The organism is Amycolatopsis balhimycina FH 1894, assembly GCF_000384295.1.
In the GTDB taxonomy this organism is placed as follows: Bacteria; Actinomycetota; Actinomycetes; order Mycobacteriales; family Pseudonocardiaceae; genus Amycolatopsis; species Amycolatopsis balhimycina.
The window spans coordinates 8,020,535-8,076,536 of the sequence record NZ_KB913037.1 but is presented as its reverse complement, the minus strand read 5'-3'; the positions used below and the strand labels follow the sequence as shown (position 1 = coordinate 8,076,536).

Annotated in this window: 55 protein-coding genes (2 of these 55 cut by a window edge); 23 read left to right on the top strand and 32 right to left on the bottom strand. The window is 72.1% G+C overall.

Going from position 1 to position 56,002, the window contains the following annotated elements; translation table 11 throughout:
- Together A3CE_RS0137305 and A3CE_RS0137300 are read right to left on the bottom strand one after the other, a co-directional pair.
- On the bottom strand, nt 1-317 hold the 5' portion of the coding sequence (locus tag A3CE_RS0137305; protein WP_020645206.1) for a sigma-70 family RNA polymerase sigma factor. The gene continues 196 nt to the left of window position 1, outside the view; only the first 317 of its 513 coding nucleotides appear in the window; it begins with the start codon at nt 315-317; the stop codon falls past the left edge of the window.
- Between the two features lie 10 nt (nt 318-327).
- Entirely contained in the window at nt 328-696 is a 369-nt protein-coding gene (locus A3CE_RS0137300; RefSeq protein WP_026469225.1) for a hypothetical protein, read from the bottom strand.
- Between the two features lie 105 nt (nt 697-801).
- Here A3CE_RS0137300 and A3CE_RS0137295 point away from each other — a divergent pair, with 105 nt between their 5' ends.
- Complete coding sequence (locus tag A3CE_RS0137295; RefSeq protein ID WP_020645204.1) at nt 802-1,239, top strand: QcrA and Rieske domain-containing protein; 438 nt, start codon at nt 802-804, stop codon at nt 1,237-1,239.
- A 70-nt stretch (nt 1,240-1,309) separates the two neighbouring features.
- On the opposite strand, the gene A3CE_RS0137290 is transcribed toward A3CE_RS0137295, so the two are convergent.
- Both A3CE_RS0137290 and A3CE_RS0137285 read right to left on the bottom strand, forming a co-directional pair.
- A complete protein-coding gene (locus A3CE_RS0137290) occupies nt 1,310-1,765 on the bottom strand; it encodes a PTS sugar transporter subunit IIA (protein ID WP_020645203.1) in 456 nt (151 codons plus the stop codon).
- Nucleotides 1,762-2,001, bottom strand: a complete 240-nt coding sequence (locus A3CE_RS0137285) for a PTS sugar transporter subunit IIB (RefSeq protein WP_026469224.1) — start codon at nt 1,999-2,001, stop codon at nt 1,762-1,764. The genes A3CE_RS0137290 and A3CE_RS0137285 overlap by 4 nt, the downstream gene beginning before the upstream one ends.
- A 243-nt stretch (nt 2,002-2,244) precedes the next feature.
- On the opposite strand from A3CE_RS0137285, the gene A3CE_RS0137280 reads away from it, so the two are divergent.
- The 4 genes from A3CE_RS0137280 (at nt 2,245) to A3CE_RS0137265 (ending at nt 5,570) form a co-directional block, all read left to right on the top strand.
- A complete protein-coding gene (locus tag A3CE_RS0137280; RefSeq protein ID WP_020645201.1) occupies nt 2,245-3,033 on the top strand; it encodes a GntR family transcriptional regulator in 789 nt (262 codons plus the stop codon).
- Nucleotides 3,030-4,265: a PTS transporter subunit EIIC gene (locus tag A3CE_RS0137275; RefSeq protein ID WP_020645200.1), complete on the top strand. Its 1,236-nt coding sequence runs from the start codon at nt 3,030-3,032 to the stop codon at nt 4,263-4,265. The genes A3CE_RS0137280 and A3CE_RS0137275 overlap by 4 nt, the downstream gene beginning before the upstream one ends.
- 139 nt (nt 4,266-4,404) lie before the next feature.
- Nucleotides 4,405-4,671 carry an HPr family phosphocarrier protein gene (locus A3CE_RS0137270; RefSeq protein ID WP_013224593.1) on the top strand — a complete coding sequence of 89 codons (267 nt, stop codon included), beginning with the start codon at nt 4,405-4,407 and terminating at the stop codon, nt 4,669-4,671.
- Nucleotides 4,672-4,754: 83 nt separating this feature from the next.
- The gene (locus A3CE_RS0137265) at nt 4,755-5,570 is read left to right on the top strand and encodes a serine hydrolase domain-containing protein (RefSeq protein ID WP_020645199.1); all 816 of its coding nucleotides are present in this window, start codon (nt 4,755-4,757) and stop codon (nt 5,568-5,570) included.
- Nucleotides 5,571-5,745: 175 nt separating this feature from the next.
- On the opposite strand, the gene A3CE_RS0137260 is transcribed toward A3CE_RS0137265, so the two are convergent.
- A complete protein-coding gene (locus A3CE_RS0137260) occupies nt 5,746-6,678 on the bottom strand; it encodes a D-2-hydroxyacid dehydrogenase family protein (RefSeq protein WP_020645198.1) in 933 nt (310 codons plus the stop codon).
- A gap of 138 nt (nt 6,679-6,816) precedes the next feature.
- Between A3CE_RS0137260 and A3CE_RS0137255 the strand changes: the two genes are divergently transcribed.
- Together A3CE_RS0137255 and A3CE_RS0137250 are read left to right on the top strand one after the other, a co-directional pair.
- Nucleotides 6,817-7,242, top strand: coding sequence for a hypothetical protein (locus A3CE_RS0137255; RefSeq protein ID WP_020645197.1), 426 nt, complete (start codon nt 6,817-6,819; stop codon nt 7,240-7,242).
- A gap of 25 nt (nt 7,243-7,267) precedes the next feature.
- Nucleotides 7,268-7,927 (top strand): TetR/AcrR family transcriptional regulator, encoded by a 660-nt coding sequence (locus A3CE_RS0137250; RefSeq protein ID WP_026469223.1) that lies wholly within the window; start codon nt 7,268-7,270, stop codon nt 7,925-7,927.
- On the opposite strand, the gene A3CE_RS0137245 is transcribed toward A3CE_RS0137250, so the two are convergent.
- The 7 genes from A3CE_RS0137245 to A3CE_RS0137215 form a co-directional block, all read right to left on the bottom strand.
- Nucleotides 7,899-9,158 carry a GrpB family protein gene (locus A3CE_RS0137245; RefSeq protein WP_020645195.1) on the bottom strand — a complete coding sequence of 420 codons (1,260 nt, stop codon included), beginning with the start codon at nt 9,156-9,158 and terminating at the stop codon, nt 7,899-7,901. The two genes, A3CE_RS0137250 and A3CE_RS0137245, sit on opposite strands and share 29 nt — an antisense overlap.
- Before the next feature lie 70 nt (nt 9,159-9,228).
- Nucleotides 9,229-10,056, bottom strand: a complete 828-nt coding sequence (locus A3CE_RS0137240; RefSeq protein ID WP_020645194.1) for a shikimate dehydrogenase — start codon at nt 10,054-10,056, stop codon at nt 9,229-9,231.
- A 16-nt stretch (nt 10,057-10,072) separates the two neighbouring features.
- Complete coding sequence (gene mltG / locus A3CE_RS0137235) at nt 10,073-12,142, bottom strand: endolytic transglycosylase MltG (protein WP_020645193.1); 2,070 nt, start codon at nt 12,140-12,142, stop codon at nt 10,073-10,075.
- On the bottom strand, nt 12,139-12,567 hold the full coding sequence (gene ruvX / locus A3CE_RS0137230; RefSeq protein WP_020645192.1) for a Holliday junction resolvase RuvX: 429 nt from the start codon (nt 12,565-12,567) through the stop codon (nt 12,139-12,141). Before ruvX ends, mltG begins: the two co-directional genes overlap by 4 nt.
- Nucleotides 12,568-12,631: 64 nt before the next feature.
- Nucleotides 12,632-15,292 carry an alanine--tRNA ligase gene (gene alaS / locus A3CE_RS0137225; protein WP_020645191.1) on the bottom strand — a complete coding sequence of 887 codons (2,661 nt, stop codon included), beginning with the start codon at nt 15,290-15,292 and terminating at the stop codon, nt 12,632-12,634.
- 70 nt (nt 15,293-15,362) lie between these two features.
- Nucleotides 15,363-15,665 carry a hypothetical protein gene (locus tag A3CE_RS0137220; protein ID WP_020645190.1) on the bottom strand — a complete coding sequence of 101 codons (303 nt, stop codon included), beginning with the start codon at nt 15,663-15,665 and terminating at the stop codon, nt 15,363-15,365.
- On the bottom strand, nt 15,662-16,048 hold the full coding sequence (locus tag A3CE_RS0137215; protein WP_020645189.1) for a DUF948 domain-containing protein: 387 nt from the start codon (nt 16,046-16,048) through the stop codon (nt 15,662-15,664). Before A3CE_RS0137215 ends, A3CE_RS0137220 begins: the two co-directional genes overlap by 4 nt.
- 128 nt (nt 16,049-16,176) lie before the next feature.
- On the opposite strand from A3CE_RS0137215, the gene A3CE_RS0137210 reads away from it, so the two are divergent.
- Nucleotides 16,177-17,064 carry a hypothetical protein gene (locus A3CE_RS0137210; RefSeq protein ID WP_020645188.1) on the top strand — a complete coding sequence of 296 codons (888 nt, stop codon included), beginning with the start codon at nt 16,177-16,179 and terminating at the stop codon, nt 17,062-17,064.
- Between the two features lie 76 nt (nt 17,065-17,140).
- Here A3CE_RS0137210 and A3CE_RS0137205 read toward each other — a convergent pair whose 3' ends face one another.
- From A3CE_RS0137205 to A3CE_RS0137195, 3 genes are all read right to left on the bottom strand, one after another.
- On the bottom strand, nt 17,141-17,986 hold the full coding sequence (locus tag A3CE_RS0137205; protein ID WP_020645187.1) for an NAD(P)-dependent oxidoreductase: 846 nt from the start codon (nt 17,984-17,986) through the stop codon (nt 17,141-17,143).
- Between the two features lie 37 nt (nt 17,987-18,023).
- A complete protein-coding gene (locus A3CE_RS0137200) occupies nt 18,024-18,401 on the bottom strand; it encodes a VOC family protein (protein WP_020645186.1) in 378 nt (125 codons plus the stop codon).
- Nucleotides 18,402-18,635: 234 nt separating this feature from the next.
- A complete protein-coding gene (locus A3CE_RS0137195; RefSeq protein ID WP_051183811.1) occupies nt 18,636-20,051 on the bottom strand; it encodes a replication-associated recombination protein A in 1,416 nt (471 codons plus the stop codon).
- A 141-nt stretch (nt 20,052-20,192) separates the two neighbouring features.
- Here A3CE_RS0137195 and A3CE_RS0137190 point away from each other — a divergent pair, with 141 nt between their 5' ends.
- From A3CE_RS0137190 to A3CE_RS0137180, 3 genes are all read left to right on the top strand, one after another.
- On the top strand, nt 20,193-20,888 hold the full coding sequence (locus A3CE_RS0137190) for a TetR/AcrR family transcriptional regulator (protein WP_020645184.1): 696 nt from the start codon (nt 20,193-20,195) through the stop codon (nt 20,886-20,888).
- Nucleotides 20,889-20,922: 34 nt separating this feature from the next.
- Entirely contained in the window at nt 20,923-22,134 is a 1,212-nt protein-coding gene (locus A3CE_RS0137185) for a cytochrome P450 (RefSeq protein WP_020645183.1), read from the top strand.
- Between the two features lie 62 nt (nt 22,135-22,196).
- A complete protein-coding gene (locus tag A3CE_RS0137180; protein WP_020645182.1) occupies nt 22,197-22,925 on the top strand; it encodes a metallophosphoesterase family protein in 729 nt (242 codons plus the stop codon).
- On the opposite strand, the gene A3CE_RS0137175 is transcribed toward A3CE_RS0137180, so the two are convergent.
- From A3CE_RS0137175 to sthA, 7 genes are all read right to left on the bottom strand, one after another.
- Nucleotides 22,897-23,745, bottom strand: coding sequence for an SGNH/GDSL hydrolase family protein (locus A3CE_RS0137175; protein WP_020645181.1), 849 nt, complete (start codon nt 23,743-23,745; stop codon nt 22,897-22,899). The two genes, A3CE_RS0137180 and A3CE_RS0137175, sit on opposite strands and share 29 nt — an antisense overlap.
- 216 nt (nt 23,746-23,961) lie before the next feature.
- Nucleotides 23,962-25,149, bottom strand: coding sequence for a hypothetical protein (locus A3CE_RS0137170; RefSeq protein WP_020645180.1), 1,188 nt, complete (start codon nt 25,147-25,149; stop codon nt 23,962-23,964).
- A gap of 79 nt (nt 25,150-25,228) precedes the next feature.
- Complete coding sequence (locus A3CE_RS0137165; RefSeq protein WP_020645179.1) at nt 25,229-26,176, bottom strand: DUF389 domain-containing protein; 948 nt, start codon at nt 26,174-26,176, stop codon at nt 25,229-25,231.
- Nucleotides 26,176-27,951 (bottom strand): aspartate--tRNA ligase, encoded by a 1,776-nt coding sequence (gene aspS / locus A3CE_RS0137160; RefSeq protein WP_020645178.1) that lies wholly within the window; start codon nt 27,949-27,951, stop codon nt 26,176-26,178. Before aspS ends, A3CE_RS0137165 begins: the two co-directional genes overlap by 1 nt.
- A 95-nt stretch (nt 27,952-28,046) precedes the next feature.
- Nucleotides 28,047-28,649, bottom strand: a complete 603-nt coding sequence (merB, locus tag A3CE_RS0137155) for an organomercurial lyase (RefSeq protein WP_020645177.1) — start codon at nt 28,647-28,649, stop codon at nt 28,047-28,049.
- 156 nt (nt 28,650-28,805) lie between these two features.
- Nucleotides 28,806-30,695: an intein-containing Rv2578c family radical SAM protein gene (locus A3CE_RS0137150; RefSeq protein ID WP_185839891.1), complete on the bottom strand. Its 1,890-nt coding sequence runs from the start codon at nt 30,693-30,695 to the stop codon at nt 28,806-28,808.
- An 88-nt stretch (nt 30,696-30,783) separates the two neighbouring features.
- Nucleotides 30,784-32,193 carry a Si-specific NAD(P)(+) transhydrogenase gene (sthA, locus tag A3CE_RS0137145; RefSeq protein WP_245589646.1) on the bottom strand — a complete coding sequence of 470 codons (1,410 nt, stop codon included), beginning with the start codon at nt 32,191-32,193 and terminating at the stop codon, nt 30,784-30,786.
- A gap of 90 nt (nt 32,194-32,283) precedes the next feature.
- Between sthA and A3CE_RS0137140 the strand changes: the two genes are divergently transcribed.
- Both A3CE_RS0137140 and A3CE_RS0137135 read left to right on the top strand, forming a co-directional pair.
- Nucleotides 32,284-35,268, top strand: coding sequence for an ATP-binding protein (locus tag A3CE_RS0137140; protein ID WP_020645174.1), 2,985 nt, complete (start codon nt 32,284-32,286; stop codon nt 35,266-35,268).
- Between the two features lie 73 nt (nt 35,269-35,341).
- Nucleotides 35,342-36,730 carry an FAD-binding oxidoreductase gene (locus A3CE_RS0137135; protein WP_020645173.1) on the top strand — a complete coding sequence of 463 codons (1,389 nt, stop codon included), beginning with the start codon at nt 35,342-35,344 and terminating at the stop codon, nt 36,728-36,730.
- Between the two features lie 67 nt (nt 36,731-36,797).
- Here the strand turns inward: A3CE_RS0137135 and A3CE_RS0137130 are convergent, their stop codons facing one another.
- Genes A3CE_RS0137130 through A3CE_RS0137115 form a run of 4 tightly spaced genes read right to left on the bottom strand, consistent with a single transcriptional unit; the run spans nt 36,798 to nt 42,635 of the window.
- Entirely contained in the window at nt 36,798-38,105 is a 1,308-nt protein-coding gene (locus A3CE_RS0137130) for a type I glutamate--ammonia ligase (protein WP_020645172.1), read from the bottom strand.
- Nucleotides 38,102-39,832 (bottom strand): IucA/IucC family protein, encoded by a 1,731-nt coding sequence (locus A3CE_RS0137125; protein ID WP_020645171.1) that lies wholly within the window; start codon nt 39,830-39,832, stop codon nt 38,102-38,104. Before A3CE_RS0137125 ends, A3CE_RS0137130 begins: the two co-directional genes overlap by 4 nt.
- Nucleotides 39,829-41,106 carry a lysine N(6)-hydroxylase/L-ornithine N(5)-oxygenase family protein gene (locus A3CE_RS0137120; protein ID WP_020645170.1) on the bottom strand — a complete coding sequence of 426 codons (1,278 nt, stop codon included), beginning with the start codon at nt 41,104-41,106 and terminating at the stop codon, nt 39,829-39,831. The genes A3CE_RS0137125 and A3CE_RS0137120 overlap by 4 nt, the downstream gene beginning before the upstream one ends.
- A complete protein-coding gene (locus A3CE_RS0137115; RefSeq protein ID WP_020645169.1) occupies nt 41,103-42,635 on the bottom strand; it encodes a pyridoxal phosphate-dependent decarboxylase family protein in 1,533 nt (510 codons plus the stop codon). The genes A3CE_RS0137120 and A3CE_RS0137115 overlap by 4 nt, the downstream gene beginning before the upstream one ends.
- A gap of 138 nt (nt 42,636-42,773) precedes the next feature.
- On the opposite strand from A3CE_RS0137115, the gene A3CE_RS0137110 reads away from it, so the two are divergent.
- From A3CE_RS0137110 to crcB, 3 genes are read left to right on the top strand one after another with little or no spacing between them, the layout of a single operon-like run.
- A complete protein-coding gene (locus A3CE_RS0137110; protein WP_020645168.1) occupies nt 42,774-43,175 on the top strand; it encodes a fluoride efflux transporter FluC in 402 nt (133 codons plus the stop codon).
- Nucleotides 43,175-43,507, top strand: coding sequence for a DUF190 domain-containing protein (locus tag A3CE_RS0137105; protein WP_020645167.1), 333 nt, complete (start codon nt 43,175-43,177; stop codon nt 43,505-43,507). The genes A3CE_RS0137110 and A3CE_RS0137105 overlap by 1 nt, the downstream gene beginning before the upstream one ends.
- Nucleotides 43,504-43,878, top strand: a complete 375-nt coding sequence (gene crcB, locus A3CE_RS0137100) for a fluoride efflux transporter CrcB (RefSeq protein ID WP_020645166.1) — start codon at nt 43,504-43,506, stop codon at nt 43,876-43,878. The genes A3CE_RS0137105 and crcB overlap by 4 nt, the downstream gene beginning before the upstream one ends.
- A 9-nt stretch (nt 43,879-43,887) precedes the next feature.
- Here the strand turns inward: crcB and A3CE_RS0137095 are convergent, their stop codons facing one another.
- The 5 genes from A3CE_RS0137095 to A3CE_RS0137075 are packed head-to-tail and all read right to left on the bottom strand — an operon-like array spanning nt 43,888 to nt 48,608.
- A complete protein-coding gene (locus A3CE_RS0137095; RefSeq protein WP_020645165.1) occupies nt 43,888-44,838 on the bottom strand; it encodes an LLM class F420-dependent oxidoreductase in 951 nt (316 codons plus the stop codon).
- Nucleotides 44,835-46,934, bottom strand: a complete 2,100-nt coding sequence (locus A3CE_RS0137090; protein ID WP_020645164.1) for a S9 family peptidase — start codon at nt 46,932-46,934, stop codon at nt 44,835-44,837. Before A3CE_RS0137090 ends, A3CE_RS0137095 begins: the two co-directional genes overlap by 4 nt.
- Nucleotides 46,935-46,954: 20 nt before the next feature.
- On the bottom strand, nt 46,955-47,794 hold the full coding sequence (locus tag A3CE_RS0137085; RefSeq protein WP_020645163.1) for a PPK2 family polyphosphate kinase: 840 nt from the start codon (nt 47,792-47,794) through the stop codon (nt 46,955-46,957).
- 17 nt (nt 47,795-47,811) lie between these two features.
- Complete coding sequence (locus A3CE_RS0137080) at nt 47,812-48,279, bottom strand: SRPBCC family protein (protein ID WP_020645162.1); 468 nt, start codon at nt 48,277-48,279, stop codon at nt 47,812-47,814.
- Nucleotides 48,276-48,608 (bottom strand): ArsR/SmtB family transcription factor, encoded by a 333-nt coding sequence (locus tag A3CE_RS0137075; RefSeq protein WP_020645161.1) that lies wholly within the window; start codon nt 48,606-48,608, stop codon nt 48,276-48,278. Before A3CE_RS0137075 ends, A3CE_RS0137080 begins: the two co-directional genes overlap by 4 nt.
- A 144-nt stretch (nt 48,609-48,752) precedes the next feature.
- Here A3CE_RS0137075 and rocD point away from each other — a divergent pair, with 144 nt between their 5' ends.
- From rocD to A3CE_RS0137060, 3 genes are all read left to right on the top strand, one after another.
- Nucleotides 48,753-49,985, top strand: coding sequence for an ornithine--oxo-acid transaminase (gene rocD / locus A3CE_RS0137070; RefSeq protein WP_020645160.1), 1,233 nt, complete (start codon nt 48,753-48,755; stop codon nt 49,983-49,985).
- Between the two features lie 166 nt (nt 49,986-50,151).
- On the top strand, nt 50,152-51,510 hold the full coding sequence (locus A3CE_RS0137065) for a DUF2252 domain-containing protein (protein ID WP_026469221.1): 1,359 nt from the start codon (nt 50,152-50,154) through the stop codon (nt 51,508-51,510).
- An 82-nt stretch (nt 51,511-51,592) separates the two neighbouring features.
- Nucleotides 51,593-52,900: a glycoside hydrolase 5 family protein gene (locus tag A3CE_RS0137060; RefSeq protein WP_020645158.1), complete on the top strand. Its 1,308-nt coding sequence runs from the start codon at nt 51,593-51,595 to the stop codon at nt 52,898-52,900.
- Here the strand turns inward: A3CE_RS0137060 and A3CE_RS0137055 are convergent.
- Complete coding sequence (locus A3CE_RS0137055) at nt 52,887-53,771, bottom strand: FAD-dependent oxidoreductase (RefSeq protein WP_020645157.1); 885 nt, start codon at nt 53,769-53,771, stop codon at nt 52,887-52,889. The genes A3CE_RS0137060 and A3CE_RS0137055 overlap by 14 nt on opposite strands.
- Nucleotides 53,772-53,855: 84 nt before the next feature.
- Here A3CE_RS0137055 and A3CE_RS0137050 point away from each other — a divergent pair, with 84 nt between their 5' ends.
- The 4 genes from A3CE_RS0137050 to A3CE_RS0137035 all read left to right on the top strand — a co-directional run.
- Entirely contained in the window at nt 53,856-54,452 is a 597-nt protein-coding gene (locus A3CE_RS0137050; protein ID WP_245589645.1) for a phosphatase PAP2 family protein, read from the top strand.
- Nucleotides 54,453-54,672: 220 nt separating this feature from the next.
- Entirely contained in the window at nt 54,673-54,879 is a 207-nt protein-coding gene (locus A3CE_RS0137045; RefSeq protein ID WP_020645155.1) for a hypothetical protein, read from the top strand.
- A complete protein-coding gene (locus tag A3CE_RS0137040; protein WP_020645154.1) occupies nt 54,872-55,426 on the top strand; it encodes a DUF6879 family protein in 555 nt (184 codons plus the stop codon). Before A3CE_RS0137045 ends, A3CE_RS0137040 begins: the two co-directional genes overlap by 8 nt.
- A gap of 24 nt (nt 55,427-55,450) precedes the next feature.
- Nucleotides 55,451-56,002, top strand: partial view of a helix-turn-helix domain-containing protein gene (locus tag A3CE_RS0137035; protein ID WP_020645153.1) — the 5' portion only. It continues 270 nt past the right edge of the window; 552 of the gene's 822 nt are visible here — the first part of the coding sequence; it begins with the start codon at nt 55,451-55,453; the stop codon falls past the right edge of the window.

Genomic DNA, 56,002 nt, shown 5'->3' with positions numbered 1-56,002 from the left:
CCCTGCACCGCGCGGTCGGTGCCGTCGGCGACCGCGCGTTCCGGCGGCCGGTCGGTCACCACCTCCGAGCGGGCCGACGCGGACCGCCAGCCGTCGATCGCGATCCGCCGGGCCACCGTGAACAGCCACGCCCGGGCCGAGCCCTGGGACTGGTCGAGCACCGTCGTCGTGCGCCAGGCCCGCAGCAGCGTCTCCTGGACGACGTCCTCGGCCCGGACCCGGTCCCCGGAGGTCAGCTGGAGCGCGTAGGACCACAGCGCGGCCGCGTGTTCCTCGTGCAGCGCGCGCATGAGCGCCTCTTCGGCGACGTCCTTCACCGGTGCGGACCTAGACCGTCGCGCGGCGCCGGTCCTTCACGAACAGCAGCGCCAGACCGCCGACGATGCAGACGGCCTCGGTGATGACGCCCCAGTACTCGGGCTGGCTGTTGAACTGGTCGTGGTTCCCCATGAACCCGACCGTCGCGGCGAGGACGTAGGCCCCGAGCGTCAGCGCCCCGAAGCCGGCCGCGCCCAGCGCGGGCAGCCAGTGCCGCCAGGCCAGGACGGCGATCGCGAGGACCAGCCCGGCGATCGCGTTGAGCAGGAACAGCGAGCCGGTGAGGCCCGGGTAGTCCTGCGTCCACAAGAAGTAGTGCACACCCGCCGAGCCCAGCAATGCGGCCGCCACGACGATGCGTAGAACCCAACCCACCATGATCGTTCCTCCACTCCACACCCACTCCGCTACATACACGGAACAGGGGCCGATCCGGTTCACCGCGGATTGAACCGATCGGGTGGCGATCTCGTTTAGGAGGGCATGACAGCCGAACTGCACTCCCGCCGCACCGTCTTGACCACGGGTGCCACTGTCGCCGGTGTCGCCGTCGGCGCCGTCGCGCTCACCGCTTGCGGGTCGGACTCCGCCCCGAAGCCCGGCACCGCCCAGGCGCCGATCGCCGCCGGGACGCCGCTGGTCGCGCTCGCCGACGTCCCGATCGGGCAGGCGAAGGCGGCGAAGGCCCCGGACGGTTCCGACGTCATCGTGGCCCGGACGTCCGAGTCGGCCTGCGCCGCGTTCAGCGCGATCTGCACGCACCAGGGCTGCACGGTCGCCCCGAAGGGCGCCGACCTGGTCTGCCCGTGCCACGGCTCGGTCTTCAACGCGCTCACCGGCGAGGTCAAGCACGGCCCGGCGAACAAGCCGCTGGCGTCGGTGCCGGTCAAGGTCGAGAACGGGAAGGTCGTCACCGGCTGACGAGCCGGCGGTGCCAGAGGGCCCCGGGGGACGACTCGCCCCCGAGGGCCCTCCGTGTGACGGATCCCGCTCAGGCGTCCCAGCCGAACAGCCGGGCGCCGGCTTCGACGTCGCGATCGGCGTCCAAACCGGACAGGACGTCCGCCGCGGCGTCCAGCGCGACGACCGGGACGATGGCCGAGTAGCCCGCCGCGGTCACCGCCTCCGGGTCCCAGCTGACGATCGGCTGGCCGGCCCGCACCTGCTCGCCCTTGACGACGTGCAGCGTGAAGCCCTCGCCCTTCTCCTTGACCGTGTCGATGCCCAGGTGCACCAGCACGGCCTTGCCGTCCTCGGTCGCCACGACGAACGCGTGCGGGTGCAGCGTCGCGATCGTGCCGTCGACCGGCGCGACCGCGTCCGCCCGGCCGCCCGAGGGCTGCACCGCGACGCCCGGCCCCACCATGGCCTGCGCGAACACCGGGTCGGGGACCTCGGTGATCGGCACCACGCGCCCGGCGACCGGGCTGAGGATCTCCAGGCTCACAGCAGGTCCTCGATGTCGCTGGCGATCGTGTCCGCCTCCGGGCCGACGATCACCTGCAGGGCCGACGATCCCATCTTGACCACGCCCATCGCGCCGGCCTTCTTGAGCGCCGCCTCGTCGACGAGGCTCATGTCCTCGACCTCGCAGCGCAGCCGTGTGATGCAGCCCTCGATCTCGGTGAGGTTCCCCGTGCCGCCGAGTGCGGCGAGGATCTTTTCGGGCCGGTCATCCGCCATCGCGGTCTCCTTGATCACTGTTTGTTCCCAACCTGACGCGAACCGCGTGTCCACCTGTACTACGCCGTTCGTCGGCATGCACCCCGCCGCGGGCCACGAACGGATAACGGTGGTTGACACCCGTCCGCACGGCGGAGCATCCTGCCCCATCAGATCATTGGTCTAGACCGGAACGTACCAATGTTCCGGGCCGGACGCGAGCACCGGTTCCCGGTGAACGCCAGAACGAGGAGGGTGACGCCGATGAGCGCGGCAGCGCACGTCCCGCCACCCGACCGGGTCGTCAACGGGCCCACGCCCAAGCACGCCCAGCTGCGGGAGATCCTCCGCCGCACGGTGGAGCGCGAGCTCCCGCCGGGTGCGCCGATCCCGTCGGAACGCGAGCTGGCCCAGCGCTACGGCGTGTCGCGGCTCACGGTCCGGTCGGCGATCGGCAAGCTGGTCGAGGAGGGCCTGCTCGCCAGGGTCCGCGGCAAGGGCACGTTCACCGCGGCCCGGCGGATGGAGCTGCAGCTCTACCTGATGTCGTTCACCGACGACATGCGGAGGCGGGGGCTGACCCCGACGACCGAGGTGGTGTCGGCCGCCACCGAGGTGCCACCCACCGCCTCGGCGCACGCTCTCGGCCTGGCCGAGGGTGCTCGCGCGCACCACCTGGTGCGCTTGCGCCACGCCGACGGCGTGCCACTGGCCGTCGAACGTGGCTGGTACCACGCGGGCCGGGCCCCCGGCCTGCTCGAGCTCGACCTGACCCAGTCCATTTACGCGCAACTGGCCGAGACGTACGGTGTGCGTCCCGACCGGGCGTGGCAGACGGTCTGGGCCGAAGGCGCGGACCGCGAGACGGCCCGGCTGCTCGGCATGCGTGCCGGCAGCCCGCTGCTCGTGTTCCGGCGGGTCTCCAGCGCCAACGGCGACCCGATCGAAGACATCACGTCCTGGTACCGGGGAGATCACTACCAGGTGACCATGCAGTTGGACCGGAACACCCCGGAACCCGGTCAACCACCCCACTATGGAGGATCCAGATGAGCTCCACCACCGCGGAGGGGGCGAAGAAGAGCGGCAGCGGTCTCGCCGGTCTTCAGCGCTTCGGCCGTAGCCTCATGCTCCCCATCGCTGTGCTCCCGGCGGCGGGCATCCTGCTCCGGTTCGGGCAGGACGACATGCTCGGCAAGGACGGCCTCGGCTGGAACAAGGTCGCTTCGGTGCTGGGCGCCGCGGGCGGCACGCTGTTCAACTGGCTGCCGCTGCTGTTCGCGGTCGGCATCGCCGTCGGCTTCGCCAAGAAGGGCGACGGCTCGACCGCCGTCGCGGCGGTCGTCGGCTTCTTCGTCTTCACCAGCGTCATCCAGGTGTTCGCCCCGCTCGACAAGCTCCCCAAGTACACGGCCGGTGTCACCGAGCTCCAGCCGATCAAGTGGCCGTACTCGGTGCTCGCGGGTGTCGTGGTCGGCATCGTGGCGGCACTGCTGTGGCAGAAGTACCACCGCATCAAGCTGCCCGCCTACCTGGCGTTCTTCGGCGGCCGCCGGTTCGTGCCGATCATCACCGCGGGCGTCATGGTGATCCTCGGCGTGCTCTTCGGCCTGGTCTTCCACTGGGTCAACAGCGGCATCGAGTCCGTCGGTGACGCGGTCACCGCGGCCCCGGTCGTCGGTGGCGGGATCTACGGCGCGCTGAACCGCCTGCTCATCCCGGTCGGTCTGCACCAGCTGCTGAACGTCCCCGTCTGGTTCATCTTCAAGGGCGGCGACATCAACAACTTCGTCGCGGGCAACATGTCGGCGGGCTCGTTCACCACCGGCTTCTTCCCGATCTTCATGTTCGCGCTGCCCGCCGCCGCGCTGGCGATCTGGCAGACGGCCCGCCCGGCGCAGAAGAAGATCGTCGGCGGCGTGATGATCTCCGCGGCGCTGACCTCGTTCCTCACCGGGGTCACCGAGCCGATCGAGTTCTCGTTCATGTTCGTCGCGTGGCCGCTGTACCTGTTCCACGCGATCATGACCGGCACCTCGCTGGCGATCTGCAACGCGCTGGGAATCCACCAGAGCTTCAACTTCTCGGCGGGCGCGATCGACTACGTGCTCAACTTCGGTGCCCCGGCGGCACAGAAGCCGTTGCTGCTGATCCCGATCGGGCTCGTCTACGCGGTGATCTACTACGTGGTCTTCCGCTTCGCGATCACGAAGTTCAACCTGCTCACGCCGGGCCGCGAGGACGACTCGATCGAGTCGGACCTCGAGCGCACCGCCGCCGCGTAACATCCGTATCGATGTACTGTGCCGTTCATTACCAATCCGACCACAGTCACGGCCGGATGGCTTTCGTGGCAACGGCACGCACCGCTCGAGGGCCGGCCTGCTTTTGGTCGGATCAGTAATCCGTAGGGAGAGAACGAACATGCCGGAGAAACGCGTCGCCGTGGCCAGCAAGGTGGGGCTGCACGCCCGGCCGGCCGCGCTGGTGGCGAAGGCGGCCGCGGCGCAGCCCGTCGCGGTGCAGATCGCCAAGGCCGGCGGGAGCCCGGTGGCCGCCGGCAGCGTGCTCAACCTGATGACACTGGCCGCCGGCTACGGCGACGAGGTCGTCATCAGCGCCGAGGGCGAGGGCGCCGAGGAGGCCGTGGAAGCGGTCGCCCAGCTCGTCGCCACCGACCTCGACGCCTGAGCCGTACCCTCGCGCGAAGGCCTTCGCACCGGCTCCCCGACAGCCGGTGCGAAGGCCTTCGTGGCGTTTCGTAGGCTGGCCCCATGGAGAGCGTGCGCCTGATCGACGAGTGGCCGGTGGACAACGCCGCGACGGCCGTGGTGACGGCGGACGGGAGCGTCGCGGGCAGCCACGGCGACACCGCGCGGAAGTTCCGGCTGGCCTCGGTCTCCAAGCCGCTGACCGCCTACGCCGCGCTCATCGCGATCGAAGAGGGCGTCGTCGAGCTCGGCACCCCGGCCGGCCCCGACGGCTCGACCGTGCGGCACCTGCTGGCCCACACCTCCGGGCTCGCCTTCGACGCGCACAAGGCGATGGCCGCGCCGGGCACGCGGCGGCTCTACTCCAACGCCGGGTTCGAGCAGTTGGCCGACACCCTGGCCGAGCACTCCGGCATCCCGTTCGCGCAGTACCAGGCCGAGGCGCTGTTCGCCCCGCTCGGCATGGCGAGCACGACCCTCGACGGCTCACCCGCGTCCGGCGCGGTGTCCACTGTGGACGACCTGGCCGCGTTCGCCGCCGAGCTGCAGGCCCCCAAGCTGCTGGACCCGGCCACCGTCGCCGAAGCGACGAACGTCGTGTTCCCCGGGCTTTCCGGCGTGCTGCCCGGCTTCGGCCACCAGAAGCCCAACGACTGGGGCCTCGGCTTCGAGATCCGCGACCACAAGAGCCCGCACTGGACCGGGGCGGACAGCTCACCGCGCACCTTCGGGCACTTCGGCCAGTCGGGCACGTTCCTGTGGGTCGACCCGGACGCGCGGGCGGCCTGCGTCGCCTTGACCGACCGCGCGTTCGGCCCGTGGGCCGCCGAGGTCTGGCCGCGCTACACCGACGCCGTGCTGGCGGAACTGGGCGCGTGAACGCGCTTTCCCGCCCCGGAGGGAAAATCGCCGACCGCGCGTGCTGCCCAACGGCCCGGGGCGGCCAGGGTCCAAAGACCCTGCCGCCACGGGTGGCCGGGGTGGTCTCATCTAAGGGTGCAGGCCCGCCGCCGGGCTGGTGCGGGGACCTCGAGCCCCGGCGGGCCGCACACCTTCACTCCATGAGGCGGATCGGCGTCCCCGCCTGGTAGGCGGCGATGTCCTCGATCGCGTCGCCGTAGAAGATCTCGTACGTCTCCCGCGCGACGAACCCGATGTGCGGTGTCAGAACGGCGTTGTCGAGTGTCCTCAGTGGATGGTCGGCGGGGAACGGCTCGGTGTCGTAGACGTCGAGCGCCGCGGCCCGGATCTCCTTGCGCCGCAAGGCGTCCACCAGCGCGGCCTCGTCGACGATCGGGCCGCGGGAGGTGTTCACCAGCAACGCGGTGGGCTTCATCGCGGCGAGCTCGGCCGCCCCGACCAGGCCCCGCGTCCGCTCGCTGAGCACCAGGTGGACGGAAAGCACGTCGGAGCGGGCGAACAGCTCCTCCTTGGACACCGCGGTGACGCCGTGCGGATCGGCCTTCTCCCGCGTCAGGTTCTGGCTCCAGGCAATCGTCTCCATGCCGAAGACCTGGCCGATCTTCGCCGCGCCCGCGCCGAGCCTGCCGAGGCCGAGCAGGCCGAGCGTCTTGCCGTGCAGCATGGTGCCGACGGTCGTCTGCCAGCCGCCCTCGCGCATGGACCGGAACTCCTGCGGCAGGTTCCGCGACGCGGCGAGGATCAGCGCCCAGGTGTGCTCGGCGGTCGGTTCCCCGATGTACCCGGTGGCCGACACGACGACGCCGTTGCGCCGCGCGGCCGCGACGTCGATCGCCGCGTTCCGCTTGCCCGTGCTGACCAGCAGCTTCAGGTCGGGCAGCCGGTCGAGCACCTCGGCCGGGAAGCGGGTGCGCTCACGCATCGCGACGACCGCCTCGAAGCCCTGCAGCTGCCGGACGACGTCGTCCAGGGGCCGCGTGAAGACCGTGATGCCGGCCTTGAGCGAGTCCCAGTCACCGAAGGTGAGGGCGACGTTCTGGTAGTCGTCGAGAATCGCGATCCGCATGGCCTCACCGTAGCCAGCCCGGGCCCGGCCCGCGGACCAGGGGCGACGTGACGCCCGGCACTCTTGAACGCGTTCAGAAAGAGGGCTACCGTCATCCTGAACACGTTCAAAACCTGGTGTTCACGACCTGGAGGAACCATGGATCGAATCGTCCTCGCCTATGCGCTCTACCTGCTCATCAGCGTTCCGTTGACCGTGCTCGTGGCCCGGACGCTGAGCAAGCACGGCCGCGCCTTCCTCACCGAGGTCTTCGCCGACAGCCCCGGCCTCGCCGCCGCCGTCAATCAGCTCCTGGTCGTCGGCTTCTACCTGATCAGCCTCGGTTTCGTGACGCTGTTCCTGACCAGCAGCGCCGAGGTGCCCACCGCGCGGGAGGTGTTCGAGCTGATCTCGGTGAAGGTCGGCACGGTCGCGCTCGTCCTCGGCTTCATGCACCTGACGAACGTGCTGGTCTTCAACGGCATCCGGCGCCGCCACCTGGCTCCGAAGCTCCCATCGGTCCCGGTGTCACAGCCGCTCCCGATGCCTTACGCCGGCCAGGTCCCGCCCTACCCCGCGCCCTGACGGACCCGGCGCTAACGTGCTGCGCGTGGCCAAGAGCGAGGAAACGCGGTCCCTGATCGTCACGACCGCGATGCGGCTGTTCACCGAGAACGGCTACGACCGGACGACGATGCGGGCGATCGCCGCGGAAGCGGGCGTCTCGGTCGGGAACGCCTACTACTACTTCTCCTCGAAGGAACAGCTGGTCCAGGGCTTCTACGACGAGATCGCCCGGCAGCACCTGGCCGCGGCCCGGGCGCTGCTGGACGGCGAAACCGGCTTCGCGGCGCGCCTGCGGGCGGTGCTGCTGTGCTGGCTCGACATCGCCGAGCCCTACCACCGGTTCGGCACGCAGTTCTTCGTCAACGCGGCCGACCCGGAGTCGCCGCTGAGCCCGTTCAGCGACGACTCCTCGGCCGCCCGCGAAGCCTCGATCGGCCTCATGCGCGAGGTCGTCGACGGCTCCGACGTCAAGCTCGACCCGGAACTGCGGGACCAGCTGCCGGAGCTGCTCTGGCTCGGTCAGATGGGCGTGGTGCTGTTCTGGGTCCACGACCGCTCGCCCGGCACCAAACGCAGCCGGATGCTGGTCGAGCGCAGCGTCCCCCTGATCGCCCGGCTGGCCGCGCTCTCCCGGCTGCGGATGTTCCGGCCGGTCAGCCGGGAGGTCGTCGACCTCATCCGCGAGCTGGCGAAGCGGGACTGACCGCCCGGAAGTACAGGAACCGCGGTTTGGTGCGCAGGTTCGCCGCCCAGTTCGGATCCGCCTCGTCGGTTTCCGGTACCGGCATCGGCTCGACCAGGCGGTCGACGTCGAACCCGGCGTCGCGCACCGCCTGGAACGTCCGGCTCAGCGGACGCCGGTAGAAGCGCACCCGCTGACCGGGCGGGAACTCGTCTTCCAGCAGCTCGACCTCGAAGTAGTTCTCCTTGCCGAACCACCGCCAGTCCTCGCCCGGGTGGTGCACCGAGAACACCAGCAGCCCGCCGGGCTTCAGGACCCGGCGGAACTCCGCCAGCGCCGGCCCCCAGTCCTTCAGGTAGTGCAGCACGAGCGACGCCGTGACCACGTCGATCGAGCCGTCCTCGACGTCGAGTGGACGGGTGATGTCCGCCTGCTCGAACCGCGCGACGTCCCCGAACTTCCGCCGCGCGACGGCGACCATGCCGGCACTCGCGTCGACGCCGAGGACGTCCGCTCCCCGCCCGGCCAGCAACGCGCTCAGGTGCCCGGCCGCGCAGCCGGCGTCGAGCACGCGCTTGCCCTCGACGTCTCCGGCCAGGTCCACGATCGCGGGCCGGTCGTAGAGAGCGTTGGTGACGGACTTCTCCGCGTGCTCGGCGTAGTCCTCGCTGAACGCGTCGTACTGCGCCGCGCGCGCCCGGCCGAGGATCTCCTCGATCACCTCCGTCTTGGCGTCGGCGTAGTTCTGGATGTACTTCCACGTCTTCGCGGCCAGCTCCCGCTTCTTCGCCACGTAGAGGTCACGCTCCTCCGGGTGCGCCCGCATCCGCTCGCGCAGGAGCCGGTAGCGCTCGGTCTGGCCGTTTCCGGGCGAGTACACGTGCAGGTTGATGTCCGTGTCCGGGCCTTTGAAGCAGCGGTGCTTCTCCCAGTCCGGCTCGCGGATGACGAGCCGGTAGCCGGCCGCCTCCAGGGCGGGGACGTAGGCGTCCTCGTCGTCGGAATCCGGTACCTCCAGGAGGATGTCGATGATCGGCTTGGCGCACAGCCCCGGCACCGACGTCGACCCCACGTGCTCGAGGACGAGCACCCGGTCCCCCAGCACGCCCCGGATCCGCCCGGCTTCGCGCTCGAAGAGCTTCGGCCACTCCGGGTCGTAGTCGGCGAGCGTGACCGTGGACTCGAGTTTCGGTGCCTCGCCGACCCACGCCGAGGCGATCCCGGCGTCGTTCAGCGCTTCTTGACTGGTCATCTTGGTGAAGACCCCCTTCTTTTGGGCAGTCCACCAGAATATCGGAACCGGCGATCTTCGCCAGTGAACTTCAGCCGATCGGCAGCGGCAGCAGGTTGCCCGTCGCCGCGCGCAGCGCGTCCCGCATCGCCGCGCGCGGGGCGGGGCGGCCGGTGAAGTGCTCGGCTTGGCCGAAGGCCTGGTGCAGCAGCATGTCCAGCCCGGTCGCGAGCCGGCCACCGCGCGCCGCGACCGCTTCGGCGAGCGGCGTCGGCCACGGGTGGTAGATGACGTCGAGGACGTGCGCGACCGGGGCCAGGTCGGCCACGTGCGGCCCGACCGCGTCCGGCGGGACGGTGTTCACGAGCACCGCCGCGGAACCCAGCGTCGCGAAGTCCGTTTCGGACCAGCGGAGCACGTCGACGTCGAGCGAAGCCCGCTTCGCCGCGTCGAGGGTTTCCGAGGCCCGGGCGGGTTCCCGGACGACCAGGCGCACCTGCCGCACCCCGAGCGCCGCGAGCCCGACGACGGCCGCCGCCGCGGTGCCACCCGCGCCGAGCACGACCGCGATGTCGGCGGGCGACGGCTCGTAGCCGCCCGCCGCGCGCAGGGCGCCGGTGACGCCGTCGACGTCGGTGCAGTCCGCGAGCCAGCCCTTCGCGGTGCGGACCAGGGTGTTGGCCGCGCCGACGGCGGCCGCGCGCGGCGTCACCTCGTCCGCGTGGTCCAGCGCCGCGCGCTTGCCCGGCATGGTGACCGAGAGCCCGGCCCACTCGGGGCCCAGGCCGTCGACGAGCCCCGGGAGCTCTTCGGCGCTCGTCTCGATCCGCTCGTACGTCCAGCCCGTCAGGCCGAGCGCGGCGAACGCGGCCGTGTGCAGCACCGGCGACAGCGAGTGCGCCACCGGCTTGCCCAGCACGGCGGCGCGGCGCGGCTCAGAAGACACCCTTCGCCCTGGCTTCCGCGACGTTCTTGTTGTGGTCCTCCAGCTTGACCGCGAAGCAGGACAGGCCGTTCTTCTCACACTTGACGACGTACAACCAGTCCCCCTCCGGCGGGTGCACCGCCGCCTGGATGGCGTCGGGGCTCGGGACCGAGATCGGGGTCGGGGGCAGCCCGGTGTTCCGGTACGTGTTGTACGCCCCGGACTTCGCGCGGTCGTCGTCGTTGGTCTTCAGGGTCGGCCGGTCCAGCACGTAGTTGACCGTGGAGTCCATCTGCAGCCGCATGGTGATCGCCAGCCGGTTGTAGATCACCCGCGAGAGCTTGCCGAAGTCGGTCTTCACGGCTTCGCGTTCGATGATCGAGGCGATGATCAGCGTCTGGTACGGCGTCATCCCCGGACCGGCCGACTGCGGGCTGAGCCCGGCGTTCTGGATCGCCTCGGCCGAGGACTTCACCAGCTGGGTGATGATCTCCTGTGCGCTGGCCCCGGGCCGGACGTCGTAGACGCCCGGGGCGATCAGGCCTTCCAGCCTGCGGTCCTTGCGGTCGGCCTTGTTCGCGGGCTCGACCGCCCAGTCCGGCACGCCGAGCGCCTTCAGGTCCGCCCCGTCGACGACCTTGCGCAGGTCGTCGGTCGTGACGCAGGTGCTCTTGCCGTTGAGCTGGGCGCACGAGGCCTTCGCCATCAGGCTGTACACACCGGGCGTGACCTTGCCGTCGGGCTGGGTGATGTCGTCGAACTGCGTGTACGGCCGGATCTCCAGCTGCCCGACCCTGGCCTCCGGGGCCACGATGCGTTCGACCGCGCTGGCTCCGGACATGTGCGACTTCATCACGTAGAAGCCGTGCTGGAGCTTGGCCAGCTTCGTGTTGTCCTCGCCCGCCTTCACGAACGCCTTGCCGCTGGCGACGACGCCCGCCGTGGCGAGCTTCGCGCCGATCGCCGACGTCGAGTCGCCGTCGTCGACCTGGAACAGCACGTCACCGTCGCCGGAACCTTCGAAGTCGGCGTAGCCGAAGATCTTGTTGAAGCCGTAGTAGGCGCCGCCGGCGAGCAGGACGATCACCACGAGCGCGGCGACCCAGCCGAGGGCGCGCTTGCCCTTCTTCTTCTTCCGCGGCTTCTCCGGCTCGTCCTCGTAGTCGTCGTACTCGGCTTCGTCGTACTCGGCGTCGTCGTAGTCCGCGTACTCGTCGTCGTATTCGTCGTACTCGTCGTCCTCGGCGAAGAGCTCCGGCTCCTCGCGCGGCGGACGCGGGGGTTCGGCCGGAGGCGGCGGAGCCAGCGCCGGCAAGACGTCGGTCTGCGGTTCCTCGCGCACCGGCGGAGGCGGCGGCCGGCGCCGCCGCGGGGGCTCGTCACCGGGTTCGGGCACGACAGCAGAGCGGTCACCCGGCTGGACGGACCGCCGCGCGGGCGACGGGGGCTCGCGGCGGGGGTCGGGACCGGGGTCGGGATCGAGGGCCGCGCGACGCCGCCGTGACTCGACGGCCTCGGCCGGGTCGGGGGCCCGGCGACGGCCCGGCCGCGGCTCGGCGGCCTCGATCGGCTCGGGAGCCGGGCCTCGCCGGCCCGGCTGGGGTTCGGCCGCGCGCCGCCGCGAGGGCGGTGGCTCGACCGGTTCCGCGGCGGCGCGGCGCCGGGATGGCCGGCTCGCGGCCTCGGCCGGCTCCGGGGCCGCACGACGGCGGCGGGGGGCCGGGGACTCGACCTCGGAGCCCTCGTCGAGGCCGTGCCGGGCCCGCGCGGCCCGGGCGGGGGCGGCCTGCTGGGCCTGCGGGTCGAACTCGTCGTCGGCCGGGGGCAGCGTGCCCGGCGGCTCGAGCCGCCGGCGGCGGCCGCCCGCCGGGTCGTAGCCCGGCTCGGGCCGTGCCCGGCGCGACGGCTGCGGCAGCTCGTGCTGGCCGCTGTGCCGGGACGGCTGCGGAAGCTCCTGGTAGCCGCTCGCGCGGGGGTCTCGCGGGTCGACGCGGCGAGGCGCGGGCCGGGACGGCGGCGGGGTCACCGCGTCCGGTTCGCGCAGGCGTCGGCGCCCACGCTCGGGTGGTTGCTCGTTCATCGGTCTCCCTCCCGGGCGCGGTGCGCAGCGACGGCGTCGATCCAGGCCTGCAAGATCTCCACGGCGGCGGCCTGGTCGACCACCGCGCGCTGCTTGCGGCCCTTGACCCCGCGCTGGGAGAGGATGCGGGATGCGGTGACCGTGGTCAACCGCTCGTCGCCCAGCCGGACCGGCACGGGCGCTATCCGCCCGGCCAGGCGTTCAGAATACGCGATGGCCAGCTCGGCCGCCGGTCCCTGCCGGTTGGCGAGCGTTCGCGGCAGGCCCACGATCACCTCGACCACCTCGTGCTCGGTGACAAGGGCGGCCAGCTGGTCCAGATCACTGTCGTCGGTCGCATCGCGGGAGAGGGTAACCAATGGCGAGGCGAGCACGGGGGCCGGATCGCTCAGCGCCACCCCGACCCGGACGGATCCGACATCCACTCCGAGCCGACGGCCGCGCCCCGGATCGTCCTTGCCTGGCCGATCCGGGCCGCGGTTTCCGCGGTTAACCAATGCCGGCAATCGCCGAGCGGAGGGCGGTGACCGCCTCGGCCGCGCCGGCCGGGTTGGTGCCACCGCCCTGGGCCATGTCGGGCTTGCCGCCGCCGCGTCCGCCGATCTTCTCGGCGAACGACGGCACGAGCTTGCCCGCGGCGATGCCCTTCTCCTGGGCCGCCTTGGTCGTCGCGACGACGAAGCTCAGCTTGTCGCCGGCCGGCGAGAACAGCGCGACCACGCCGGGCCGCGAGCCGAGCCGGCCCCGGATGTCCGACGCGAGCGCGCGCAGGCCGTTGCCGTCGACGTCCGGGACGACCTCGGCCACGACCGAGACGCCGTTGACGTCGACCGCCTTGTCGGCGAGCGCCCCGGTCGACCCCAGCACCTGCTGGGTCTTCAGCTGCGCGATCTCCTTCTCGGCGTTCTTCAGCCGGGTCAGGACATCTTCGATGCGGGCGGGCAGCTGGTCGGACGGCACCTTGAAGGTGTTCGCCAGCTGCGAAACCAGCAGCTGCTCCTTGCGGACGTACTTCAGCGCGTCCGTGCCGACCAGCGCCTCGACGCGGTGCACGCCCGAGCCGATGGAGGCGTCCGAGACCAGCTTGACCAGGCCGAGCTGGCCGATCCGGTCGACGTGCGTGCCACCGCAGAGCTCACGGGAGTACTCGCCCATGTCGACCACGCGGACGTCGTTGCCGTACTTCTCGCCGAAGAGCGCCACCGCGCCCAGCTCGAGGGCCTTGTCCTTGGTCGTGGTGAAGCTCTGCACCTCGACGTTGGTCTGCAGGTAGTCGTTGACCTCCTGCTCGACCTCGGTCAGCACGTCCGCCGAGACCGAGCCGGGCGTGGTGAAGTCGAACCGCATGCGGCCCGGCGAGTTCAGCGAGCCCGCCTGCGCCGCGCGCTTGCCGTACGCGCCGCGGACGGCCGCGTGCACCAGGTGCGTCGCGGAGTGCGAGCGCTCGACGGACAGCCGTCGGTGCGCGTCGACCGAGCCGGTCAGCTTGGTGTCCAGGCCGACCTCGCCCTCGGTGACCTCGACGCGGTGCACGAACAGCCCCGGCACGATCTTCTGGACGTCCAGGACCTTCAGCTCGACGCCGTCGCCGAGCAGCACGCCGGTGTCGGCGACCTGGCCACCGCTCTCGGCGTAGAACGGCGTCCGGTCGAGGACCAGCTCCGCCTTCTTGCCCGCGGCGACGCTGCGGACCGGCTGCCCGGCTTCGAGCAGCGCGACGACCTTGGCCTCGGCCTGCAGGTCGGTGTAGCCGAGAAACTCGGTCTCGCCGTGCTGCTCCAGGACCTTCCGGTACTCCGAGAGGTCGCCGTGGCCGGTCTTGCGCGACGCCGCGTCCGCCTTCGCGCGGGTGCGCTGCTCGTTCATGAGCGTGCGGAAGCCGTCCTCGTCGACGGTCAGGCCCTGCTCCGACGCCATCTCCAGCGTCAGGTCGATCGGGAAGCCGTAGGTGTCGTGGAGCTGGAAAGCCTTGTCACCGGCCAGGACGTCCCCGCCACCGCGCTTGGTCTCCTCGGCCGCGAGGTCGAAGATGCGCGAACCGGAGGTCAGGGTCGAGAGGAAGGCCTCCTCTTCGATCCGGACGACCTCGTTGATCCGGTCGAAGCCCTCGACCAGCTCGGGGTAGGTCGGGCCCATGGTGTCGCGCACGACCTTCGCGAACTCCTGCAGCACCGGCTCCTGCACGCCCAGCAGGCGCGTGGACCGGACGATGCGGCGCAGCAGCCGGCGCAGCACGTAGCCGCGGCCGTCGTTGCCCGGGGTGACGCCGTCGCCGATCAGCAGGACACCGGTGCGGGCGTGGTCGGCGATGACCCGGAAGCGGACGTCGTCGGCGTGGTTGCTGCCGTAGCGGCGGCCGGAGAACTCCTCCGCGCGGCCGATGACCGGGCGCACCAGGTCGGTCTCGTAGACGTTCTCGACGCCCTGCAGGATCGTCGCCACGCGCTCGACGCCCATGCCGGTGTCGATGTTCTTCGCGGGCAGCTCGCCGAGGATCGGGAAGTCCTTCTTGCCGCTGCCCTCGCCCCGGATGTTCTGCATGAACACCAGGTTCCAGATCTCGATGTAGCGGTCCTCGTCGACGACCGGGCCGCCCTCGCGGCCGTACTCCGGGCCGCGGTCGTAGTAGATCTCCGAGCACGGGCCGCAGGGGCCGGGGATGCCCATCGACCAGAAGTTGTCGACCATGTCGCGCGCCTGGATGCGCTCGCCGGGCAAGCCGGTGAGCTTGCGCCACAGGCCGGCCGCCTCGGAGTCGTCCTCGTAGACGGTCGCCCAGATGCGGTCCGGGTCGAGGCCGAAGCCGCCGTCGCTCTGGGGCTTGGTGATCAGCTCCCAGGCCGCCTCGATGGCGCCTTCCTTGAAGTAGTCGCCGAAGGAGAAGTTGCCGGCCATCTGGAAGAACGTGTTGTGCCGGGTCGTCTTGCCGACCTCGTCGATGTCCGGCGTGCGCACGCACTTCTGCACGGAGGTCGCGCGCGGGTACGGCGGCGGCGCCTCACCGAGGAAGTACGGCTTGAACTGCACCATGCCGGCGTTGACGAACAGCAGGTTCGGGTCGTCGAGGATCAGCGGCGCGCTGGGCACGCGCGTGTGCCCCTTGCCCTCGAAATGGCGCAGGAAACGATCGGTGATTTCGTGTGTGTCCACGGGTCAGTCCTCGTGCTGGTGGCGGAGAAGGGGTCGACGTCGACGGCGGAGGGGTCCGGGCGGGCCCGGATCAGGCCTCCGCCCGGCGAGCTCGCCGGACCGGGCGCCGGGCGGCCGCGTGCCGTCCCTCGGCGCGGGGCGCCGTGACGCCCGTCCGCTCCTCGACCATGTCGTGCAGCTCCTGTTCCCGCTCGTTCATGCCCGCGCGCACTTCGGCGCCGAACGAACCGACGGCGCCGGCCAGCTCGCGCACGGCGTCCCCGAGGTTCGATGCTAACCCGGCCGGGGTGGCCTGACGAGCGGTTTCGGCGGCCTTGCGGGACAGCGCGACGCCGGCGACCACGCCGACGCCGAGCCAGAACAGCCGCCTCATTTGCCGGCCTTCCTCGCGGCCTTCAGGGCGCTCTTCTTCTTGCGCGCCCTGATCGCCTTGCTGAGCCCGTAGGACAGCGCCGCGGTCTTGACCAGCGGGCCGCCCAGCGTCGCGGTGAACACCGACGTCAGCGCGGAGACGTTGCCCGTGACCGCCTGCGCGTTCGCGGTGATCCCGTCCACCCGCTCCAGCTGGGTGTTCACGTGGGTGATCGTCTGGTTCGCGCCGATCAGCAGCGGGTCGGTGTTGCTGTTGGTGCGCTCGATCGCCTCGGTGGCCGCGTCCAGCGTCTTGCCGAGCTTGATCAGCGGGATCGCCAGCAGGACGACCAGCACCACGAATGCTCCTGCGGCGATCAACGCGGCGATCTGCCCTGCCGACACGGGCCCTCCTCGGTTCGGGGGTCGGGATGACGCCTGAGGTTACCGCCTGGCCGGGTCCCCGACCGTGTCACCCCGCCCGGCCCCGAAAACGCCTCGCCCCGGCCGTCGCGGGGCGGTACACCTGGGCGATGGGACACGACGACGGACCGGGCCGCCGGGTCCTCGCGGGGCCGGCCGGAGCGGCGGCCGACGTCTTCGCCGCGTTGTCCGGCGCGGACCTGACGACGGTCCAGCTGGAGGTCGCGCGCCGCCGCGCGGACCGGCTGTCCGGGCCCGGCGTGCTGCGCCGGCACCGGGACGACCGGTTCGTCGCGCCGAGCCCGCTGCCGTTCGCCGTGCTGCGGCGGGTCGAGGACGCGCTCCTGGCCGCGGCTGCTTCGTTCGACCTGGTCACGCTCGCGCCGCTGGTGCCGCTGGGCACGCATTCGGCGGTGGCCGGGCTGGCGCAGCACCGGGTGGTGCCGACCGGCCGCGGCACCGAGGTCGCCGCGGATCCGACGACCGGGCTGGCGCTGGAAGCGGCGGTCCGGCGCACGGGTCCGGATCCGGTCCGGCTGGCGACGGTCCAGCGGGTGGTCCGCGCCCAGCGCGTCGACCGGTCCGGGATGTACGCGCACTTCTCGCTGTTCGGCGCGGTGACGGCGGGCCGGGACACCGGCAACCTGGAGTTCGAGCGGCAGCACGTCGACGAGCACGCCCGGCTGATGGTGGCGGGGTGCCGGGCGCTGGGCGCCACCGCGGTCTCGCTCGGGGTGACCGTGCTGGACCCGCGGTTCGAGGGCCTGCTCGACGCGACGGAGGTGCCGGTCCGCCCGTTCCCGGAGCGCGAAGGCGGCCGCGGCGGGTATTACGAAGGCCTCTGCTTCAAGGTGTACGCGTCCTTCGGCGGCGAACTGGCCGAAGTCGGCGACGGCGGCTTCACGCCGTGGACGCGCAAGCTCCTGGGCAACGCGAAGGAACGCCTCATGACGAGCGGCCTCGGCGTCGACCGGCTCGCGACGCTCCTCCCGGACTGAGCAGCGCCTCACCGGACGTCGTGAACGACTCGTTCATGACGTCCGGTGACAGGAAAGGGTCGTTCACGACATCGCGTCAGGAGTCCTTGACGACCGCGCGGTAAAGGGCGGCCATGTCCTCGTCGCCGTGGCCGGCTTCCACCACGGCGTCCAGGTGCGCGAGGACCGCTTTCGCCCCCGCGACGTCGACGTCGTCGGCCGCGGCTTCGACCACCAGGCGGGCGTCCTTCGCCGCCAGCCCGGCCGGGAACGCCGCCGGGTACTCGCCGGACAGCATCGCGGCGCCCTTGACGTGCGCGTAGCCGACGTCCAGGCCGCCGCCCTTGATCGTCTCCAGGAACAGCGCGGGGTCGACGTCCAGCGCCCGGGCCAGGCCGAGGCTTTCGGCCGTGCCGTTGGTCAGCGCCAGCACCCACGCGTTCATCACCAGCTTCAGGCGGCTGCCCTGCCCGGCCGGGCCGAGCCACTGCGTCTTGACGCCGACCGCGTCGAACACCGGCGTCGCCTTCGGGCGCGCCTCTTCCGGACCGGACGCCAGGACCTGCAGCTGCGCCTGCTCGGCAGGCTGCCGGGTGCCGAGCACCGGCGCGTCGACGAACACCACGCCCGCCTTCTCGGCCATCTCGGCCAGGCGGTCCGTCCAGTCCAGGCCGACCGTGCTCATCTGTAGCCACAACGTGCCCGAAGCGGGCGAAGCGGCTTCGAACGTTTCGGCAACCGCGGATCCGTCGGCCAGCATCGTCACGAGGATGTCCGCGCCTTCGGCCGCCGACGCCGCCGAACCGGCGACCGTCGCGACCTCGGCGAGGGGCTCGGCCTTCTCCCGGGTCCGGTTCCAGACCCGGACGTCGAGGCCAGCCTTCGCGAGGTTGGCCGCCATCGGGGCGCCCATGATTCCGGTTCCGAGAAACGCGACAGTCATAGCGCCATCGTGCCGAACGCGCGCCACGACCGCGCGCTCAGTAGTCGCCGAGGAGGCAGAACGGGTGGCCCGCCGGGTCGGCGTAGACGCGCCAGCCGCGGCCGCCGAGGTCGGGGTCGAGCAGCCGGCCGCCGTTCGCCAGGACCACGTGGTGCGACTCCCGGAAGTCGTCGACCTCGAAGTCGAGGTGGAACTGCTGGGGGAAGGCCGGGTCGGGCCAGCGGGGCGGCCGGTGGTCCGGCGCCCGCTGGAACCCCAGGACCAGGCCGTCCACGTGCAGGGTGGCCCAGTCCTCGTCGACCCGCCAGCGCGGGTCGGGCCGGTTCACCTCGCCACCGAGCAGGGCCTGGTAGAAACCGGCGAGCCCGGCCGGTTCCGGGCAGTCCAGGACGACGCACTGCAGCCTCGCGGGCACGGGTCGGCCTCCTAGCCGTCACGGGGCCCTTCCGGCGTTCGGGGCCGCCTCGAGGCGCGAGCTTACGAAACCCGGAGATCTCGTTCGTTCCCGGCCCGGGAAGTACTGATCCGGCCAAAAGCAGGCCGCCCCCGCGCGGCACGCAACCGTTGCTACAAAGCCGTTCGGCCGTGACTGTGGCCGGATCGGTACGATCGGCACAGCATCAGGAACCCGGACGTTCGTCCGCCGGGGTCACCGATCGCCGCGGATCGTCCGGCGCAGCTTCGGGACGCGCTCGGCGAGCGTGCGCTCGGCGCCGCGCTGAGTGGGCTCGTAGTAGTCCCGGCCGACCAGGTCGTCCGGCGGGTACTGCTGCGCCAGCACGCCTTCCGGCACGTTGTGCGGGTACCGGTAGCCCTGCGCGTTGCCCAGTTTCTTGGCTCCCGCGTAGTGGCCGTCGCGCAGGTGCGGCGGGACGGTGCCGGCCAGGCCGGCGCGGACGTCGGCCAGCGCGGCGTCGATGCCGGTGACCACCGCGTTGGACTTCGGCGCGGTCGCCAGGTGGATCGTGGCCTGGGCCAGTGCCAGCCGCCCCTCCGGCATGCCGATGAACTGCACCGCGTGCACGGCCGCGACCGCCGCCTGCAGAGCCGTCGGATCGGCCAGGCCGACGTCCTCGCTGGCGTGCACGACCAGCCGCCGGGCGAGGAACCGCGGGTCCTCCCCGGCCTCGATCATCCGGGCCAGGTAGTGCAGCGCGGCGTCCACATCGGACCCGCGGATCGACTTGATGAACGCGCTGATCACGTCGTAGTGCTGGTCGCCGTCGCGGTCGTAGCGCACCGCCGCCTTGTCCACAGTGGACTCGACGATGGCCAGGCCGATCGTCTTCGCCTCGGTGGCCGAAGCCGCGTCGGCCGCCGCTTCCAGTGCGGTGAGCGCGCGGCGCGCGTCCCCGCCCGCGAGCCGGACGAGGTGGGCGCGCGCGTCCTCGGTCAGCGTCAGCTCGCCGCCGAGGCCGCGCTCGTCGGCCAGGGCGCGCTCGATCAGCTCCGTGATGTCGGCGTCGGTCAGCGGGCGCAGCTGCAGCACGAGCGACCGCGACAGCAGCGGGGACACGACGGAGAACGACGGGTTCTCGGTCGTCGCCGCGACGAGCAGCACCGTGCGGTCCTCGACCGCGCCGAGCAGCGCGTCCTGCTGGGTCTTGGAGAACCGGTGCACCTCGTCGATGAACAGCACGGTGTTCTCGGCGTTGTACTGACGGCGCCGCCGCGCCTCCTCGATGACCCCGCGCACTTCCTTGACGCCGGCCGAAAGCGCGGACATCGCGACGAACCGGCGGCCGGTGGCGATCGAGACCAGGTTGGCCAGCGTCGTCTTGCCCGTGCCGGGCGGGCCGTAGAGCAGCACCGACGCCGGCGCGGCGCCTTCGACCAGCCGCCGCAGCGGCGCGCCTTCGCGCAGCAGGTGCTGCTGGCCGACGACCTCGCCGAGCGAGCGCGGGCGCATCCGCACGGCCAGCGGCGAGCTGGCCGGGTCCGCCTGCGGTTCCGCCGCGTTCGACGTCGTCCGCTCCGGCGGCGGGGCCACGTCGGTATTCACCGAGTGGGATGCCGGCTCCGCGGAGAAGAGTGCGTCGCCGGGGAAGAGCTCGTCCTGTGCCACACCGATGACGTTAACCGACACCACCGACAAGACCGCTTGCCGAGGTGCCCGGAACCGCGCTACCGTCGTGATGACTGGTTGACCGAAAGTGCGATTCCGGTCAACAGGTCAAACGCTCAACGAACCAGCAGGTGGAACCGCATGAGTCATCCCAACCGCGAACGCGCCGACCGCATCCTGGACGCGGCGGGCGAACTACTGCTGCGCATGGGCTACCGGAAGGTGGCGATCGACGACATCGCGCGCGCGGTCGGCATCGGCAAGGGCACCGTCTACCTGCACTGGCGCAACAAGGAGCTGCTGTTCCAGGCGCTGATGATGCGCGAATCGGCCGACCTCACCGACGAGATCCTGAGCGCGATCAAGGCCGACCCGGCGATGATCCTCCCGCACCGGATGATCTCGGCGTCGTTCCTCACCACCCATCGCCGTCCGCTGGTGATGGCGATGCTGCGCGGCAACGCCGAGATGTTCGGCTCGATGGGCGACCTCGCCCTGCGCAAGCAGCAGGACGAACTGCGCGCGCAGTTCGAGGACACGATGCTGCGGCACGGCCTGGTCCGGACGGACGTGCCGAACCTGTCCTTCGCGATCAACGCCACGACGGTCGGCTTCTACTTCGGCGGGACGCTCACCGACGAGTTCGACGGCATCCCCCCGGAAGCGCGGGCGGAAGCCCTCGCGCACGTCATCCGCACCGCGTTCGAGCCGTCCGGCGAGCCCGATCCCACGGCGGTGGCGGAGGTGGCGGCGGAACTGGGCTCGGCGCTCGAGGAGCTCGTCTCGGGCTACCGGAACGGGATCTACGCACACGATCCCACCAGGGCACCCGGCTGATCCCGGGGCCACACAGGGGAAAGAAGGGGCGGAAATGACCACCACACCGGCGGACACCTGGGGACTCCACGCCTCCCAGTTCTGGCTGCGGGGGAAGCAACCGGAAAGCCGCGTCGAGTTCGCCGCGGAGCTGGGGATGTGGAACGTCTACGGGCACCCGGAGATCGAGGAGATCCTCCGCGACCCGGCGACGTTCTCGTCCGACACGACCCGGCTGGTGCCGAAGGAGATGATGCCGGACGCCGACCTCGAAGCGATGACGGCGGGCAACCTCCTGCAGCTGGACCCGCCGCTGCACAACAAGATGCGCAAGCTCGTCAGCCGCGCCTTCACGCCGAAGGTGGTGGCGGACCTCGAGCCGCGGATCGCCGCGATCACCCACGAGATGCTCGACGCCGTCACCACACCCGGACGGCTGGAGCTGGTGGAGGACCTCGCCTACCCGCTGCCGGTGATCGTGATCGCCGAGCTGCTGGGCGTCCCGGCGAGCGACCGGCACCTGTTCAAGGGCTGGGTGGACAAGATGTTCGAGTCCTCCGAGCAGCTTTCGCTGGTCAAGAAGGACGAGAAGCAGGACGAGGCGATCAAGAAGTCCCTCGAAGGCCAGAAGTCGCTCACGGACTACCTCGGCGTGCACGTCGACGAGCGGCGGAAGCAGCCGCGCGAAGACCTGCTGACGAAGCTGGTCGAGGCCGAGCTGGACGGCGAACGGCTGTCCCGCAACGAGGTCGTCAACTTCGCCAACATCCTGCTGCTGGCCGGGCACATCACCACCACGATGCTGCTCGGCAACTCGGTGCTGTGCCTGGACACGCACCGGGAGTGGGACGAGCGGATCCGCGCGGACCGGTCGCTCGTGCCGCCGGCGATCGAGGAGTCGCTGCGATTCCTCACACCGTTCGCGGCGGTGGCCCGCACGACCATGCGGGAGGTGGAGCTGGGCGGCGTCACCGTGCCCGCCGACCAGCTGCTGATGACCTGGGTGGCGGCGGCCAACCGGGACGAGCGGGTGTTCACCGACCCGGACGCCTTCGACCCGCTGCGCGATCCGAACCCGCACCTGGCGTTCGGCCGCGGGATCCACTTCTGCATCGGCGCGCCGCTCGCGCGGCTGGAGGGCCGGGTGGCGCTGAACATCCTGTTCGACCGCTACCCCGCGTTGCGCACGATCCCGGGTGAGCCGCCGAAGTTCCAGGTGAACCCGAACATGACGGGCGTGCGGGAACTGCCGCTGACCACGGCGTAGGCCGGTTGCGCCCTGGGCGAACACCCTCGCCCGGGGCGCCCGGCGTGCCCGATGGTGGGGCGATGAACGTGGCGGTGCTGCCGGACATCCACGGGGTGCTCCCGGCGCTGGAGGCGGTCCTGGCGGAACCGGACGTCGAGGCGGCGGAGAAGATCGTGCTCCTCGGCGACATGCTGGCCGGCCCGATGCCCGTGGAGACCCTGGAGCGGCTGCAGGGGCTGGGCGACCGGGCGATCTGGGTGCGGGGCAACGCCGACCGCGAGCTGGCCGAATCGGCCCGCGGCTCGGGGACTTTCGTCCCGGACCCGATCTTCCCGTGGGCGGCGAAGCAGCTGCGTCCGGCCGACCTGCCGGTGCTGGACGCGCTGCCGCTGACGGTGACGGTGGACGGCGTGCTGTTCTGCCACGCGACACCGCGGGACGACACGGAGATCGTGCTGGTGGACTCTTCTCCGGAGCGCTGGGCGGAGGTGCTGGACGGCGTTTCCGCGTCGACGGTCGTCTGCGGGCACACGCACATGCCGTTCGTGCGGCTCGCGGACCGGCGGCTGATCGTGAACCCCGGCAGCGTCGGGATGCCTTACGGGACAAGGGGTGCGCACTGGGCGTTGCTCGGCGACGGCGTCCAGTTGCGGCGCACGGAGTACGACACCGAGGCGGCGTGCCGGTACCTCGCTTCGCGGTCGGCTTACCCCGGCATCGAGGAGTGGGCGGACTTCTTCGTCCGCAACCCGGCTTCGGACGTGGAAGCGCTGCGGGTGTTCAGCGGGCGCGGAACGAGTTCCACATGATGACGGCGGCGTAGGGCAGGAACTCGCGGCCGCGGCGCCAGAGCCACGGGATCCCCTTGAGCACCAGCCACCCCACGTGTCCCGTGGTGCTCGGCTCGACGCCGCCGCTGCAGGTGAGGCTCACCGGTTCCGGCACGGCGAACCCGGCGTCGGCGAGCAGCCCGGTGAACCCGCTCGCGAGCATGCGGTGACCCAGTTCGGAGGGGTGCAGCCGGTCGACGCTCCAGGAGGCCAGGTCGTAGGCGCCGGGCAGCCGGGCGAGATCGAGGCAGGACACGTCTTCACGGGCGGCGACGTCGTCGATGGCGGCGTTGAGTTCGGCGACGCGGGCGCTGAGGGCGCGCTTGAGCGACGGCGGGAGGCGGAAGATCTTGCTGTGGTCGTGGAAGCGGACGGGCAGCACGGTGGTCCCGGTCTCGCGGAGGCGCCGGATCACTTCGGTGAGATCGGCGGCGATCCGCGCGGCGTCGAAGTCCGGCCGGAGGGTGTCGTTCATGCCGGCGACGAGCAGGGCCACGTCAGGCCGGTGGGCGACGGCGGCGGGGACCTGTTCGGTGAGCACGCACCGCATCCGGGCCCCGGCGAAGGAGGGGTTGAGGTAGCCGCTGGTTTCGATGCCGAGCGCGGCGGCGGCGAGGGGACCGACACCCCGCCAGCCACCCCGCCGCGGCAGCGGATCACCGAGCCCGACGGCGGTGGAATCGCCGAGCACGACCAGCCGCCGCGCTCGCCGCAGCGGCGGGACTGCCGCCAGCGGGGGCCGGGAAGGTTCGGGAAAGGGAGTGACATCGACGCTCATCACGGTCACGCCCACGACCATCGGCCACGGAAGCTCACATGCGGTGAGGACGAGGTAACGCGCCCTCGACACCGGGCCTAATTCTTGACGCTCACCTCACGGACGCCGGATTCGTCCTGTTCGCCGGCTCGCCGGAGGTCTTGAATGACTCATTCAAGACCTCCGGAGACCTGAATGAGTCATTCAAGACACCGCGACAGCGGCTGCCACGCACCCCCGGCGAGGCTGTGGGCAACTTCAGCGGAACGCGGGGTAGAACGCCAGGTCGGCGTGCGGTCCGAGGCGGGCCGCCAGTGCCGCGGCCACCTTGGCCGCGAACTCCGGGACCGCCGGCATCCGGACGTACCCCGCGTGCTTGGCCAGGTCCCGCCACCACGTCACGAACGCCGCCTCACGGCTCACCGGGGAGGACTGCCGGGACAGGTCGAGGGAGCCCAGCTCCTCCCCCGTGATCAGCCAGACCCGCAGCAGCTCGCTGGCGGTCAGGTGGGTGGCGAGGACGTCGTCGTCGGTGAAGGCCGGCCACACTCCCACCACCTCCGCGCGCCACGCCGCGATCATCGCCTCGCTCATCCCGGCCGGCAGGGCGAGCGCGTCCGGCCAGCTCGCGAACGGCAGCCGCAGGTGGGCGGCGTCGACCAGGGCCGAGCGGACGCAGCCGTACTCGAAGTCGAGGAACCGGACGCCTTCGCCGGTGACCAGGTTGTTGTCCGGGCTCAGCTCGACCGGGCTGAACGCCCGGAAGCCCGCTGCGCGCGACTGCTCCACCGCCGCCGTCACCTGCGCGCGCACCGCGTCCGGCACCGTGATGCCCAGCCGCTCCTGGAGCAGCGGCGGCACTTCCGCGCAGAGCTCGTCGACGCCGCCGGAGTCGCTCTTCGCCGGGCCGCCGAGCCGCCGCAGCAGCGCGTTGAAGTCCGGTTCGCGCCCGGCCGTGCTCGCGTGCAGCCTGCCCAGCGACCGGGCCCACGACAGCAGGGCGCGCTCGGCCGCACGGGAGTCGCGCGCGTAGAGCTTGTCCTCCAGCGTCGGCGTGGGGCCGAGGTCGTCCAGCACGAGCACGCGGTCGCGGCCGTCGTGGGCCAGCAGCTCCGGGCACATCCGCTCCTCCGGCGAGAGCGCGGTGAACAGCTGGTAGCTGACCGCCTCCTGCGCGAACGGGTCGGCGGCGCCCGGCTCCGGCGGATCCGGGTAGTGCTTGATCACCAGCGTGCGCGGCAGCGCGAACGACGACGACACCACCCTCGCGCGGACCACCGTGGCGGGCCCGCTCCCCGCGAGGTCCTCGGGCGCGACCAGGGTGATCGCGCTCCCGAACCGGCGCGAAAGAACCGACTCGCCCGCCGTGACCGCCGCCGCGACGGCGAGGTGCTCGGCTCCTGCCCCGACCCCAGCGTCGCCGGCGGAGGAGGTGTCGACTGTCATTGTCACCGACCCTACTCGTGACTGAGCAACCATGACTACTGACATCCGGACAAGAAGACGCATCCCGCCCGGACACGGGTCACCCGCGTGAAAGCGGACGCATTCCCGCGGGAGAACGTTGCCCATTCCAGCGCACCATCAACACAATGGCCGCTGCTGCAACGATTCCGAGAAGGTTGACGAGCAGCTGCCCGACGGACTGGAGGCACCGGCTCCACTCCCCCGCCACGGCCGCGACGACCGCGTAGCCCGCGGCCGGCACCGTGGTCACGGAGATGAACACGCCCACCAGCGCGGCCGACTTCGCCGACGTCATGGCGAGCATCCCGGCGGCGCCGGCGAGCATCGCCACGACCAGCGACGGCGCCCCGACGGAAAACACGAAGTCGACTTCGTTGTGCTGCTGAAGCTGGAACGCCTTCTCGCCGAAGACGTCCGTCGCGTGGACGAGCAGCGTGCCGCCGAGCGTGACCACCATGGCCAGCGGGAAGCCGACGGCGAGCGCGGCCGCCGCCTGCCGGATCAGCTGCCGGTGCCGCAGCACCAGGCCGACGGCGAGCGCGGCCAGTGGCCCGAACTCCGGTCCGACGACCATAGCGCCGACGATCGTCACCGAGGAATCGGTGAGCACGCCGACGGCGGCGAGCAGGCACGCGATGGTGAGGAACGCCAGGAACGTCACGTTCAGCCGCGACTCCTCACCCGTCCGGCCGAGGAGCTCCTGCCAGACGACGGCGTCGGCCGCTTCGCCCGGCGCCGCCTCCTCCGCGTTGTCGGCGGCGTCGGACAGCGCGGTGTCGAGCGCTTCGAGCGTGATGCCGCCGGTGTGGTCGAGGTCGAGCCCGCACAGCGCGTCGACGATCTCGTCCGCCGCCTCGCGCGCGATATCGGCCTCGACCAGGTCGCCTTCGGGCTCCACGGCGGCGCCGCGGTGCACGATGAGGTGCGCCGTCCCGGCGTGGGCCCGCAGGATTTCGAGCGCCTCGGCGGTCTTGTCCGGCGGGCACACGGCCCTGAGGTGCAGCACTAGTTCGGCGGGGAGGCGGCCGGTTTCGCGTCGATCCCGGCCTCCTTGCGCTGCTGCGCGGTGATCGGCGCCGGCGCCGCGGTCAGCGGGTCGTACCCGCCGCCGGTCTTCGGGAACGCGATCACGTCACGCAGCGAGTCGGCCTTGGCCAGCAGCATGACGATGCGGTCCCAGCCGAAGGCGATGCCGCCGTGCGGCGGGGGGCCGAAGGCGAAGGCGTCGAGCAGGAAGCCGAACTTCTCCTGCGCTTCCTCCTCGCCGAGGCCCATCAGGCTGAAGACGCGCTTCTGGACGTCGCCGCGGTGGATACGGATCGAGCCGCCGCCGATCTCGTTGCCGTTGCAGACGATGTCGTAGGCGTAGGCGAGCGCGTTGCCCGGGTCCTGCTCGAACTTGTCGATCCACTCCGGGGTGGGCGAGGTGAACGCGTGGTGCACCGCGGTCCACTTGCCGGAGCCGACGGCGACGTCGTCGCCGATGTCCTCGACCGGCGCGAACAGCGGCGCGTCGACGACCCACACGAACGACCAGGCGTTCTCGTCGATCAGGCCGAGCCGCTTGCCGATCTCGTCGCGCGCGGCGCCGAGCAGCGGCTGCGTCGAAGCGGCCTTGCCCGCGGAGAAGAAGATGCAGTCGCCCGGCTTGGCGCCCGCCGCGGCGGCGACGTTCTCGCGCTCGGTCTCGGACAGGTTCTTGGCGACCGGGCCGCCGAGGGTGCCGTCGGGGTTGACGAGGATGTACGCGAGGCCGCGCGCGCCGCGCTGCTTCGCCCACTCCTGCCACGCGTCGAGCTGGCGGCGCGGCTGGTCGGCGCCGCCGGCCATCACGACCGCGCCGACGTACGGCGCCTGGAACACGCGGAACGGCGTGTCGGCGAAGAACTCCGTCATGTCGGTGATCTCGAGGTCGAAGCGCAGGTCCGGCTTGTCCGAGCCGTACTTGGCCATCGCCTCGTGGTAGGTGATGCGCGGGATGGGCCGCGGGATCTCGTGCCCGATCAGCTTCCACAGCGCCGAGACGATGTCCTCGCCGAGCGCGATGACGTCGTCCTGCTCGACGAAGCTCATCTCGATGTCGAGCTGGGTGAACTCGGGCTGCCGGTCGGCGCGGAAGTCTTCGTCGCGGTAGCAGCGGGCGATCTGGTAGTACCGTTCCATGCCGCCGACCATGAGCAGCTGCTTGAACAGCTGCGGCGACTGCGGCAGCGCGTACCAGGAGCCGGGCTTGAGCCGGGCGGGCACCAGGAAGTCGCGCGCGCCTTCGGGCGTCGAACGGGTCATCGTCGGGGTCTCGATCTCGACGAAGTCCTGCGCGTGGAGCACCTCGCGCGCGGCGCGGCTGACCTCGCTGCGCAGCCGCATGGCCGCGGCCGGGCCGCTGCGGCGCAGGTCGAGGTAGCGGTGCTTGAGCCGGACCTCTTCGCCGACGTCGACCCGGTCGTCGATCGGGAACGGCAGCGGCGCGGACTCGGACAGCACTTCGAGCCCGGTCGCGAGGACCTCGATCTCGCCCGTGGGGATCTCGGCGTTCGCGTTGCCCTCGGGGCGCTTCGCGACCTCGCCGACGATCTTGACGCAGAATTCGGAGCGGAGCGCGTGCGCGCGCTCGGCCATCTCGCCCTCGCGGAAGACGACCTGGGCGACGCCGCTCGCGTCGCGGAGGTCGATGAAGATGACGCCGCCGTGATCGCGCCGCCGGGCCACCCATCCGGTGAGGGTGACGGTCTGTCCGGCCTGTCCGGCACGCAGGGTGCCGGCTTGGTGAGTGCGGAGCACTGCGACTGCTCTCCTTCGACATGGATGGTTCTCGCCGCTTGAAGGCTAACGAACCACCCAGCCTACGACGTCGGCAGGCTCGTCCCGCACGGTGGTCAGAGGACGTACTTGGGCCGGATCTCCAGCGCCGCGACCAGGCGGTGGGCCTGGGCCAGGTAGGCCGCCATCCGGTAGATGCGCCCGCCCGGGTGCGCCACCAGCCAGCTCGCCGCCGCGGTGGCGGAGCCGAAGAACGGCTGGCCCGCGCAGGCCACCGCGTCGGCCCCGTCGAGCCCGAACCCGAGATCGACCGCCGCGACCACCGCCGACGGCGGGTCGGCCAGCAGGATCGCGTGCGGCGTCAGTTCGATGCGGATGTGCGTCCCGGTGACCGGGCAGATCGCCGCCGCGTGGACGCGCTCGCCGGTCGCGATGGCCAGGAGGAACATGTCGACCGTGCCGTCCGGGCCCGCGCCGAGGGTGCCTTCGGCCGGCTCGAGGCGGTGGTGGGCGCCGCGGGGCGCCGGGCCGGTCGACACGAGGTCTCGGTGCAGGGTGAACCCGATCAGCTCGACCAGCCGCCGCGCCTCGGCCGGGGCGACGCCCACGGTCGCGGCGAGCCGGTCGACGCCGACCGGGTGCCGGCCGGCCCGGGTCAGTTTCAGGGCGGCCCAGGCGAGCCGGGCGGCCGCGACCCGGTCGGTCTGCGAGGTCGTCAACGTCCAGCTCCCTTCGGGATCGATCCCTTCGACGTTAGGCGCCGGTGAGGCGAGACGACAACGACACGACCGGACATTTTGCCGCAAACCGAAGACACCGGGCCCCAAACGCCCCGAACGGCCCAGTACGTCACCCGGTAGATCCACAAAGGACCATCAGAGCAGGCGCAGCTGCTCCACGGGAGCGGCCTCGGCCGCGGGCAGCTGGGGACCGCGCGATGCGAAACCGGCCTGGGGTGCCAGGCCGTGCCGCCGCAGCAACGGCCCGACCCGTTCCGCCAGCTGCTCCCGGTACTCCTTCCGGACGTAACTTCCGCGCGCGTACAGCTCCCGGTACCGCGGGACGAGCGCCGGGTAGGCACCGGCCAGCCAGCGGCCGAACCACTCGCGGGCGCCGGGCCGCAGGTGCAGCGCGAACGCCGTGACGCTCGACGCGCCGGCGTCGGCGAGCCGCGCGAACAGCGCGTCGAGGGCCTCGGGCGAATCGGTCAGGTACGGCAGCACCGGCGCCACGAGCACCGAGCAGGGCAACCCGGCCTCGCGGGCCTTGCGCACCAGCTCCAGCCGCGCCCGCGGGCTCGGCGTCCCGGGTTCGAGACGGTGCTGCAGCTCGTCGTCGAGGAGCGCGATCGACACCGCGAGACTCACCGGCACGTCGCGGGCGACGTCCTGGAGCAGCGGCAGGTCCCGCGCCAGCACCGTGCCCTTCGTCAGCACCGACAACGGCGTCCCCGAGCGGGCCAGCGCCGTGATGATCCCCGGCATCAGCCGGTAGCGTCCCTCGGCGCGCTGGTACGGATCGGTGTTGGTGCCCATCGCGACGTGCTCGCGCCGCCACGACGGCTTCTTCAGCTGCGCCGCCAGCACCTGCGGGGCGTTGATCTTCACGACCACCTGGGTGTCGAAGTCGCGGCCGGCGTCGAAGTCGAGGTAGGTGTGGGTGTTCCGGGCGAAGCAGTTGTGGGACACCATGCCGTCGGCCACGAAGTCGCCGGTGCCGGTGGTGATGTCGTACAGCGGCAGCTGCAGGCCGAGCGGCTCGATCGCCGCCACGCGACGGCGGCTCGCGCCGATCACCGCGCCGTCGAGGGACCGCTTCCAGCCCACCGCGGGGTTGCTCACGTGCAGGAACCGCAGCACCTCGCCGACGCCGCCGAGCAGCCGGATCTCCTGGCGGGTCGGGAACTTCGGGACCTCGTCGAGCTGGTGGGCGAAGCCGAAGCGGGCGAGCGCGGCGACGAACGCGTCGGCGATCTCGGGCTCGTCGTGCGCCACGGCGAGCTGCCCGCGGCCGTAGCCGCCCGCGAGGTCGAAGACGCCGGCCAGGAACCCGCGCTGCCAGTGCGCGTCCGGTTCGGCGGGGACCTGGAGGAACGCGACCGACGCGCCGAAGTCCGGCAGGTACCCGAGCGCGCGTGCCGCGGCGTCGGTCTCGGCCGCGAACCCGCCGGAGCGCAGCATCCCGCACAGGTAGCCCGCCCGGTACCCGAGCGTCTCGTCCGGTGTCGGCTCGAACCGGCCGACGCCGATCAGCTCGGTGCCGGGTTCCAGGTGCGGCCGCTGCGCGGCGCCGAACTTGCTGCCGGTGACGTGCTTCCAGCCCTTGGCCGTGAGGAACCGGTGGTCGCCGCCGGCGACGAGCCGGGTGCCGTCTTCCAGGGTGACGCGGTAGGCGTCGCGCAGGGTCGTCCAGTGGGCGAGGACCCGGGTGGGCACCAGCCGCCGGGACGCGCCGTGGCCGCGGGTACCGTAGATCTCTTCGCCGACCTTCAGCTCGGCCAGCGCCTTCGTGCGGCCGTCCGCGAGCAGGATCCGGGTGCCGCCTTCGAGGCAGTACGTGCAGGCGTGGGAGCAGCCGCGGTAGGGGTTGACGGTCCAGCCGAACGGCACCCCGGACCCCGCGGGCACCTTGTTCAGCACCGACCGGGCGTGCACCTCGTGAAAGGTGACGCCGTCGAATTCCGGTGACCGCACCGACCGCACCAGGCCCTCCAGCCCGGGCAGTGCCGGCTCACCCTCCCCTGCTCGCTGCCGATCCCATCGCACGGCGCCAGTCGAACATATGTTCTAAGCGAGTGTCAAACCGGTTCGGGGCAAGCGGATCACGTGGTGCCGGTGTGACTCCTGAGGCGGCTCAGGAGAAGCGGTCCAGTGCGCGGATCTTGTTGGTCGCGTCCAGGGCCGCGACCTTGTACGCCTCCGACAGGGTCGGGTAGTTGAACACCGCGTCGACGAGGTAGTCGACCGTGCCGCCGCAGCCCATCACCGCCTGTCCGATGTGGACCAGGTCGGTCGCGCCCGTGCCGAACACGTGCACGCCCAGCAGTTTCCGGTCCGCCGTGGACACCAGCAGCTTGAGCATGCCGTAGCTGTCGCCGGTGATCTGGCCGCGCGCCAGCTCCCGGTAGCGGGCGATGCCGACCTCGTACGGCACCGACGACGACGTCAGCTGGGCCTCCGTCGCGCCGACGTAGGAGATCTCCGGGATCGTGTAGATGCCGATCGGCTGCAGCGCGCCCAGCCCGTTCGCCGGCTCGCCGAACGCGTGGTACGCCGCGAGCCTGCCCTGGTCCATCGACGTCGCCGCCAGGGCCGGGAAGCCGATCACGTCGCCGACCGCGTAGATGTGCGGCACCTCGGTGCGGTAGTGCTCGTCGACGACGAGCCTGCCGCGCTCGTCCGCCGCCAGGCCCGCCAGCTCCAGGGCGAGGTCGCCGGTCATGCCCTGGCGGCCCGCCGAGTACATGACGCCGTCGGCCGGGATGCGCTTGCCGCTGACCAGGGTCGTGATGGTCGCGTCGTCGGACACCGCGACGTCGGCGACCTTCTCCCCGAAGCGGAACGTGACGCCGAGGTCGCGCAGCTGGAACTTGAGCGACTCGACGATCTCGGGGTCGCAGAAGTCCAGCATGTTGTCGCGCTGCTCGACGACGGTGACCCGCGAGCCGAGCGCGGCGAACATCGACGCGTACTCGATCCCGATCACCCCGGCGCCGACCACGACCAGCGTCGACGGGATCTGCTCGAGCCGCAGGATCTCGTCGGAGTCGAGCACGCGCGCGGCGTCGAAGTCGACCTGCTTCGGCCGCGCGGGCCGGGTCCCGGTGGCGATCACGACGAAGTCCGCGGACAGCGTCCGCCGGTCGCCGCGGTGGCGGCCCTCGATGACGACGGTGTGCGGGTCGGCGAACGAGCCGGTGCCGGCGATCAGGTCGACGTGGTTGCGCAGCAGCTGCGCGCGCACGACCTGGACCTCGCGCCCGACCACGTGCTGGGTGCGCGCCAGCAGGTCGGCGATGGTGATGTCCTGCTTGACGCGGTAGCTCGCGCCGTACAGCTCGCGCTGGTTCATGCCGGTCAGGTAAAGCACTGCTTCGCGCAGTGTCTTGGACGGGATCGTGCCGGTGTTGACGCACACCCCGCCGACCATGTCGTGCCGGTCGACGACCGCCACCCGCTTGCCGAGCTTCGCCGCGGCGATCGCGGCCTTCTGTCCGCCGGGGCCCGAACCGATGACGATGAGGTCGTACTCGTGCTCGCTCACGACGTCGAGCCTGCGCACCCGGCGGCCCCGGCGCAACCCCTCACCGGTGAAGATCCGCGCGCGAACCCGTCACGGGGCTAGCGTGACCGGGTGCTGCGGGTTTCGCTGCTGGGCGAGCAGGTGATCGCCGACGACGCGACCGGCGCCGTGCTGACGCGGTCGCCGCGGTCGGTCGCGCTGGTGGCCTACCTCGTCGTGCACGCCGGCCTGGCGCAGCCCCGCCGCCTCATCGCCGGGCTGTTCTGGCCCGATTCCACCGACGCGCAGGCGCTGACCAACCTGCGCCGCGAACTCCACCAGCTGCGCCACGTGCTGGGCGAGCAGCCGTCGCTGGCCGTCACCGGGCGCGACCTGTGCTGGCGCGACACGCCGTCGAGCCGGGTGGACGTGCGGGAGTTCGACGCCGCCCGCCGGGCCGCGCTGGCCACCGGGGACGCGCGGGGCGTGCTCACCCACGCCCACGCCGCGCTGGCCGCCTACCGCGGCGAGCTGCTGCCGGGCCTGGCCGACGACTGGGTCCTGGCGGCCCGCGCCGAGCTCGACCGCCAGTGCGTCGAACTGTGCGACCTGATCTGCCGGACGCCGTCGGGCGACAGCGCCGCCGCGCTCGCCGCCGCGCGCCGCCGGATCCGGCTGCGCCCGCTGGAGGAAACCGGCTACCGGACGCTGATGCGGCTGCAGGCCGACGCCGGGGACCGGGCGGGCGCGATGAGCACGTACCACCGGTGCGCGTCGGTCCTCGAACGCGAGCTCGGGGTCGTGCCCGCGGAGCCGACGCGCGCGGCACTGCAGCGGCTGCTCGCCCGGCCCGGCCCCGAGGTCGGGCGGGCGGCGGCGCCCGGGCTCGTCGGCCGGGCCGCCGAACTGGCGCGGCTCGGCGAAGCGTGGCGCGCGGCCGCGGCGGGCCACGCCGGCGTCGTCCTCGTCCGCGGGGACGCCGGGGTCGGCAAGACGCGGCTGGTCACCGAGTTCGCCGGGCTGGCTCGCGCGGAAGGCGCCGTGGTGGCCACCGGCCGCTGCTTCGGCTCGGCCGGGCAGCTCCCGCTGGCGCCGGTGGCCGAGTGGCTGCGCACCCCGGCCGTCCAGCGGGCCGCGGCCGCCCTGGACCCGGTGTGGCGCGCCGAAGTCGACCGGCTGCTGCCGGCCGCGCGGCCGGTCGCGGGCGGGCACCCGATGGTCGACGCGTGGCAGCGCCTGCGGTTCTTCGAAGGGCTGGCCCGCGCACTCACCGCCGGCGAACGCCCTGTCCTGCTCGTCCTCGACAACGCGCAGTGGTGTGACGAAGAAACGAGCGCGTTCGTCACTTTCTGCCTCGGTCTCGCGCCGGACGCGCCCCTGCTGGTCGCCGTGACCCTCCGCGAAGGCGAGGCCGGCGCCGGCGCCTGGATCACCCAGCTGCGCGAGGACGGCAAGCTGACCGAACTCCCCCTGCGTCCCTTCGACGCCGACGGCACGGCTCAGCTCGGCGAAGCGGTCGCCGGCCGCCCGCTGTCCGAACCGGACCGGACGCTGCTGCACGCGGCCACCGGCGGGTTCCCGCTGTACGTCGTGGAAGCCCTGCGCACCAGCGCTTCCCCACCGGCCGGCCGGCTGACCGGAGTGCTGCGGGCCCGGCTCGAACAGCCCGGCCCGGCGGCCCGCGAGGTCGCCGGGCTCGCCGCCGCGGCCGGCCGGGACTTCACCCTGGAACTGCTCGCCGAAGCCAGCGACCTCGACGCGGACACCGTCGTCGACGCGGTCGACGAGCTGTGGCGGCGCCGGATCCTGCGCGAGGTCGGCGGCGGCTACGACTTCACCCACGACCTGCTGCGCGACGCCGCCTACCAGCAGGTCAGCCCGCCGCGCCGGTGGCTGCTGCACCGGCGGCTGGCGCAGGGCATCGAGCTGCTGCACGCCGGCGACCCCGACGCCGTGGCCGCGCAGCTGGCCGAGCAGTACGCCCGCGGCGGCCGCCCGGACCGCGCGGTCGAGCACTACCGGCGGGCCGCAGCCGTCGCCACGCGGACGTTCGCCCACGCCGAAGCGATCCGGCTGCTGAAGGAAGCGCTCGCGCTCGTGCGCACCCGGCCGCCGAGCGGCAACCGCGACCGCGCCGAGCTCGCCGTCCTCGAAGCGCTCGCCGGGCCGCTCAACGCCCACCAGGGCTACGCCTCCCCCGAGCTGCACCGCACCCTGGAGCAGTCGCTCGCACTCGCGGAATCGCTGGACAGCCAGGATTCCGCGCTGACCGCGCTGCTGGAGCTGTGGTCGTCCCAGTTCGTCCGGGGCCGGACCGCGCAGGCGCACGAGTCGGCCGAACGCGCGCTCTCGCTGCTCGCCCCCGGGACGAGCCCGGCGCTGAGCGGCTCGGCGCACTTCATCGTCGCGGGCTCGTCGGTGAGCCTGGGCCGCCCGGCCGAGGGGCTGCGGCACTTCGAGCTGGGGGCCGAGCGCACGCGGGGCGCGTCGACCTGGCCGATCGGCACCCGGCCCGACATCCACGGGCCGGCCTGGGCGGCCCACGCGCACTGGCTGCTCGGCCACGACGACGCGGCCGTGGCGAGCAGCGCCGAAGCCGTCGAGCGGGCTCGCGCGGCCGGGCACCCGTACAGCCTGACCATCGCGCTGGCCTACGCCGGGATCACCCACCAGCTGCGCCGCGACCGGGCGGCGCTGTCGGCGACCGTGGCGGAGCTGCGCGGCCTGTGCGACCGGTACGGGTTCGCCTACTACCGGGAGTGGGCGCTGGTGCTGGGCGGCTGGGCACGCGGCGGCGCGGCGGGACTGGCCGCCACCCAGGCGGGCGTCGCGCACCTCAAGGCCGAGGGAGCGTTCGCCCGGATGCCGTACTGGCTGACGCTGGTGGCCGAGCTGTCGGCACCCGGCGCGGCCCGCGCGACGCTCGACGCGGCGCTCGCCGCCGGGGAGGCCCGCGACGACCGCTGGTGGCTGCCGGAGGTGCTGCGGCTGCGGGCCGCGCACGACGCCGACCCGGGCCCCCGCCTGCTGGCCGCCGCGGAGCTGGCCCGCGCCCAGGGCAGCGTCGCCCTGCTGCGGCGCTGCGAGGCGGATCTGGCCGTCTCCGAACCGTCCTGAACGGACCGAACGCTTCGCGAACGCCCGGTGCCTACGTTCGCCTCGAACCGGAAAATCCGAGAGGGGCCCACCCATGACCACCACCGCGTTGCCGCACGAACCTTTGGCCGCCACCCTGCGCGGCACCCTCGTCACGCCGGCGGACCCGGGCTACGACGAAGCCCGCGCCGTCTACAACGCCATGATCGACAAGCGGCCGGCGGCGATCGCCTACTGCCGCGACGCCGCCGACGTCGTCGCCTGCGTCCGCTACGGCCGCGAACAGGGCCTCGACCTCGCCGTGCGCGGCGGCGGCCACAACGCGGGCGGCCTCGGCGTCGCCGACGGCGCGCTGGTCATCGACCTGTCCGGGCTGCGCAGCACGACGGTCGACCCGGTGCACCACACCGTCCGCGCCGACGCCGGCTGCACCTGGGGCGACGTCGACCACGCGACGGTCGCGTTCGGCATGGCGACGCCGTCGGGCATCGTCGCTTCGACGGGCGTCGCGGGCCTGACCCTCGGCGGCGGCATCGGCTACCTGGCCCGCCGCTTCGGCCTGACCGTCGACAACCTGCTCGGCGCGGACGTCGTCCTCGCGGACGGCTCGTTCGTGCAGGCTTCGGAGTCTTCGCACCCCGACCTGTTCTGGGCGCTGCGCGGCGGCGGCGGCAACTTCGGCGTCGTCACGTCGTTCACGTTCCGCTGCCACGACGTCGGCGAGCACGGCTCGGTGATCGCCGGACCGGTGCTCTACGACCTGGCCGGCACGCCGGACGTGCTGCGCTGGTACCGGGAGCTGCTGCCGTCGCTGCCGGAGGAGCTGAACGGCTGGTTCGGCCTGCTGACCGTGCCACCCGCGCCGCCGTTCCCGGAAGAGCTGTGGGGCCGCAAGGCGTGCGGCATCGTCTGGTGCTACACCGGCGCGCACGCCAAGGCGGACGAGGTCCTGGCGCCGGTCCGCGGCTTCGGCTCACCACTGCTGGTGGGGCTGCAAGAGATGCCGTACACGGCACTGCAGGGCGCGTTCGACGCGCTGTACCCCGCCGGGCTGCAGTGGTACTGGCGCGCGGACGTGTTCCACGAGATCTCCGACGCGGCGATCGACATCCACCTCAAGCACGGCGAGGCGTTGCCGACGATGCATTCGTCGATGCACCTGTACCCGATCGACGGCGCCGCGAGCCGGGTGGCACCGGACGCGACGGCGTTCCCGCACCGCTCGGGCGGCTGGTCGGGCGTGATCGTCGGAGTCGATCCTTCGCCGGAGAACGCGGACGCCATCTCACAGTGGACACGGGACTACTGGGAGGAACTGCACCCGACGTCGGCGGGCGGAGCGTACGTCAACTTCATGATGGAGGAGGGCCAGGACCGCGTCCGGGCTTCCTACCGAGGCAACTACGAGCGCCTGGCAGCCGTCAAACGCCGGTACGACCCGGAGAACATCTTCCACGTCAACCAGAACATCCGCCCGGCCTAGCCCAAGTCCGTGAATGGCACATTGAGGGACTCTACGTCCCTCAATGTGCCATTCACGGACTTGCGGTTCAGGAGCGGAGGGCGCCGCGGTGGCGCTGCCAGTCCGTGACCGTGTCCAGGCCGGACTCGATCTCTTCGGTCAGCAGTGCCGCCAGCTGCGCCGCAACAGCGCTGCCCAGCAGCTCGCCCGCCCGGTCCAGCAGCGGCAGCGCCTCCCACGGCGACGTCGCCAGCGAACCCACCGTGACCCCCGCGTCCGGCGGGGCGAGCGCCTCCTCCAGGCCGAACCGCCCGGCCGCCAGCAGGGCGGCGACGACCAGGTGGGGCTGGGCGTCGGCGCCCGCGAAGCGGAACTCCAGGCGGGGGCTCGACGACGGCCCGGCCACCCGCACCGACGCCGTCCGGTCGTCGTGGCCCCAGCGGACCTCGCGGGGCGAGAACGGCGCGGTCCGCAGCCGGACGTAGCCGTTCCACGTCGGGGCCCAGATCGCCGTCAGCGCCCGCGCGTCCCGCAGCACTCCGGCCAGGAACCCGCCCAGCAGATCGGGTTCCGAACCGTCCATTGCGGACAGTGACAGGTGCACATGCCCGGAGTTGCCCTGCCCCGGCTCCGGCGCGGCCAGGTAGTCGGCGGTGACGCCGTGGCGCGCGGCGACCCGCCGCACGATCAGCTGCTGCAGCAGGACGTCATCGCACGCGGCCAGTGCGTCCCGGTGGCGCAGCACGATCTCGTACTGCCCCGGGTGGCATTCGGCGCGCGCCGACTCGACGCCCAGCCCCGCGTCGTCCAGCGCCGTCCGCAGCTCGCGCAGCAGCGGCGCCAGGCGTTCGGTTCCGCCCACCGCGTAGTCGACGCCGTGCGCGGTGAGCGGCGCGCCGCCGGGGTCGCGGAACACGACCTCGTGCTCGATGCCCACCGACGGCACCAGCCCGAGGCCTTCCAGCGCCGCCAGCTGCCCGCGCAGCACCTCGCGCGGCGCGAGCTCCGCGACGGTCCCGGACGGCCATTCGGCGTCGCACACCACCGCCCACGTCCGCTCCCCCAGCGGGATCGCGCTCGCCGCGTCGGGCCGCATCCGCAGGTCGCCGAAGCCTTCGAGGTAGCCGCCGAGCACGCCGGACGCCTTGAGCGGGTCACGCGAAGGCGTCCACGCGAAGACGTAGCTGCAGACGCCGTAGCCGTCGTCGAGCACCGAAGCGGCGAACGGCGCGGCCAGTTCGACACCGGCGAACCGGGCGTGCGGGTCGGGCACCAGCAGGAGCAGCCGGGTACCGTCTTCGTCCAGGATTCCGCGCAGCACGGCCGATCCCGCGGAAGCCGCCGCGCGCCGGGCGGACAGCGAGCGCGGCCCGGCCGGCCGCGCGAACGCCGTCACCAGGCGCCATCCGGGTCCGGGGCGTGCAGCGGGTTCGGCACCCGGCCCCAGCGGACGTCGAACTCGTCGTCGCGCTCCACCTTGTCGAAGCCCTGGCCGGCGAAGTGCTCCCGGTTGAGCGTCACGCGCTCGACGTCGGGGGCGAACAGGCGGCACGCGTCGAAGCGCGCGGCCACGTCCGGGTTCTCGTCGCGGTAGCGGCCGACGATCTCCCGGACCGGCGCCCAGAACGCCGCCCGCGGCAGGCCGAGCTCGTCGAGCAGGACTTCGGCCCAGAACCGGAACTGGCCGGAGAACACCGAGCTGAACAGCGACTGGGCCAGCAGGTGCGCCGGCCAGCGCAGCATGTCCGCCGCGGCTTCGGGCGGGAGGCTCTCGTAGCTTTCGACCTGCTCGTCGAGCAGGTCGACGCCCTGGGCGAAGTCCTTGATCAGCACCCGCCGCGGGAACCCGGCGGCGTCGACGACGAGGACCAGGTTCTGGCCGTGCGGGCAGAACCCGACGCCGTGGCGCAGGAGCCACTGCAGCAACGGCGTCAGCACCAGGTCGAAAAGGCGCGTCAGCCACGCTGTCGCGTCCCCGCCGCCGATCAGGTGCGACAGCATCGAGACGCCGTCCGGCCCGCGGTAGGGCAGCGCGGCGAACGAAATCGCGCGCTCCTCCTCCGCGAGCTGAATGGGCTCCCGCCACAGCGCGCCCAGGGTTTCGTGGAACCGGTACGGCAGTTCCTCGAGGTGCCCGAACAGCGGGTGCTTCACCGACACGCTCGCGACTTCGCCGAGCAGCCCGAACCGGTACTTCTCGGTCAGCAGCGGGTCGGCCGCGCCGATCCGGCGCAGCCAGGTCGTCACCGACGGCCCGGCGAGCGTGGCCGCGGAGTTGAGCCCGCGGTAGACGAGCGTGTTCCGCACCGACACGGCGGTCTTGACGTCGTGGCGGCCGGGCGTGCTCACGTTCGCCAGGGTCCGGACCGTCTGGTGCGGCCGGTAGCCGTCGGCGCTCTCCCCGAGGTCGATCACGACACCGGTGGCGAGTTCGGCGGCGTAGAGCGTGCCGAGGACTTCGTCGGCCTGCCACGGGTGCACGGGCACCCACACGTAGTCCTCGGGTGCCTTCGCGGCGAACTCTTCCCGCAGTTCGCCGAGTTCGGCGGCCAGCAGCGCGTCCCGGCTCAGCTCGTCGACGCAGCGGAACTCGGCGTGGTCCGGGTGGACGGCGAACCAGCGCAGCCGGATGTCCTCGCCTGCCTCGGGCGCGTACCGGGCCCGGTCGGCCGCGGAAAACCCGACGCGGCCCTTGTTGAGCACCAGCCGCGGATGACCGGTCAGGTGCCCGTCGGCCACGTTGTAGTCCATCGTGGACAGTTCCGTGGCGGTCGGCGCGCGCCGCAGCCGGGCGGCCTCGTTGGCGACCGTCGAGGTCAGCTCGGCGAGCACGTCGGCCAGCCGCAGCCCGCTCAGCCCCAGGACTTCGCGGGCGTCCACGACGAGGGTGCGTGGGTCGGTGACCGGTTCGCCGGACCGGCGCGCGCTGCCCGGCTCGACCGTCCAGGCGTCGAACGCGCCGCGCCGGGCCCGGAACGTGTAGGTGGCGCCGGGTAGCTCCAGCCGGTACGCGTCGTCGCCGTCGACCGGCTCCAGCATGTGCTCATAGGACAGTTCGCCGAGCATCTTGTGCGTGATCAGGGCACCGGCCGCGCGCCAGGCGGCCGCGTCGTCGAGGGTCACTTCTCCTCCAGGCCGAACGTCGTGAAGGCGGTGCGGTCGGGCAGCTCGTGCACGGTCTTGCCGCACACCGCGTTGAGGATGACGGCCGCGCGCCAGGCGCCGAGGCCGAGGTCCGGGGCGCCGGGCCCGTGGGTGTGCCGTTCGGCGTTCTGCACGAACAGCGGCCCCGGCACGTCGAGCGCGACGCGGTAGCCGGCGCCGACTTCGAGCCGGCCCTGCCGGTCGCGGTGGACGGCGTCGCCGAGCCCGGCCAGCAGCGACCGGGTCGGCGTCTCGGTGTAGCCGGTGGCCGCGACGACGGCGGCCGTGCGCAGGGTGCCGCCGCGGCCCTGCTGCGCGTGCCGGACGCCGAGTTCGATCTGTCCGTCCACCGTAGACGCCGAGACGACTTCGACGCCGGGGGTCAGCACCGCACCCGGCGGGCCGATGATGCTGCGGCGGTAGAGTTCGTCGTGGATCGCGCCGATCGTCTCGGCGTCGATTCCCTTGTACAGCTGCCATTGCGCGGGCAGCAGCCGGTCGCGGACGGCTTCGGGCAGGCCGTGGAAGTACGCCGTGTAGTCCGGGGTGAACTGCTCCAGCCCGAGCTTCGAGTACTCCATCGGCGCGAACGCCGGCGTCCGCGCCAGCCAGCGCAATCCGTCCATAGTGGACCGTGAGCGCAGCAGGTCGAGCACGACTTCGGCCCCGGACTGACCGGACCCGACGACCGTGACGCTCTCGGCGGCGAGGAGTTCCTCCCGATGCGCCAGGTAATCGGCCGAGTGCAGGGCCAGGACGCCGGGATCCGCGACCAGGTCGCGCAGGGGTTCCGGCACCGACGGCACCGAACCGACGCCGAGCACGACGTTGTCTGCGAGCACCGGTTCCTGCCCGGCGATCGTCAGTTCGAAGGCGTCGCCGGCCCAGCGGAGGCCGGTCACTTCGTGCCCGAAGTGACACGACGGCAGCCGGGCCGCGGCCCACCGGCCGTAGTCGTCGTATTCGGCGCGCAGCGGGTGGAACCGCTCGGCGAAGTAGAACGGCAGCAGGCGGCCGCGGTCGCGCAGGTAGTTGAGGAAGGAGAACGGGTTCGTCGGGTCGGCGAGCGTCACCAGGTCGGCCAGGAACGGCACCTGCAGCGTCGCGCCCTCGACCAGCAGGCCGGGGTGCCACCGGAACTCCGGGCGGGCGTCGAAGAACACCGCGTCGAGCCCGTCGACCGGGGCGGCGAGCGCCGCGAGCGAGAGGTTGAACGGCCCGATCCCGACACCGGCCAGGTGGTGGCGCCTCACGAAGCGACCGGGCTTTCCCGGCCGGCGACGAGCTCGGCGCCGGCCGTGGCGGCGATCCGGTCGAGCAGCGGGCCGTAGTCGTCGCCGGTGGTTTCCGGGTGCAGCAGGGTCAGCTTGAGCCACAGCTGGTTCGCGCCACCGGGGCCGGTCGGGAGCGCGGCGCGGCCGATCACCGCGGTGCCCGCCTCGAGCAGCGCGCGGCGCACGCGGGCGACGAGCTCGTCGTCGCCGGTTTCGTCGGCCACGACCGGGCGCAGCACCACAGTGGACAGCTCCGGCGCGCCCCAGAGCCGGAGGCCGGGATGCTCCTCGACGCGCTTCGCGACCTCCGTCGCGGTGGTGCAGCAGCGCTCGACGAGCGCGCCGAGGCCGTCGGTGCCCAGCGCGTGCACGGTGACGGCCATCCGGAAGGCGTCCGGCCGCCGCGACGTCCGGATCGAGCGGCCGAGCAGGTCCGGCAGGCCGGCTTCGGTGTCGTCGTCGGCGTTGAGGTACTCGGCGCGGACGGTCAGCGCGCCGAGGTCGGCGGCCTCGCGGGCGGCGAAGAGCCCGGCCGCGACCGGCTGCCAGCCGAACTTGTGCAGGTCGAGGGCGACGGAATCGGCGAGTTCGAGCCCGGCGAGCTTGCTTTTCAGGGCGTCACTGCACAGCGCCATCCCGCCGTAGGCGGCGTCGACGTGCAGCCGGGCCCCGTTTTGGCGGCAGATCCCGGCGATTTCGGGCAGCGGGTCGAGGGTGCCGGTGTTGGTGGTCCCCGCGGTCGCGACGACGACACTCCGCGCGGTGACGACTTCGGCGAGGGCGCCCGGGAGCAGTCGGTCGCCCTCGCAGGGGACGACGACGGGCGCGGGCAGGCCGAGCAGCCAGGCGGCGCGGGCGACGCTGTGGTGGGCGTTGGCGCCGCAGACGGGCTGGACCCCGGGGTCGCGTTCGCGGGCCAGGAGCAGGCCGAGGAGGTTGGACTCGGTCCCGCCGGTGGTCACCACGGCGTCGGGGGTTTCCGCCTCGGGGTAACACAATCGGGCGATTCCGGCGGTGAACTCGCGCTCGAGCTCGCTGGCGACGGGGGCCTGGTCCCAGGAGTCCATCGAGGGGTTGAGCGCACTCGCGACGACATCCGCGGCGACGGCCACCGCGAGCGGCGGGCAGTGCAGGTGGGCGGCGCAGGCCGGGTCGGCGGGGTCGGCTGAGCCCGCGGCCAGGAGCCGGCTCAGCCCTTCCAGGGCGGCTTCGGCGCCGATCCCGCGGCGGGGCAGCTGAGTGCGGCGGGCGGCCGAAACCGGCGTGGATTCGGTGCCCCGCATCGCAGCGGCGGCCGCGTGGAACCCGCCGCGCTCGACGGCCACGGCCGCCGGGACCGGGTCGCCACGCTCCGCCACCAGTGCCGCGGCCACCGCCGCCGGTCCGCCCGCCGGAACCGGGCCGCGTCGCTCGGCGATTCCGGCCGCCATCCCGCGCAGGGCCGCCGGGATCAGCTCGCCGAGCCTGTCCGCGCCGCCCTCGCCGCCGGCCAGCCCGTCTCCCCGCATGTACCCGCCTTCCTTAGGGTTGCCTACCCTGCGCAACAGTACGGCGACCGGCGGCTGCCTGTCATCCGGCCTGGTCCAGCATGCTCGACCGGGTGGCGGGAACGCGTCGGCCATCGGGAGTAGGTTCACCGCGAGGAGGTGATCAGCGTGCCCAGGTGGGACGTCCTGCTCGCGGTCGGCGCGGGCGGCGCGCTGGGCAGCCTCGCCCGGTACGGCCTTTCGGTGGCGATCCCGCACGCGCGCGGGGAGTTCGCCGTCGCGACGCTGCTCACCAACGTCATCGGCTGCCTCCTCATCGGCGTCCTGATGGCGATCCTGACGACGACGGCCCGGCCGCACCACCTCCTCCGGCCGTTCCTCGGCGTCGGGATCCTCGGCGGCTTCACGACGTTCTCCACGTTCGTGACCGACACCCTCGACGCGGCGACGACCGGGCGGATACTGGTTTCGCTGGCCTACACGCTGGCGTCGGTGGTGCTGTGCCTGACCGCGGTGACGGCCGGCCTGACGGCGACCCGCGCGGTGCGGAAGGGACGCTGATGGAAGGACTGCAAACTCGCCTGACGATCTACATCGGCGAAGACGACCACTGGCACCACAAGCCGCTTTACCACGAGATCGTCCGCCGGGCGCGCGACGCCGGGCTCGCGGGCGCTTCGGTGCTTCGCGGCGTCGAAGGCTACGGCGCGTCCTCGCTGATCCACACGACGCGGATCCTGTCGCTGTCGGAGGACCTGCCGCTGGTGATCGTGATCATCGACGAAGAGGCGAAGCTGCGGGCGTTCCTGCCCCGGCTGGACGAGCTGATCGGCGAGGGCCTGGTGACGCTCGACCAGGTCGAGGTGGTCCGGCACGGGGGGCGGGCGGAGTGACGCCGGTCCTCGTGGCCCTCGGCGGGGCGGTGGGGTCGATCCTGCGCTACCTGACCGACCGGCGGGTGCAGCGGTGGCGTGACTCGCCGTTCCCGTTCGGGACCCTGACGGTGAACATCGCGGGCTCGTTCATCTTGGGCTTCCTGAGCGGCCGGCTCCTGCACGGCGCGGAGCCGTCGTCGGTGCGCGCGCTGGTGGCGGTGGGCTTCTGCGGCGGCCTGACGACGTTCTCGACGTTCGGCTACGAAACCGTGCGGCTGTTCCTGGAGAAGACGCGGCTGTACGCGGTGCTGAACGTGGTGGTGACGGTGGCCGCGGGCCTGGCCGCGGGCGCCATCGGGCTCGCGCTGGCCACCGTCACCTTCACGTGAGAACCCCGGTCAGCGCGGCGCCAGGCCGCGGACCTGCTCGAACGGGTCGTCGCCGGTCGGCAGCAGAGCGATGATCGGTGTCGTCAAGCCGTTGTCCACATAGGACTGCACTTGCTCCCGGCACGACTCGACGCTGCCGTGGATCACCAGTTCGTCCACGACGGAGTCCGGGATCACCTGGTTCGCCTTCTGCCGGTCACCCGCCGCCCACGCCTCGTGCATCGGCGCCAGTGCCTCCCCGCGACCAAGCCATTCGTGGAACGCCGCGTACACCGGAACCGTCAGGTAGCTCGAGATCAGCATCCGGCCCAGACCTCGCGCCGCCTCCGCGTCTTCGGTCGGGCACACGAAGATCCGCGCCGCCAGCTCGACGTCGGGACCGACGACAGCACGCACGCGAGGCACGTCCGAAGCCGCCAGCCAGTTCGTGATCGCGCCGTCCGCTTCCCGCGCGGCCAGGCGAAGCATCCCCGGGCGCAGAGCCGCCAGCATGATCGACGGCGGTGGGTCGGCCGGGCGCTCCAGCCGGAACTTCGAGACCGCGAACGTCTCGTACTTCTCGCTGACCTTCTCCCCCGCCAGCGCCGACCGCAGGAAGCGCAGCGTGTCGCGAGAACGCGCGAAAGGCTCTTCAAACGGAGCCGCGTTCCAGCTGGAGACGATCACCGGGGACGACGCGCCGATGCCGAGGACGAACCGGCCGGGCGCCAGCTCGGCCACCGTCGCCGCCTGCATCGCCAGCAGGCCCGGTCCGCGCGTGTACACCGGGACGATCGCCGTGCCCAGCCGCAGCTGCGGTGCCCACTGCGACGCCAGCACCAGCGGCGTGAACGCGTCCGTGCCCGCCGTCTCCGCCGTCCACGCGTCCGTATAGCCCAGGTCCGGCAGCTGTTCGACCAGCTCGCGGTGCGCCACCAGCGGCACCCCGGTCAGCGGGATCGTGAGGCCCCAGCGGCTCATGCATTCTCCTTGTCGACAGCGGAAAGCTCGCGCAGCAGCCAGTCCACCTGCGTGCGCATCAGGTTCTCCGCGACCTCTTCGGCCTGCGGCGTCATGTGGGTGGCGCCGGCCAGCGGCAGGAAGACGTGCGCACGGCCCTTCGCCAGCAACGCCGACGACAGCCGCAGCGCGTGCGCGACGAACACGTTGTCGTCCGCCAGCCCGTGCACGATCAGCAGGGCGCGGCTCAGCTCGCCCGCGCTCTCGATCAGCGAGTTGTGCGCGTAGCTCTCCGGTTCGTCCTGCGGTTTGCCGAGGTACCGCTCGGTGTAGTGCGTGTCGTACAACGACCAGTCGGTGACCGGCGCGCCCGCGACCGCCGCGTGGAAGACGTCCGGACGCCGCAGCACCGCCAGCGCCGACAGGTAACCGCCGTACGACCAGCCGCGGATCGCGACGCGCTCGGTGTCCAGCTCGGGGAAGGAAACTGCCGCCGCCTGCAGTGCGTCCACCTGGTCCTGCAGCGTGACGTCGGCGAGGCGCCCGGCGATCTCGCGCTCCCACGCCGCGCCGCGGCCGGGCGTGCCGCGGCCGTCCGCGACGAGCACCGCGAAGCCCTGGTCGGCCAGCCACTGCGACGTCAGGTACGCGTTGCGGCTCTGCAGCACGCGCTGGGCGTGCGGCCCGCCGTACGGGTCGAGCAGCACCGGCAGCTTGCCTTCGCTCGGCTCGTACCCCCGCGGCAGCAGCAGCGCCGCGCGCAGGCCCCGCTCCCCCAGCGTCAGCCAGGTCACGTTCGGCACGACGTCCGGGTCCACAGTGGACGCCTCGATCGACGCCACCGGCGAGCCGTCCCGCAGCACCGCTACGCGCGGGCCGCTGTACTCGAGGCTCCACGAAGAAAGCACGGTGACCGCGGCGGACCCGGCGCCGACGTGCACGCCGTCCACAGTGGACAGGCGACGGATCGACGCACCTTCGGTCCGGAAGACGTGGATCTGCGTCGGGTCGTCCTCGGAGGCGCTGAAGAGGATCTCGGCGCCGACGTCGAGCACGGCCCGCAGCTGCAGCCCGGCCGGGGTGACGGCTTCGCCGCCGACGAACAGCCGGTGGTCGCCGTCGACCATGCCCTCGGTGACCAGCCTGCCGTCGGGCGTCCACGCCGGGACGCCGCCGACGATGTCGATCCAGTGCTGGTCGGAGGCGGTGTGCACGACCGACGTCGAGCCGTCGGTGACATCCAAAGAAAGGACGTCCATCCGCTTCTGGTCCCGCGGCTGCACGGCCAGCAGCGGCGGACCCCCGGCGGACCAGTGCACCGACGCCAGGTACTCCCACTCGCCGGGCGAGACGTCCACGCGGGAGCCGTCCAGGCCGAGCACCGCCAGGGAAACGAGCGCGTTCGTGGTGCCCGCGGCCGGGTAGGCGACGACGTTGGCCGGGTTCTGCGGGTTGGCGGGGTCGGCGATGGTCCAGCGCGGGACCGGGCCGCGGTCGGACCGCTCGGCCAGGACGCTGCGGCCGTCGGGGGCCCACCAGTAGCCGCGGGTGCGGTCCATCTCCTCGGCGGCGATGAACTCGGCGAGGCCCCAGGCGATGTCCTCGCCCTCCTCCTCGACGAGCACGCGGTCGTCGCCGGTCGCCAGCTCCATCACGTGCAGCCGCCGGTTCTGCACGTAGGCGACGTGCGTGCCGGTCGGGTCCGGCCGCGGGTCGATCACCGCGCCGTCGACGCGCAGCGTCACCTCACCCGACGCGAGGTCCAGCGTGTAGAGCTTGCCCGAGAGCGAGAACGCGGCGACCGAGAAGCCCGCGTCCACGCCGTAGTGGACGACGCCGCCGCCGGTTTCGCGGGCCCGTTCGCGCCGCGCGCGCTCCTCGGCGGGCAGCTCCTCCTCGCCGGGCAGCAGCTCGGCGGCGTCGACGAGCTTCTTCTCGGCGCCGGTCGCCAGGTCGGCCGACCAGAGGCTGTGCCGGGGGTCGGTGCCCGACTCCGCGCGCAGGAACAGCACGCGGGAGCCGTCCGGGGCGACCCGGAACTCCTTCGGCGCGCCGAGGGTGAAGCGCTGGGTCCGGGCCTGCTTGCGGAGGAACGGGAGGTCGTCGGCATCGGTCACGTCCGCACTCTTTCAGACGCTCACGCCGGGACGCCAACACCCTTCAGCTTCGCCAGCTCCGCGTCGACGTCGTAGTCCGGCTCGGGGAACTCCGGCCGCAGGTCGGCGAGGGTCTCGATGAGCAGCTCGGCGACGGCCCAGTTGCGGTACCACTTGTGGTCGGCGGGCACCGCGTACCAGGTCGGTGTCTTCTTGAAGATGTCGGCGTAGGCCTCCTGGTAAGCGGGCCAGTGCGCGCGGGCGTCGAGGTCGCCCGGGTTGTACTTCCAGCGCTTCGCCGGCGTGACGAGCCGGGCTTTGAGCCGCGCGAGCTGCTCCTCCGGCGAGATGTGCAGGAACACCTTGAGCACGGTCGTGCCCGCCTCGGCCAGCTCCGCTTCGAACGCGGTGATCTCGGCGTACCGGCGGCGCCGCTCGGCCGCGGTGAGCAGCCCGGACACGCGCGGGACCAGGATGTCCTCGTAGTGCGAACGGTCGAAGACGCCGATCTCCCCGGGCGCGGGCAGCTGCTTGCGGATCCGCCACAGGTAGTGGTGGCGCCGCTCGGCCGCGGTGGGCTTCTTGAACGCGGCGTACCGGACGCCCATCGGGTTCACCAGGCCGAGCACGTGCGAAACCGTGCCGCCCTTGCCGGAGGTGTCCATGCCCTGCAGCACCAGCAGGACGCTGCGCCGTCCACCGCCGACGCCCTCGGCGTAGAGCGCCTCCTGCAGCGCGGACAGCCGCTCGCCGGCGCTCTCGAGCCCGGCGAGAGCCTTGGCTTTCTTGCCGGGCCCGACCGGGGTCGCCCCCGGGTCCGGCAGCTCCGCGCCGACGCGCAGCGCGTCCCGGACCCGGCTTCCGTCGTCGTTCTTGGCCATCCCGCGAAACTACCCGTTCACGCGGCGGCTTTCTCGGCGAAGAGTTTCAGCAGGGTGCCGTGCCCCCCTTCACCCGAGACGCCTTCGCGCACCTTGACGCCGGTTTCGCCGTGCCGCTCGAAGTCGCGGTGCTCCACCTCGACCCGGGTGCTGCGCGGCCCCTCCTCGAGGAATCTGACCTCGATCTCGCTGGCGCGGGCCGGGTCCGGGTCGATCTTCCAGTCGCCGTCGATGCGCCACGAAAGGACCACCCGGACGGGCGGCTCCCAGACGAGCACCTCGCCCCAGTCGCACTCGGCGCCGTCGACCGTCCGCTCGTACCAGCGGCCACCCGGCTTCGGTTCCAGGACGGCCTCGGCGAGGTCGCCCGCCCCGATGTGGTGCTGCCGCGGCCACCAGCTGTCGAAGGCCTCGGTGTAGGTCTTGAACGCGTGCTCGCGCGAACACGCGACGGTGATCGTCTTGCGAACCGGCTCCAGGGTCATGACTGCTCCTCTTCAGGGGATTCTTCGGTGGATTCCGCCAGGTCGGCGAAGGCGCGCAGCGCGTCCGACCACATCCGGTCGAGGTAGGCGCGCACGGCGGCGATGCCGTCGGGTTCGAGGCGGTAGAGCCGCTTCGTGCCCTCGGCCCGGTCCGCGACCAGACCGGCCTCCTTGAGCACCTTGAGGTGCTGGGAGACGGCCGGGCGGCTGATCGGCAGGTCCGCGGCCAGCTCGCCGACCGCGCGGGGCCCGTCGCGGAGCGCTTCGACGATCGCGCGCCGCGACGGGTCGGCCAGCGCGGCCAGCTGGTCGCTTCCGTAAGTCGCCACGAACGGTAAGTTACGACTTACCGAGGCGCCCGTCAACGGTTCCGCAATGTTTCGGTGGCGTGACGCGCGTATTGCGCAACGAACAACGGGTGAAAGCAACGATTCCCGGCTGAACTCTGCGTGTCCGGCCTCTAATCTGAACGCATGACGACGTTCGCCGGCCGGGAGACCGCCGCCCCCACCACCGCGAGCTTCATCGAGCTCGACGAGCAGTGGAGCACGCACAACTACCACCCGCTGCCGGTCGTGATCGCCGAGGCCTCCGGCGCGACGGTGACCGACGTCGAGGGCAAGGACTACCTCGACTTCCTGTCCGGCTACTCGGCGCTGAACTTCGGCCACCGCCACCCGGACCTGATCGCCGCCGCCGTTTCGCAGCTCGGCCGCGTCACGCTGACGTCGCGGGCGTTCCACCACGACCAGCTCGGCCTGTTCTGCCGCGAGCTGGCCGAGCTGACCGGCACCGAGCTGGTGCTGCCGATGAACTCCGGCGCCGAGGCGGTCGAGTCCGCGGTCAAGATCGCCCGCAAGTGGGCGCACCGCGTCAAGGGCGTGCCCGACGGCACCGCCGAGATCATCGTCGCCGGTTCGAACTTCCACGGCCGGACCACCACGATCGTGTCCTTCTCGACCGACGAGACGGCCCGCGCGGACTTCGGCCCGTTCACGCCGGGCTTCGTCACCGTCAAGTACGGCGACGCCGCAGCGCTGCGCGACGCCATCACCCCGCGCACGGCCGCGGTGCTCCTGGAGCCGGTCCAGGGCGAGGCCGGCGTCATCGTGCCGCCGGAGGGCTACTTCGCCGACGTCCGCGCGGCCTGCGACGAGCACGGCGTGCTGCTGATCGCCGACGAGATCCAGTCCGGGCTGGCCCGCACCGGCACCGTGCTGGCGCTGGACCACGAAGGCGTCCGCGCCGACGTGTACACCCTCGGCAAGGCCCTCGGCGGCGGCATCCTGCCGGTGTCCGCGGTCGTCGGGCGGCGCGACGTGCTCGGCGTGCTGAAGCCGGGCGAGCACGGCTCGACCTTCGGCGGCAACCCCCTGGCCTGCGCGGTCGGCCGCGCCGTCGTCAAGCTGCTGAAGACCGGCGAGTTCCAGCAGCGCTCGGCCGAGCTGGGCGCCCACCTCCACGACCGGCTGACCGCGCTGATCGGCAACGGGCTGTCCGAGGTCCGCGGCCGCGGGCTGTGGGCGGGCATCGACATCGCCCCCGGCGGCCCCGAGGGGCGTGCGGCGTCGGAGGCGCTCGCCACCCGCGGCGTACTGTGCAAGGAGACCCACGAGCGCACCCTGCGCGTCGCCCCGCCCCTGGTCATCACCCGCGCGGAGCTGGACCGCGGTATCGACGCGATCGCCGAGGTCATCCGCCCCTGAAACCACCGGATGCCGCCGGGTGAGCCTCTTGCCCCGGCGGCATCCGGGAGCACTTCCGCACCACCCGGTTCAAAGCCGTGAATGGCACATTGAGGGACTTGAAGTCCCTCAATGTGCCATTCACGGCTTCGGGAGAAGATCGTCCCCTTCGGACGTTGTGCCCGGTATGGGATCAGGGGAATGGGTGGAACGGCCGCTGGCCGGCACGGACAGCGTGACGCCGGCCGAGCTGTACGAGCAGGGCAAGCGGCTGCGGGAGAAGACGCCGGCCGCGGCGCACGACCACGAGGTCGCCGCGAAGGACCGCCCGGCCCCGCGCCAGTACTTCGAGGCCACCAACGCCGGACGGCTGCCGGAGCTGGCCGAGCTGCGGCGGGAACGCATGCGGACCTCGCCGTTCACGTTCTTCCGCGGCGCCGCCGGGCTGATGGGCGCCGACCTCGCCGGCACGCCGTCGTCCGGGGTCACCGCGCAGCTCTGCGGTGACGCGCACGCGGCGAACTTCGGGCTCTACGGCACGCCCGAGGGCAAGATCGTGATGGACATCAACGACTTCGACGAGACCGTGCCGGGTCCGTGGGAGTGGGACCTCAAGCGGCTCGCCGCCAGCCTCGTGCTCGCCGGCCGCGAAGGCGGCATCGGCGAGTCCGGCTGCCGCGAGGCCGCCGAAGACGCCGTGAAGTCCTACCGCCGCACCATCCGCGCGCTGGCCGAGCTGCCGTTCCTGCGCAGCTGGAACGCCCTGCCGGACTCGTCGGTGCTGTCGAAGGCCCGCGCGGACGAGCTGATCGACGACTTCGCCGACGCGGCGGAGAAAGCGCGCAAGAACGACAGCGCGAAGGTCACGGCGAAGTGGACCGAACGCGTCGACGACCACGTGACCGGCCTGGCCCGGCACCGGTTCGTCGAAGACCCGCCGGTGCTCACCCACGTCGACGAGGCGACCGCGGAAGCCGTCGCCGCCGGGCTGGCGTCCTATGTGGACACTCTGCGCGAGTCGCGGCGCACGCTGATCGCCCGGTACCGGATCGCCGACGTCGCCTTCCGCGTGGTCGGCACGGGGAGTGTCGGGCTGCGCAGCTACGTCGTCCTGTTGCACGGCAACGACGACGAAGACCTGGTGCTGCAGGTGAAGCAGGCGCAGAAGCCCGCGCTGGCGCCCTACCTGGACCTCCCCGCGGCGGAGCACGAAGGCCGCCGGATCGTCGACGGCGCCCGGCTGGTGCAGGCCGAGACGGACATCCTGCTCGGCTGGACCACGATCGACGGCGTGCCGTTCATCGTGCGGCAGTTCCGGAACCTCAAGGGCGACATCAACCCCGCGGACCTGGAGAAGGACCACCTCGACGACTACGGCAGGCTGGCCGGGGCGCTGCTCGCCCGCGCCCACACGCGGTCGCTGCACCCGAAGCTCCTCTCCGGCTACTTCGCCGAAGATTCCGAGCTCGACGAGGCGATGGGCGCATATGCCGTGCGCTATGCCGACCGGACGGAGGCCGACCACGCCGCCTTCTCCCGTAGCTGACCGGACAGGTCGCCGGTCAACCCTGGAGATCGACTTCCCGCCGTGCTAAATGTGCGCGACCAGGTGACGGCAAGGAGGCAGCGTGGCGGATCCCAACCGGCGGTCGGTGCTCACGGGGGTCGCGGGCGCGGCACTGGCGGTGTCAGCGGCTCCCCCGGCGGCGGCCGCGGGTCCGGTGCGGCGGCGGGCGTTCCGGCTGGGCGTCGACTACACGCCGTCGACACGCTGGTTCCACATGTGGGAGGACTGGCGCGAGGACGACCTGCGCCGCGACCTCGACGACATCGCCGCGCTCGGGCTCGACCACATCCGGATCATGCTGCTCTGGCCGGCCTTCCAGCCGGAACCCGCGTTGGTGAGCGGGGAAAAGCTCGACCGGCTGAGCCGCTTCCTGGACCTGGCCGGCGCGGCCGGGCTGGACGTCGAGGTCACCGTGTTCAACGGCCACATCTCGGCCCGCTACTGGACACCGAACTGGCTGCAGACCACGCCGAAGCCGGTCAACTGGTTCACCGACCCGGCGGCCCTGGACGCGCAGCGCACGCTGCTGACGGCCCTGGCGGCGCGGATCGGGAACCATCCGCGGTTCCTCGGCTTCGACCTGTCGAACGAGCCGTACTACTACTGGGACAACTACGCCGGGCTGTTCGTCACCCAGGCGCAGGCCGACGCGTGGGCGCACACCCTGTGCGAGACAGCCGAAAGCGTCGCTCCCGGCAAGGCGCACACGGTCGGCTGCGACCGCGCGCCGTGGGACGACGGCAGCTACTTCACCCGCCACGGGCTGGCGGACGCGGGGAACGTGGTGGCGATCCACCCGTGGACGTCGTTCTCCGGCACGCTGAAGACGGACCCGCTCGGCGCGTTCGCCACGCACAACGCGGAACGGCTGATCCAGGTGGCGCAGGCGTACGCGACGGACCCGGCGCGCCGGGTCTGGATCCAGGAGGACGGCGCGGCGCCGACGATCCACTTCAGCGACGCGACCCGCCCGCAGTACGGCGAATGGCTGACCCGCTCGATCCGCAACGCCGCTTCCTGCGCCCACACGCTCGGCTTCACCTGGTGGTGCTCCCACGACGTGAATCCCGCGCTGGTCCCGAACCTCAACCCGCTGGAGTACGACCTGGGGCTGTACACGAACGACCGCAAGCTGAAGCCCGCCGGTCAGGCGCTGAAGGCCCTGGTGGCGGAGTTCGACCGGACCCCGCCGGAACCCGAGCCGCGTACGACGGCGATCGTGGTGCCGGACCTCTTCCCGACGTGGGGCAACGACCGGTTCTTCAAGCTGGCGGCCGAGGGGAAGCGGGCGGCGTTCGTGCTGTGGAGCCGCGCTTCGGACACGAACTACCTCAAGCAGCGAGGCATCACCGAACTCATCCAGCTGTGACCAAGGCGGCGACGTCCGCCGCGCAGCCCCAGGCCAGGGTGATCCCCGCGCCGCCGTGGCCGTAGCAGTGCACCACGTCGCCCACCCGCTCCAGCCGCACCTCGCGCCGGTGCGGGCGCAGGCCCACGAGCGACCGCAGCACGGCCGCCCGGGCCAGCCGCGGCTCCAGCTCGCGGCAGCGGCGCAGGATGTCCGCCGTCACCGCCGGGTTCGGGTCGGTGTCGCCGCGGCCCGGCTCCTCCGTGCCGCCGCACACGACGTGGGTGCCGTGCGGGATGACGTACGTCACGCCGGGGCCCGCTTGGTCGACCGCGAACTCCGTCAGGCCCGGGTCGGCGAGGTGCACGACCTGGCCGCCGACCGGGACCATCGCGTCGTCGCCCGCCAGGAGACCCGCGCCGAGGCCCGCCGCGTTGACCACGACGTCGGCGTCGAACGCGGACAGCGACGTCACGGGCCGGTACTCGGCCCGCACGCCGAGCGCGCCGACCCGCTCGAGGAGCCAGGCCAGGTACACCGGCGTGTCGACCACGGCCGTCGTGAACTCGACGCGGTCGCCGTCGCGGGTCGCGTCGTCCACCGCCGTGAGCCACTGCGGATCCGGGTCCCCCGCGGCGAGCAGAACCCGGCCGCGGCGGAACCGCACGCCGGGCGCGTCCTGCCCGCGCAGCACGGTGAGACTGGCCGCGGTCCACCGCACGATCCGTTCGTCCGGCCGGCGAATGGGCGGGTACACCACCCCGCCGGCGATCGCCGACGTCGACTCCTCCGGCGGGGCGGCCGCCACGACCGTGACGTCGTGCCCCGCTTCGGCCAGCCGGTACGCGCTGCTCAGCCCGACGATCCCGGCCCCGACGACTGTGACCCGCATCGGCTCCTCCCAAGTCGCTTCCCCCGCATCGTGGCGCACCCGCGGTGCCCACCGCGCCCCGGGGGCGCGATTACCCTCGCGGGGGTGAGGACGATCCGGGTGCCGGCCGTGATCTGCGGCCTGCTCGCGCTGCTGCTGGGCCTGCCGTTCGCCGGCGGGACGACGCCCGGCGCGGTCGACACCGCCGCCGCGGCGGCGGTGGCGCACCTGAGCCCCGGCGTGCTGCGGGCGCTGGTGTTCCCGACCGAGCCGTACGTGGTGCTGGCGCTGGGCCTGCTGGCCGTCGCCCTGTGCCTGCGCGCCGGACGGCGGAAGGAGGCCGTCCTCGCGCTGGTCGTGCCGGTCCTGGCGATCCTGCTGACGAGCTGGCTGCTCAAACCGCTCTACGACCGGTGGAAGAACGGCACGCTGGTCTACCCCAGCGGCCACACGGTGAGCCTGGTGGCGGTCCTGACGGTGCTCGTCCTGGTCACGCGCCGGGTGCTCGTGGCGGTGCTGTCGGCGGTGGCTCTGCTCGCTGCCACGGCCGGGCTGGTCGGGATGGGCTACCACTACCTGACCGACGTCGCGGGCGGAACGCTCTTCGCGGCCGCCGTCGTCCTGCTCACGTGGCCGTCACCGCGTCGCGAGCCGGCTGATCCCGCGCAGGGTGAACACAGCTTCACCACACCGGGGAGTTGACGCGTCATTCTTTCACCTTCACACTGAAAGAACCCCGGCCTCCTCCCATCCGGTCGGAGCCCTACCGAGAGGCGTCAGACACATGAAGGTCTTTCTGTTGCGAGGGGATCCCTGCCCAGACCGGCTTTCCTGCCCACATCTCTTCGCAACTGATCGAGGAACGCACGTTGTCCAGGGGCGAGCCAGCAACGACCTCGAGTGCGGCCCCGGTCAGGCAACAGTGGAAATCCCGCTGACGCTGATCCCGGAGATCGGCGCCCACAGCCATCACGATCTCCGTCCCACCGGCCGCGGCACCGCACTGATCCGCGGCGTGCGGGTCACCGACACCGAAGCCCTGGCCGCCATTCGGGTCCCCGCCGACGAGAGTGTCGTGGAACTCGCCGGAAACGTCTTGCCGGCACTGGAGGCCCGCACTGATGCTTGATATCCAGCAGCTCGGGAACTACATCGACGAGCACTACACCCGGACATTGTTCCGATTGGAGACGTTGCCGCAGTATCTAGTCGACTCCGACGGCGAAGACTACCGACGCTACGTCACCGGCCTTCCCGGTCCCACCATGTCCCGCAAGCAACCGTGGCTCGACACACTGCGGGCCGAACGCGATCGGGGGCTTTACCAGCATCGCGTGCACGTCTGGCGCAGCCCGTTGACGGATTATCTGCGGTACGAATGCGAGTGGGGTTACGCCTACAACGCCGAGGCGGGCGAAGAAATCCGCGTGATCGACACTGCCGAGCAGACCAAGCCCGCCGCCGTCATCGATGAGGACTTCTGGCTCATCAACGACACCCATGTGGCGAAAATGCACTACGACCCCGACGGCAGGTTTCTCGGCAGCACGATCGCCGAGCCTCCGGAGATCCAGCAGTACCGGGCTGCGCGGGACGCGGCCTGGGCTGCAGCGGTACCGTTCGTCGACTACTGGAACCGGCACCGCGAGTACTGGCGGAGTACCCACGCTATGTGATCCTCCGCCCGGCGAAAGGGCACGATGAAGCCGCCTACGAACCCACTCTCGGAACAGCTTCGCCTGCTGCGGAAGCAGGCGAACCTGTCGGGAGCGGAAGCGGCCAGGCGTGCGGGTCTTTCCCCGGCCAAGATCAGCCGGGTCGAGACCGGAACGTTCATGCCCACCCCACAGCAGGTCGACAAGCTCTGCCGGGTCTACAAGGCACCGGATGAGGTTCGGCGGCAGCTGGTCGAGCTGATCGAGGACCTCCGCGAGGCGACCTACTCCGCGCGCGTGACGCTTCAACGCGGCGGATGGCAGATGCAGCAGCGCATCGGCCGGATCGAGGCCGTGTCTACGCTGCTCAGAAGCTTTTCGCCGGACACCGTCATCGGGCTCGTTCAGTCCGAACCGTACATCCGGGCCATCCTCAGCGGCTTCTTGACCGGAGACGATCTGGAGAGCACGGTGCAGGCGCGCTTGGACCGGCAAGCGGTCCTCGACTCCAGCCGCGAGTTCCGGCTGATCATGACCGAGGGCACACTACGGTGGAATGTCGGCGGCGCCGGCGTCATGGCCGGCCAGCTCGCTCGG

What these genes read in the sequence shown, in the direction of transcription:
- A3CE_RS0137220 (WP_020645190.1), bottom strand. Translation starts at nt 15,665, where the DNA reads ATGAGGCGGCTGTTCTGGCTCGGCGTCGGCGTGGTCGCCGGCGTCGCG.
- A3CE_RS0137105 (WP_020645167.1), top strand. Translation starts at nt 43,175, where the DNA reads ATGGAAGGACTGCAAACTCGCCTGACGATCTACATCGGCGAAGACGAC.
- A3CE_RS0137260 (WP_020645198.1), bottom strand. Translation starts at nt 6,678, where the DNA reads ATGCGGATCGCGATTCTCGACGACTACCAGAACGTCGCCCTCACCTTC.
- A3CE_RS0137210 (WP_020645188.1), top strand. Translation starts at nt 16,177, where the DNA reads ATGGGACACGACGACGGACCGGGCCGCCGGGTCCTCGCGGGGCCGGCC.
- A3CE_RS0137080 (WP_020645162.1), bottom strand. Translation starts at nt 48,279, where the DNA reads ATGACCCTGGAGCCGGTTCGCAAGACGATCACCGTCGCGTGTTCGCGC.
- A3CE_RS0137270 (WP_013224593.1), top strand. Translation starts at nt 4,405, where the DNA reads ATGCCGGAGAAACGCGTCGCCGTGGCCAGCAAGGTGGGGCTGCACGCC.
- A3CE_RS0137065 (WP_026469221.1), top strand. Translation starts at nt 50,152, where the DNA reads ATGGGATCAGGGGAATGGGTGGAACGGCCGCTGGCCGGCACGGACAGC.
- A3CE_RS0137285 (WP_026469224.1), bottom strand. Translation starts at nt 2,001, where the DNA reads ATGGCGGATGACCGGCCCGAAAAGATCCTCGCCGCACTCGGCGGCACG.
- A3CE_RS0137115 (WP_020645169.1), bottom strand. Translation starts at nt 42,635, where the DNA reads ATGCGGGGAGACGGGCTGGCCGGCGGCGAGGGCGGCGCGGACAGGCTC.
- A3CE_RS0137185 (WP_020645183.1), top strand. Translation starts at nt 20,923, where the DNA reads ATGACCACCACACCGGCGGACACCTGGGGACTCCACGCCTCCCAGTTC.
- A3CE_RS0137280 (WP_020645201.1), top strand. Translation starts at nt 2,245, where the DNA reads ATGAGCGCGGCAGCGCACGTCCCGCCACCCGACCGGGTCGTCAACGGG.
- rocD (WP_020645160.1), top strand. Translation starts at nt 48,753, where the DNA reads ATGACGACGTTCGCCGGCCGGGAGACCGCCGCCCCCACCACCGCGAGC.
- A3CE_RS0137205 (WP_020645187.1), bottom strand. Translation starts at nt 17,986, where the DNA reads ATGACTGTCGCGTTTCTCGGAACCGGAATCATGGGCGCCCCGATGGCG.
- A3CE_RS0137275 (WP_020645200.1), top strand. Translation starts at nt 3,030, where the DNA reads ATGAGCTCCACCACCGCGGAGGGGGCGAAGAAGAGCGGCAGCGGTCTC.
- A3CE_RS0137265 (WP_020645199.1), top strand. Translation starts at nt 4,755, where the DNA reads ATGGAGAGCGTGCGCCTGATCGACGAGTGGCCGGTGGACAACGCCGCG.
- A3CE_RS0137055 (WP_020645157.1), bottom strand. Translation starts at nt 53,771, where the DNA reads ATGCGGGTCACAGTCGTCGGGGCCGGGATCGTCGGGCTGAGCAGCGCG.
- A3CE_RS0137180 (WP_020645182.1), top strand. Translation starts at nt 22,197, where the DNA reads ATGAACGTGGCGGTGCTGCCGGACATCCACGGGGTGCTCCCGGCGCTG.
- A3CE_RS0137170 (WP_020645180.1), bottom strand. Translation starts at nt 25,149, where the DNA reads ATGACAGTCGACACCTCCTCCGCCGGCGACGCTGGGGTCGGGGCAGGA.
- A3CE_RS0137175 (WP_020645181.1), bottom strand. Translation starts at nt 23,745, where the DNA reads ATGGTCGTGGGCGTGACCGTGATGAGCGTCGATGTCACTCCCTTTCCC.
- A3CE_RS0137085 (WP_020645163.1), bottom strand. Translation starts at nt 47,794, where the DNA reads ATGGCCAAGAACGACGACGGAAGCCGGGTCCGGGACGCGCTGCGCGTC.
- A3CE_RS0137095 (WP_020645165.1), bottom strand. Translation starts at nt 44,838, where the DNA reads ATGAGCCGCTGGGGCCTCACGATCCCGCTGACCGGGGTGCCGCTGGTG.
- A3CE_RS0137245 (WP_020645195.1), bottom strand. Translation starts at nt 9,158, where the DNA reads ATGACCAGTCAAGAAGCGCTGAACGACGCCGGGATCGCCTCGGCGTGG.
- A3CE_RS0137255 (WP_020645197.1), top strand. Translation starts at nt 6,817, where the DNA reads ATGGATCGAATCGTCCTCGCCTATGCGCTCTACCTGCTCATCAGCGTT.
- A3CE_RS0137300 (WP_026469225.1), bottom strand. Translation starts at nt 696, where the DNA reads ATGGTGGGTTGGGTTCTACGCATCGTCGTGGCGGCCGCATTGCTGGGC.
- A3CE_RS0137135 (WP_020645173.1), top strand. Translation starts at nt 35,342, where the DNA reads ATGACCACCACCGCGTTGCCGCACGAACCTTTGGCCGCCACCCTGCGC.
- A3CE_RS0137295 (WP_020645204.1), top strand. Translation starts at nt 802, where the DNA reads ATGACAGCCGAACTGCACTCCCGCCGCACCGTCTTGACCACGGGTGCC.
- mltG (WP_020645193.1), bottom strand. Translation starts at nt 12,142, where the DNA reads ATGAACGAGCAACCACCCGAGCGTGGGCGCCGACGCCTGCGCGAACCG.
- A3CE_RS0137040 (WP_020645154.1), top strand. Translation starts at nt 54,872, where the DNA reads ATGCTTGATATCCAGCAGCTCGGGAACTACATCGACGAGCACTACACC.
- A3CE_RS0137190 (WP_020645184.1), top strand. Translation starts at nt 20,193, where the DNA reads ATGAGTCATCCCAACCGCGAACGCGCCGACCGCATCCTGGACGCGGCG.